Below are 54,393 nucleotides of genomic sequence, written 5' to 3'. Positions count from 1 at the left end.
TACTGTAGTCAAAATTGTGCTATGAATAGACCTCGTTAGGAGATCTTTATGCAGACTATTCCCGGACTTTGTCAGACGCCTGACAAAGAAACTCAAGCATATACTTTCAACCACACTATGCTAAGGATCAAAGACCCCAAGGCGTCTTTGGATTTTTATACGCGTGTTCTGGGAATGAAGTTGATCCGCAAGCTGGACTTTGCGGAGTGGAAGTTTTCTTTGTTCTTCCTGGCTTATGTCCCAGAGAGCACTCAAGTTCCGACCGATAATGAGGCCAATGCAAAATATGCCTTCGGACGTGAAGCCGTGCTGGAGTTGACGCACAATTGGGGTACGGAGGAAGCAGAAACCACACCTTACCATAATGGCAACTCCGAGCCTCGTGGCTTCGGTCATATTTGTATCTCTGTGCCCGATATTCAGAAGGCCTGTGCGCGTTTTGAAGCATTGGGTGTGAACTTCCAAAAACGCCTGGGCGAAGGCGGAATGAAAAACATCGCCTTCATCAAAGATCCGGATCAGTACTGGATTGAGGTGGTTCAACCGGGTCTTCTTTAATGCGCAAATGGTGGCCGATTCTCAGAAAGTGGATGCTCAAAGCGGTGCTGCTCTTTTTTGTGAGCAGTCTGGGCTTTGTCTTGCTGTACCGATTTGTTCCGGTGCCGTTGACGCCGTTGATGGTCATTCGCTCTGTCAGTTCTTTGTGGGGGGATGAGTTTGTCGGCATCCACAAAGACTGGGTTCCGCTGGAAGAAATTTCACCAGCTGTACAAAAGGCGGTTCTTAAGGCAGAGGATTATCGCTTCTTTGAACACAGCGGGTTTGATTTTGATGCGATTGAAAAAGCTATCAAGTACAACAAGACCCATAAAAGAAAAAAAGGGGCCAGCACCATTTCCCAGCAGACGGCGAAGAATGTGTTTCTTTGGCCCAATCGGGACTGGATTCGCAAGGGTCTGGAGGCCTACTTTACGGTTTTGATTGAGACCACCTGGCCCAAAGAGCGTATCATGGAAGTGTATCTGAATGTGATAGAGCTGGGGCCGGGCGTGTATGGAGTGGAGGCGGCTTCACAAAAGTACTTCAAACGCAGTGCTAAAAATCTGAACTCTTATCAGGCGTCGTTGATTGCGGCAGTTCTGCCAAATCCACGACGTTTCCGTATCGATCGACCTTCAAACTATGTTGTCGGTCGTCAGCGTCGTATTTTGAACCGTGTGGCGCCAGCGATCCCCAAGACGGCCGAGGCCTCTTTGTTGGATTTCCTGGATCTGAAGTTTGATTCAGACGAAGAGGACGCTCCCTAAAATTGGTTTGCCCGGTCCTGGGCAGAGTTCTAAGATTTCCTTATGAGCTCAAACAAGAAAAAAGCCAAAATGATTGCCGCCATCAATGAACGCGGATGCCTGCTGGTGTATCCTCTGGAAAACCGTAAAGAGCCCGCCAGTCTTTGGAGTGAGCTCTATCCGCGCACGAAGATGCGTTGGGAGTGGGATCAGGACGGTGACAATCGAGTGGCAGAATTGTGGGTGTTGCGAGAGGAGCTGTCGCGCAGTGAAGAGGTTGTTTACGCCAAATGGTTTCGCAACCGGGCGACCTTCTTTTCAAAGGAAGTCTTTGTCCACCTGCTGGCGTGGCTGGGCAGTTCGCAAGGTCGCGTGAATCTGCCTCGCAGCAGTCAGGAGGCGCTGGACAGCTTCCTGCAGGATTCCCCGCAAAGCACCAAGATCATCAAAGAAAATCTGGGCTGGCAGGGGAAGATGATGGAAAGCCATTATAATCGGGCCATGAAACCCCTGTGGAATTATCTTTTTTTGGTGGGCTATGGAGAAGTGCAGGATTCCAGCTTTCCGTCGTTGAATATGGCAGCCACTCAAAATCTGTTTGAAGACCTGTGGCTCGAATCGCAGGAACTGGATGCGGCTTCAGCGGAATCGTTCCTGCGTAAAAAGATGGGTCCGGATAATTTATTCTTTAAATACGCTCAGAAGCTGGTCAAAACCTAAGGGGCATACCAGCAGCGTGGACGTTCCTGCTCCAGAAGCCCGGCAATCATCGTGTCCAAACGGCACTGGGCGCTGGGATAGAAGGTTTCATGCAACTCCACTTTATCCACCACAGTCAGATCCGGTGTGTGATAGTCGGTTTCACCGCCACCGCTGGCAAGCTGGCGGAAGAAGATGCGTTCCACTTCTAAAGCCTGAAATCCACGGAAGCAATTGTACAGTTCTTCCGGGGAAGAGAACTTCTGGCGACACAGATTTTCTGTATAGGCGTTGGGTGCCTGCACAGGCTGGAACTCAGGAATATATTTGAAAACTCGCTTGATACAGGAGCGGGTGGCAAAATAGTCGGACTGTCCTTCGGTGGAAGCTCGAGTGTTGTCGGTTTTTCTTTTGTAAGGGGCGCCACCAATGCCATGCCCCAGTTCATGACAAAGAGTCATAGCCACTCCATCCGGAGTCATTCCGGGCATGCGGGCATATCCACCAAATAAAAACAGAAAATGCTCAGTCAGACCCTGGGAGTCCGTGTAAGCACTGTAAGATGCGTGACGGTCGTTTAAATCCCACCAGAAGTTGGGTAGCTGTGGACTGGGGGGACGATTGATGTTCAATCGGGCATTTTGCTTTGCCAGTTCGGTGGAAAACTCTGCTTGGAAGGCCTGACTGATAACTTGAAATTGTTCAAGGCTGATCTGCGCCTTTGCAGGAAGTGTTGTGCTGAAAAACCAATAGTGCCAGTAGTGCCAGGAATTGCCAGAGTGTGTATTTCATGCCCCTTCTTTTAACAGATAGCTTTGGAAAGTCCCAGTGGGTGGGCGTTTTTTACAAGAACTGTTTATTGTTTTTCTTCAGTGTGCGATGCGCTTTTTTGCCTCTGCCGCTAAAACCGTCAGAATAAGGTCTTATGAAAAAACAAATCATCTTTTTAGGACTTCTGGCGTGGTTTCTATTGAAAGTCCTGAGCGCACACGCTGCAGGGAATGATGTTCGTTTTATGACGGAATGCGAACCCGGGCAGGAACGGATCAGCCTGTCTTTTGTGGGGGATATACTGGTGCATGAGGCTCTTTATCGGGCGGTGGTGAAGGGGACTCAAAACTTCAGTCAGATTTGGAGACACACGGACAGCCTGATGACCAAAGCCCATTTTTCAGTGGGCAATCTGGAAGGTCCTGCTGCGATGGGTGTGGATCGCCGGGGGCGTGATCATGGGGATGTGGGATTTGTCTATGACGAAGTGGTGTACTCGGGGTCTAATTTTTCCTTTAACTATCATCCGCGTATTCTGAGGGATCTGCAAAGATCGGGATATGATCTGTTGACCGTGGCCAATAATCATTCTTTGGACCGGGCTTCGTTGGGAATTGATAAGACCATCGATGCGGCCCGGGCGATTGGACTTCCGACTGTGGGGATTCGCAAAGCTTCGGAGCGAAATGCGCCGTTTTATGAAGTTGTCTCTGTCGGCGGTTTACGTGTGGCCTTCTTAGGATGCACCGAGATGAGCAATGGTCACAGCGATAGTAAAGACCAGCTTCTGTTCTGTTACAAGGCCCCCGAGAAAATGGTGGAGCTGATTCGCGACATCTCCTCACGCTCTGATGTGGATGCTTTGATTCTACTGCCGCACTGGGGGCAGGAATATAAACATACCCCGGACTCCCGCCAAAAAAGTTACGCCCGCAAATATCTGGAGGCCGGAGCCACGGCGATTATCGGATCGCATCCCCACGTTTTGCAACCGTGGGAAAAGTATGTCACCAAGGACGGTCGCGAAACTTTGATTGCGTATTCTTTGGGAAACTTCGTGGCCGGACAGGCGGGGGTGGCGCGAAAGACCGGTGTGGTGGTTTATCTGGGGCTTGTGAAAGAAGGAGGGCGAGCCCGGATTTTTGGAACCGCCTATACCCCCACTTATCGTGAAGGCACCGAGATCTGGCCGGTGACCAAAAATAAAGAGGCTCTGGAGCATGCCGCCTCTTTGTTTGGCAGTGAAAGACGGTTGTCGCCCGATGGAGCCTTGATGAATTTTCTTTGTCAGAAGAAAATGTGATGATCGACGGGTCAGCCGGGTGTAGAGTTTTGGCATGAACGACAAGGATAAGTTTCCCACCACGTTGGCAATTCGCGAACTTCTAAAATATCAGGTCAGCTATGAAGGACACCTTTTTCAGTATCAGGAAAAAGGTGGAACCGCACATTCCTCAAAAGAGCTCGGGGTCCCCGAGCACAGTGTGATCAAGACGCTGATTATGGAAAATGAAAACAAAGAGCCGCTGGTGGTTCTGATGCATGGGGATCGACAAGTTTCAACGAAGCAGTTGGCGCGAGAACTGGGGGTGAAAACCATTTCTCCCTGCAAACCTGAGGTGGCAGATCGTCATTCGGGGTATCAAGTGGGGGGGACTTCCCCGTTTGGGACCAAAAGAAAAATGCCAGTATATATGGAAAAAACCATATTGGATCTGGAGCTCATCTATATCAACGGTGGCAAAAGAGGCTTTTTGGTTTCCATGAAGCCGCAGGAAGTGGTTCGAGTTCTGCAACCGACGTTGGTGCAAGTGGGTGTTCAAAGCTCTTGAATCCCTGTATCCCGACACTTGATCTTGTTTGCCTGGTGCGGGGTCTTTAAAATCCTCTGTGAATATCATCACAGGAGGAGTCTATGAAAGCGGTCCGCTTTGTCGGAGTGGGAAAACCTGCGCAAATTGTTGAATTGCCAAAACCAGAGCCCAAAGCGGGGGAAGTGCTGGTGAAAATCGGTGGGGCGGGTGTGTGTCACTCTGACCTTCACGTTCTTCACAGCGGGATTGGGATTGAACATTCTTTTACTCTGGGACATGAAAATGCAGGATGGGTGGCGGGTACCGGTGCGGGAGTCCGTAACTGGAAGGAAGGTGACGCCGTTGCGATCTATGGGCCCTGGGGATGCGGCCACTGTCACGCATGCATGCAGTCTTATGAAAACTATTGCGAAAACTGGAAGCCGGGTCAGGCCTATGGCGGTGGCTTGGGCGCAGACGGGGGAATGGCTGAATACATGCTAATCCCGTCAGAACGGTTGTTAGTTTCTCTGGGAAACTTGAAGCCCCAGGATGCAGCCCCTTTGAGTGATGCGGCCCTGACGCCTTATCACGCCATCAAGCGGGCGTTGCCACTTCTGACCCCTGAGGCCACTGCTGTGGTGCTGGGGGTTGGAGGATTGGGCCATATGGCTGTGCAACTGCTCAAGTGTCTTTCCGGCGCCCGCATTGTGGCTGGGGATGTGGACGACGCCAAGTTGGAGATGGCCAAAAAAATGGGGGCCGATCTGGTGGTAAACACGAAGAACGAGGATGCCGCGGAAAAGATTCTTAAATTCACCGGGCCTCGCAAGGCGGCCTTGGTTCTGGATTGTGTGGGAGTCCAACCCACAGTGACCTTGGGAAGCAAGATCGTAGGTATGAACAGTCATTTCACAATCGTGGGACTGGGGGGAGGCAAGCTCATCATGGATGGAGGCGCCTCAGTGCCGTTTGGCTGCATGGTCAGCACTCCTTACTGGGGGTCTCGTGCAGAGTTGATGGAGGTTCTGGCTTTGGCTGAATCGGGCCGCATCCACGCCGAGGTCACTCACTTCAAACTGGATGAAACTCCTGAGGTTTACAGAAAGCTTGATGAAGGAAAAATACGTGGTCGCGCTGTGATCGTGCCAGAGGCGAATTTTTAGTATCCGCCTTCGTCGAACATCATCATGCGCTCTTCGTTGCGTTGAAGCTCAAACCAGTATTGGTCTTCGCCATCGGCGCTTTTGTTGCGAACCTTGTATTCGCGCAGAGTGTCTTTGATCGATTTATTGAAAGAGTCATCTTTAAAGTTGATGCGAAGGCGGCCTCGTTCATCAAACTGGGAGGCCGGGGTGAAACGCAACTGCACTTTCATTTTTGGATTGTGCTGAGTCATGGAAGCCTGCCATGCGCTGACGGGGACGGCGCTTTTTTCTAGCGACGGATCCAGAATGTATGGGATCAGTTTGTTATCCTTTTTTACCAGAACCGCTGGAGCCACATGATACTTCCACTCGACCGTGGTTCCGGTTTTCGTGGGATTCGGGCGGCGCAGGCGTGGTGATTCGTTTTCATCAACAGAAGCGAAAACTTTTATAGGTGTGATACCCTTAAGTAACATCAGGCGTGACATTTCATGGGCCCTCTCTTCGCAGCCCGCGATGGAAAACTCGAAGGGGATATCGCCGTTGGATTTAAGTTCCTGAAAAAGTTTCTGTGCTTCTTTTTCCGTCAGGACAGACACATTATCGCTTTCCAGTTTGGTGGTGCGAGATGGGACTTGAGTCAGTTTCGAAGAATCACACTGAACCGACTGTTGCGCGTTCAGGTGGCGCAAGGTGGAGTCCAGGCTGGTGGCAAAGGACTTTAGATCATCAGCTGCGCGGGCGCTCAAAGAACTAAACAAGACAAAGATAAAAAAGACTTTAATCATGATGAATCTTATCGGCGCTTTGCTCCCCAAACATGACCAAGTCGAGCCGGAACCCCGCGAGGAAGATTTGAGCAGAAAGAAATTGCACTCTTTGTATGGACAGCTATCATCTCCTAATGACTTTGGTCCTGATTTACTTGTCCACAGCATTGAGCTTTCTTGTTTGCACGGTCTATGCCACTCGCTCTTGGTCCTATCGTCGCTCTTATTCTCACGGGTTGATTTTCTTGATCGAGGCCACCTATGCCATGTGGGCGTTTTCGCTGATCAGCGTGTTTGCTATTGAGACCATGTCATTTAAGGTCTTCATGACTCATGCTCGTCAGTTGATGCTGCCTTTGATCTGTCCTGCCTGGACGCTGCTGACTCTCGCTTTGTTCTTTCCGGACTTCTCAAATCGCATGCGACGGCATCTGCACTGGATTTTTCTGCTGCCAGTGATCGTGATTGCCGGGAATGTTCTGGCGATGCTGGGGTTTTCGTTTGCTGAGAAGTGGATTTTCTATGACTTCCAACTTGTGCCGGGCTTGAGTGGCTTGGTCGACTTCAAACGAGGGCTTCTGCTAAAGACTTCCTTTGCCTACAACACACTCTGTGTGGCTGCGGCTTTTGGAATTTCATTCTATGCCTTTGTGACTTTGCAGGGGCGTCGCAGGCTGTATGCGCTGGTGCTGATGCTGGCGGGCACCTGGCCGACTTTTCTAGAGGCGTGGGCTCGAATGGTTCCTTCGGAGACGATCCCTTGGGCTCAGTTGACGGTGCTGGGTTTGTGGCCCTGCGTATGGGGAATGCACTTTGCGGCCAGCCGGGTGGATTTGCTGGAGATTGTCTCTTTGGCGCAGCAGAAGGTCTTTGAACATCTGCCCAGCCCCGTGGTGACACTGAATACGCGGGGGGAATATTGGGATGCCAATCTTGCCGCGAAAAGATCTTTGAAGCTGCAGGAAGATTGGCGGGGCAGGTCCGCCGCTAAGATTCCTGTGCTGGATGCGATCGCAAATACGGTTGGAAAATATAAAATAGCGGATCGTAGTTATCAGGTGATTCGTCACACACTGGATTTTCACGGAGGCGAAAGTCAGGCACAGATTTTCGTACTCAATGATGTGAGTGAGCTTGAAGAAAGCAATAAGACCCTGCGGGACCTGAATGGTGCCATCTTGCAAATGACCCGCTTCAATAAAAAAGTCCAGACGGTGCTGGCACATGATCTCAGTGGTGCACTTTCCGGGGTGCAGATTCTTTTAAACGGCGTGATCCAGAAAATGCAGGGCACGGAAAATATAAACATGCTGCAGGCTTTGAACCGGGCCAGTGAAGCCAATAAGTCTTCGCTAGCGTTATTGCAGAATCTGCTGGCCTGGAGTTACGAGGAAGAAAACTTCCACAAGGTAGGGCTGAAAGAGAGAGTTCACACCGCCGTGGCTCAGCTTTCACCGCAAGTTCTGCAAAAAAATATCACCTTGAACATCGATTTGCCAGAGCAGGATGTGGCATTGACGGGATCGGGGAAAGTGGTCGAAGCCATTATTCGAAATATTCTGTCTAATGCGGTGAAGTTCAGTCCGGTGGGGGGGCAGATCGACATTCAATGGGAGCAAATGGATCGCCATGTGGAACTGATCATTCAAGATCAGGGACCGGGGATTTCAGAAGAGTTGATGCGCCAGTTGTCGGACCCGACCGCCTCCATCACCGCTCAGGGAGAGGGTTTTGGTCTGGGACTTCGATTTACGACGGATTTCGTAGCCCAAATGGGTGGTATTATGGAGTTAAAGAATCACCGTCCCACTGGAACTCGGGTTTCGGTCAAGTTTCCTTTATTTGTTTGACCGTAACCTCGCAGAACGAAATAGTTAATTGGGAGTAATGTTCTATTTATGTCAGAAAAAACGAAAGTTTCCTTTTATATCGTAGATGATCATCCTGTTACTCGGCATGGATTGCGCGTTTCTCTGGAGTCAATGTCAGATGAAATGGTTTGCCGTGGTGAAGCGGGCAGCGCTGAAGAGGCTCTGAAATTTTTTGAAGCGGGCAGTGCCGACATCGTGGTTCTGGATCACGCCTTGCCGGGGAAGTCCGGCTTGGATTTGGTGACAGAGCTTCGTCAGAAGGCGCCACATGTGCGTTTTGCTTTGTTAACTCAATGTGATGATGCGGGCGTGCTGGCTCAGTATCAGAAGCTGGGTGTGCGAGTCATGATGGCAAAGACCTCTGCCAGTGAAGTTTTAAAGGAGGCGATTCAAAGCCTGCTTAACGAGCGCATTTATATCTGCCCGGCGATGAGAAAACTTTTGGAAGAGCCACGCCTGACCTCGGTGCTGACGCCAAGAGAGATTGAAGTCATCCGCATGATCGCTCAGGGGAAAACCAACAAAGAAGTGGCTTTGGTTTTGGGATGCTCTGAACACACTATCAAGACCCACAAGACCAACGTGATGAGAAAGTTGAATCTTTCCAATGCCGTTGAAATCAGCGTCTGGGCTTTGAAGCGAAATTTGGCCTAAGGCGAAAGGCGGCGGAACACCCGAAGGTTTTCCGCCGCCAGTTCCTGTCTGTTAAACTTTCTTAGCAAACTGCAAATCCAATGAAATAGCGACGTCATCGCCGACCAACACGCCTCCCGCTTCCAGGGCCGCATTCCAGCTTAAGCCGAAATCTTTGCGTTTGATTTTTGTCGTCGCGGAAAAACCAATTTTGATGTTGCCATAGGGGTCTTTCATTTCCGCAGAAGGGCCTTCCACTGCCAGTACGACTTCTTTGGTGACACCATGAATGGTCAAGTCTCCAGTGACCTTCAGGTCCTCACCATCTTTTTCAACGCGAGTCGATTTAAAGTTCAGGGTCGGATATTTTTCGACATTGAAGAAGTCAGCACTTTTTAAGTGTGTGTCGCGTTGGGCTTCGCGGGTGTTGATGCTGGCGGCATCAATGACAGCTTCGATGGATGACTTGGTCACATCGGCGGTGTCCAGTAGCAATGTGCCAGAAAGTTTTTCGAACCCGCCATGGACTTTGGCGATCATCATGTGTTTGATGGAAAAGTTCACGCTGGAGTGAGCCGCATCGATAGTGAAAGTGGTTTGAGCCATAAAATTCCTCCTTGGGAAGTGGTTGTTTATGGGTCTATGATGTCACTTTCTTGATTGTTGCGTAAGGGCACATTAATGCAATATATTGTTGCAATAATGGCACTAATCAAGTGTACTGACTCAAGCTACGATCAGGGCATCGGAGGAACTATGAAAATCGAGAATATTCTTAATCAAAAATTCACCGTGCAAGTGACCGGAGGGGAGGCTCGCCTATTGTATCGTCGTGGGCCTGAAAACTCATTGGATTTGTACTCCACTCAGGTGCCGGTGGAAGCTCGCGGTCAGAACATTGCTGAAAAACTTGTGTTGGAAGCTTTGAAGTTTGCCCAAGATGAAGGTGTGAAGGTGATCCCGACTTGTCCTTATGTGCATCGCTGGTTTGAGAAACATCCAGAGGAAGCTGGACGTCTGCTGAAGCCTTTGTCTGAAACGAGACCCTCTCATGGCTCTTAAGTCCTTACCTGCCGTCTATATGAGAGGCGGCACCAGTCGGGCTCTGGTCTTTAAAAAAGAAGACCTGCCGGCAGATCAAGCTCAGTGGGATGGGATTTTTTTGTCCGCTCTGGGAAGTCCGGATGCCTACGGACGACAACTTGATGGTATGGGTGGGGGGATTTCCTCTTTGTCCAAAGTGTGCATCCTTTCACCTTCACAGCGCCCCGAAGCTGATGTCGATTATACTTTCGCGCAGGTGTCTGTGCATGAAAGTAAAGTGGATTACAAAGGCAACTGCGGCAATATCAGTTCCGTGGTGGGGCCATTTGCTCTTTCCCAGGGCTGGTGCCAGGCCTCCGGCGAAGAGGCGTGTGTGCGCATCTTTAATACCAACACCCAAAAAATCATTCATTCTTATTTTCCTGTAAAAGACAAGCAGCCGATTTATGAAGGGGAGCTACAGATTCCCGGTGTTTCAGGAAGTGGCGCCCCCATACGCCTGGAGTTTCAACGCCCTGGAGGAGCCACCACCGGACGGCTGTTCCCGACGGGGAACAAGTCAGAGCCCTTGTCCTATCTGGGGCAACAGGTGGAGACCTCCATGGTGGATGCTGCCAATCCTGTGGTCTTTGTCAGAGCGGCAGACGTCGGTGTTTCCGGTTTTGAATCTCCGGAAGAGCTGGCTTCTCATAAATCGGTTCTGGCCGGACTTGATGAACTTCGGCGGCAGGCGGCCGTGGCTATGGGACTTGCTGCGGACCTGGAAGCAGCAAAAGACTTGGTCTCGGTTCCCTATGTGGGATTGGTCAGTCCTTCCCTGGATGGCACTGCCAGCTTCAATATGCGGGTGATTGCGGGGGGACAGCCTCACAAGGCACTGCCATTGACGGTGTCATTATGTGCCGCTGTTGCGGCGCGAATCCCTGGCACATTGGTGGCGGATCTTGCCACAACGGTCTCAGATGAAATTCGTATTTCAATGCCTTCGGGGGTCCTGACACTCAGTGCGAGAGTCGAGGAAAAAGACGGGCAGTGGGAAGCTGTGGGGGGAAGTTTCTTTCGTACAGCACGACCCCTGTTTGCCGGAGTCGTGTTTTACCGAGATTAAATTTTAGTGGTTTTTGCGAATCACGCGGATGGCGTGTTGCATGCCGAACTCATACACCTGGTCTGGAGACAGGCCAGGATCATTGCGATAAATCCAATCCGGATAGTACTGCACATAGTGCGTGCCCGCAAAAGTCATGGGCTGAGGCTCCATATTCAGGGCAATGCCGACAAGTTTTGAGCAGTAGGTTTTGTTGTTGTTCCAGACAAATTTATAATCAAAAGGCAGACCCATCTGTGACATCAACGCGTCTTCATTGACCAGGGAATCAGGAATTTCAATCTGGATATGCCCCAGGTTGCCCCCAAGGTGGGCGATGGGCAGACGACGTCCACCGGCACGAGTGTCGGCCTCGTAAGCGTAACCTTTGTATTCCAGGATGACGTGGAACAGAGGCTGAGGAACATTCGGGTTGCTGTAAAAGTGCAAAACGGCGGCAAAGCCATTAGCAGAGAAAAGCAGAGCTGAAATGAGGATAAAAAGACACTTTTTCATGCCCCACTTCAATAGACCTGTGTCTGCGCTTTGGCAAGAACTAAGACGCCCTGGGCTCTGTCTTGCTTATGATGAAAGCTAGGAGTAGGTTCAGGCCATCATCCCAAAGGAAGTCTTGTGGAAACTGATAATAAATACAATCGCCCGGTCTATATTCCTTACTCCGGAACGGTGTTGTTAGAGATGTCACTTTTAAATAAAGGAACGGCTTTCTCTGATGAAGAGCGCAGTCATCTGAATTTGCATGGCTTGGTTCCACAAACGATTGAAACCATAGAAGAGCAGGCCGAGCGTGTTTATTCTCAGTACCGTCTGCTCAAGGCTGATATCGACAAGCACATCTATCTGCGCAACCTTCAGGACACCAATGAAACCCTGTTTTATCATCTGGTCGTGAATCACCTCAACGAGATGATGCCCATCATCTACACGCCAGTGGTGGGTGAGGCCTGTGAGCATTTTTCTGAAATCTACCGTGCGTCCCGTGGGCTATTTATTTCCTATCCAAACAAAGACCGCATTGATGAAATGCTCAGAAACGTGACCAAACAAAAGGTCAAAGTGATTGTTGTCACCGATGGCGAGCGCATTTTGGGTCTGGGGGATCAGGGGATTGGCGGCATGGGTATCCCGATCGGGAAACTCTCCTTGTACACGGCTTGTGGTGGTATCAGCCCGGCCTACACCTTGCCTTTGGTGCTCGATGTAGGCACGAACAATCAGCAGTTGCTGAATGATCCGTTGTACATGGGGTGGCGCCATCCCCGGATCACAGGACAAGAGTACGAGGATTTTGTGGATGCCTTTGTGCAGGCGGTGAAGCGTCGTTGGCCGAACGTGCTTTTGCAGTTTGAGGATTTTGCCCAGAAAAATGCGTCGCCGCTTCTGCGCAAGTACCGTGATGAAATCTGCTGTTTCAATGATGATATCCAGGGAACCGCTGCGGTGACGTTGGGAAGTCTGATTGCAGCCAGTCGTGCGGCGGGTGGTAAGCTGCGGGATCAACGTGTGGTCTTCCTCGGTGCGGGGTCTGCGGGCTGTGGCATTGCGGAACAAATTGTCTTGCAGATGAAGCAGGAAGGACTCAGTGATAGCGAAGCCCGCGCGCGAATTTACATGGTGGACCGCTACGGTCTTTTGACCGACAAAATGCCAAACCTTTTGGATTTCCAGTCGGCCCTGGTACAGAAACATCAGGATATTGCCCATTGGGAAACGCAAGGGGATGAGATTTCTTTGCTCGAAACTGTGCGCAATGCACGTCCCACAGTTTTGATCGGGGTTTCGGCTCAGCCTGGGCTGTTTACTGAGGAAATCATTCGCACGATGCATCAGCACTGTCCGCATCCGATCATTATGCCGCTTTCAAATCCGACCTCTCGTGTGGAGGCGGTTCCAGCTGACATCCTCAGATGGACTGACGGGGCGGCCTTGGTGGCCACGGGCAGTCCTTTTGTGCCGGTTCAGCATGGTGACAAAGTGTACCCCATTGCTCAATGTAACAACTCCTATATCTTCCCGGGAATTGGCCTGGGGGTTTTAGCTTCGGGGGCTCGCCGTGTGACGGATTCCATGCTGATGGCTGCCAGTGCGGCCTTGGCGGATTGCTCTCCACTGGCGCAGAACGGGGTGGGTGCCTTGTTGCCGGACTTAGGTGATATCGAGAAAGTGTCCCGCTTGATCGCCTTCAGAGTTGGCAAAGCGGCCCAAGCCGATGATGTGGCATTAAAAACGACGGATGAAGAGCTTCTGAGTGCGATTGAGAAGAACTACTGGTATCCGATCTATCGCACTTACAGGCATGCGTCTTCCTAAGTGACGAAGGTGGACTCAGGCTTCGTCGGGACCATATCTTGACTGTTGCTTGTGGGCCACCGGATAATTAGATGCATGACAAAACTTGGCGCCCTTTTGCATGTTCTGATTAGTGCCTGTCTGCTGTTTTTCTCGCATGATGCCAGTGCTACGGACATCACCTCGCAAGTTCGTTGGGGAGAAGCGCCCTCTTCGATGACGGACCCTCTGCAGGTCAATTACGTTCAATCCGGACAGAGTGAAATCAATCGTGGTTATACTCCGCTGAACCAGTGGATGCAGATAAATCTGCGCAATGATGAAAGTCAGGCCGTGGAAAAGCTTCTGCTTTTTGATTCTCCGTTGGTCGGGAAACTGCGATTGTACAAAGAAGGACAGTTGCACGAATCTCCGCTTCTGTCCGGTCCTGGGTATTCCTTGCCCCAGCGACAATATCCCTTTCGTTTGGGCGCCTATCTGCTAAAGCTTGAGCCTGAACAGGAAGTTCGACTTTATGTGCAGCGGGACGCTCACCATGCCCTGAATACCCGTGTTTTTCTAAAAGATCCCCAGGAAGCAGCCCGCGACGAAGTGCAGGCCAAGATGATTTTCTATTTCTATCTGGGCGGTATTTTTGCCTTGGTGGTTTATAACCTTTTGATGGGTTTGGTGACCCACCAGAAGGATCATCTAAGTTATTCACTTTTTGCCGCCAGCTTCGGAGCCACCGCACTGGTTTTGCACGGGGTGGTGGATACCTATATCTGGCCCGAGGCGCCCTTTATTTTTTCCAATTATCTGATGTTCTTCTCGTCATTAACCTTGTTTGCCGCCAGTCTTTTTGTGGGGCGTTTTTTGAACATCAAAAAAGACTTTGCTGTGGGGTACTGGGGTGTTCGCCTGTTCCAGGCCCTGTCAGCAGTGACAATGGTGGCAAGTTTTTTTGCCCCTCAACAGCGAGGTTTGTTCTTCTTCGGGTACTGGATTGATCTGTCCATTGCGACGGGGATTGTGTTTTTTGTCTACTGCGGCTTTTATTCACTGTATCGCCAGGGCAACCGTTTGGCGCGATTCTTTTTGTTCAGTTGGCTGGTGGTTTTGCTGGGGACCTCGGTGTGGCTGGCCTCTTTTCACGGATTGGTGCGCAATAACACCTGGACACAGTATTCATTGTTATTCGCAAACCTGGGGGAAATGCTGATCCTGTCTTTGGGTTTGGCCTATAAGATCAAAGTTTTAAATGAAGAAAAGATGCGGGCTCAGCAGGCGGCCGAAGACAAAGAACGCTATCATCGTCTGGTGCGGGTGCTATCCCATGATGTCGCCAATACCGTCTCAGGATTGATGTATCATTCAGAAATGTTGCAGGAATACTGCGCTGGTGAGGCGGAACAGCAGCATTTAAGTCGTATCACCAACTCCATCGAAAAACTGAACGGCATTCTGCGTTCTGTCCGTCAGGAAGAGATTTTTCAGACGAATCGAGCTCATTTGAATCTACAAACTGTGGAGCTGAGTCCTGCCTGCTGGGAGGCTTTGAATCATTACTCCTGGCAGATGGAGGAAAAGAAACTCTCAGTTCATGTCGATGTTCCGACGGGTGCTTATGTGCGAGCAGATCGGGCGGCGTTGATCAATCAGGTTCTTTCTAATCTGCTTTCCAACTGCATCAAGTTCAGCGAATCAGGGGGCTGTATTTCGCTGACAATGTCCGAAAGGCAAGGAGCCCTGGTGTTAACGGTGCAGGATGAAGGTGTCGGCATCCACGAAGAAGAATTAAACCACCTCTTCAAAGGGACACACCTTTTTTCGCGCTCGGGCACGGCTGATGAGCAGGGTTCCGGTATGGGAACCGCTTTGGTGATGGAATACATGAAACTTTTTGGCGGGGCTATCGAAGTGCAGTCCACCCATCGTAGCAAGAATCCTCAATCCGGCACCAGGGTTCATCTGATCTTCCCAAAGCCCGTTTGACCGGGGACCGTGTCCTGGGGCAGAATGCCCCTATGAAAATCAGCCGGCTGCTGGAGCAGCATCAAAAATTCGCAAGTCACGGATTGCCGGAAAGTTTCGGTGATGGCTACCTGATTCAACACAATCGCTTTTATCGATCCATTCGCAAGGCTGCAGAAAACTTTGGTTTTTCCTTCAGCAAAGAACGCAATGAATTCTACGAAGTGTTTCCTCTTTTGCAACTGGAAAGCCTTCTGCAGACCAAGGTGCTTCCCTACGTTGATAATGTTGGGGTTTTTGCCCAGCTTGCAAAAACACAGTTGGAATCCCTGACCTGGGAGGATCTGGAAGGCAACCTGAAAAAGAACTATGCTTTTCATGAAGCCAGTCATGCTGTGATCCGTACTTTGACGACCCGTCATTGGGGAGTCGGGCCGAGACCGGGAACTTCCCTGGATTCTCAGCGTGACTACGTGATGCGAATGCTGATTGAGGAATCCTGCGCCAACACCTGCGAGCTGTTAGGCGTCGCCGAGGCCTCTGATGCCGTTCATCGCATGCTGTATGAAATGAACTCTTATGTTTGCGAATTTGAAAGCCGCACCCATCTTAAAAGAGCCTTGGAGGAAATAGGGGTGATGGAGGTCAGCAGCTTTATGATGCTGGCTTATTTGCAGTCCAACTTCCTGCGGGAAAGCATTACTGATAAGGATTTGCTGCTGATGCTGGAACTCTCCGGCCTCGAGGGACTTGATGCCAAGCACGTGAAGACCCTGCGAGCCCTGGCCCGGGTGGCATTCAATTTAAGCGAGCGCTTCCGCTATCAGACCACAAGTTTTCATCTGCGACTGGCAGGAGTGCAGACTCCTTTGCAGGATCTGGTTGATTATCCGTTCCTGGAATCACTAAAGCGAAAACCTCATTTCCAAAGCGTAGTAAAAGACTGGGTCATTTTGCTTTAAGGACTTCTTGCTCTAAATTCAGCAGCCGCTGTTTGATTTTTAATCCGCCTGAATAACCGCCAAGCCCGCCATCGGTATTAATCACGCGATGGCAGGGAATAACAAGGCAAAGTGGATTCTTCCCGTTGGCTGTTCCGACGGCACGACTGGCCCGGGGGCTTCCCAGTGCCGTGGCCAGTTGTTTGTACGACCGAGTTTTGCCAAAGGGGATTCGTCGCAGCTCTTTCCAGACTTTCTTTTGAAACTCCGTGCCCTCGGGGGCTAGTGGAAGGTCAAATTCTTTTCGGGTTCCGGCAAGATATTCTTCAAGTTGATTTTGAGTCTGAATCAACACCATAGCCGCCGCACTGTTGGGGTCTTTCAGCAGGGGAACCGCGGATTTTTCCCAGAAGACACTGTGCAGGCCTTCAGAGGAGGCCACCAGATACAGGTCTCCCAGCAGAGTTTTAATTTTAAGTTGGGCTTTTTCCATGGCCTGATCCTTTCTTTCGGGAAGAACGTTTTGTCAGCTTGTGGGTGTAGTTTCTCCAGAACAAGGCTGCAAGATAGCCTTTCCAGGGACTGAACTGTTCCAGTTTTATTTTTCGATGTTTTTCCAGGGCGCGTGCCAGAATCAGATCTGTCGCAGGAAACGTGTCCGTGTGGCGCAGAACTTTTAAAGCCATATACTGTGCGGTCCACGGACCTATGCCACGAATCTTTTGGATGCTTTCCAAAAAATGATCCACGTCCTGAGTCGGTTGCAAAGAGATCTTCTTTTCAACCAGAGCTTTGGAAAAATCCAGCAAAGTCTGTTTGCGGGCCCCGGTGGTTTTCAGGGAACGCAGATCACAGGACAGAATATCTTCTGCTGTGGGGAAGAGTTTGATACGGGTGTTGTTCAGCACCAGGCCTGAATCCTTTCCGGCAAGATCAATCAGATCAGCGACCAAGGCGCGGCCCCTTTCGATACTGACCAGCTGTCCAAGGATGGCTGAAATCGCCACTTCGAAGGGGTCCCATCCCGAAGGCAGGCGAATGCCGGGATAGGATTTCAGCATTTTTTTGATGTCAGTGTCGGCTTCCAGACAGTTGGCAACAATCACGGGGTCTGAGTCCAGATCAAACTGATTGCGCACACGTGATATGATCGTGTGAATCACCGAAGTGTCAGGGGAATTGATTTCTACAAGCAAAGCAGATTTTTCCGGCTGATTGGAGATTGTGACCGTTCCCACCTTTCCGCCGATGGAAATCACCCGCAGCATTTTGTTGTCCGTGAACCACTCCAGTGAACCCATCCGGTGATTTTGATAAGAGTTCATCAGGCCATCGAAATCAAATGGCGGCCGGTAAGGCAGACTGATTCGCAGGGCTCCTGGGGGGGCACTTTTTTGCCGTCGAACCTCGCGCGGGGCCTTTTTGAAACGATCCTTGAAGGCATCATTGAAGCGGCGGATGGAATCAAAGCCTGCGGCAAAAGCGACCTCCGTGATGGGAAGCGAGGTTTCCACGATCAGTTGTCTTGCCAGATTCAGGCGGTTTTCAAAGGACAATTGTTTGGGGGTTTTGCCAATCTCTTCAATAAAAAGACGGCGCAAGTGTCTGGCGCTGACTCCGAACAAAGCGGCGAAGGCATCTTCATTGAATTCGATGCTTTCCTGGGAATTTAGAACTTTGACGGCTCTTTGCACGACTGCGGACTTTCCCACCCATGCGGGGGATTGGGGGGCGCTTTCCGGTCGACAGCGCAGGCAGGGACGATAGCCGGCTTTTTCCGCTTCCAGATGGGACTGGAAGAACTCCACATTTTCTTTTTTGGGTTTGGCCGGACAAATAGGGCGACAGTAGATCCCGGTGGTTTTGACGCCGACAAAGAACTTGCCGTCAAAACGTGGATCCCGGGCTTTCATGGCTTCATAGTAGATGTCGCTCTTCTTCATGGGGGCAGTATATCTCTGTTTTTGCAAAAAAGTGGCTATTTTCGGACATGATCGTTTTTTGATGAGAAGACATCGGCCGCCCTGGACCCTGATCTGTGACAGAGCAAAACTCTGTCAAGTTACTCACTTACCAGTCGGGAGCAGATTGATATAGTAAGGGCATCAACAAATTCGACAGCAGGAGGTCTTCATGAATCCATCAAATCGGATGATTTTTTTGGGAACAGTTATGCTTCTTCTGGGTATTGCGGCGGTGATCTTTGCCTCCGTTTCGACCTTGGCCTCGGTGGTATTCCTGGGTGCTGTTTTGGGTGTTGCCGGCGTTTTTGAAATCACCTATGGGGTTCAAGGGCGCAAAGATGGAGAACTGTGGCCTCACCTGGGATTGGGTATTCTGTCGCTGGCGTGTTCGTTCCTGATAGTGCGTAACCCGATTGAAAACACGTTGGGGCTGACTTTGCTTGTCAGTTTTCTTCTGCTTGCCTCGGGCCTGACAAAGTTGATTGGTTCGTTAAGTGAACGCACGCCGGGGTGGGGCTGGATGGCCGTCAGTGGAGCCACGTCATTCCTGCTGGGCAGTATAGTGCTTCTGACTTTTCCAGCATCGGCTTTCTGGACAATAGGAACTTTTGTGGGAGTGGATCTGATCCTGGTGGGACTGAGCTTTATCGGCATGGGTGTTTCAGTGAAAAAGATAAAACAAGAGCTTCGTTCTGCCGGACAAAGCTGGCGAAAAAGCACCTACCGGGCCCCGCATGAGAGAGACAGAGATCAGGACTCTGAGTTGCATCCTTAACTTCGAATGTTCGATTTTTATATTCGATCAAACCTGCGTCTTATCGTTGCAGGGTCAGTTTTATTCTAGACAAAATCTTCGTGAAAAATAATGTTGCTACAAATTTTTTTACGGAGGTTTTTGAAAATGAAAGTTCTGAATGTGGTTCTTGGATTGTGGCTGACTGCCAACGTGGCGCAGGCGGAAATCTGCGGAAAAACTGATGACCGAGTTCCTTCCTTTGATCCCAAAGTCGGGAGGCTGGTCAAAGAAGGTGCAACGTCTGGGTGTGGAGCGACACTGGTGGGTCCAAACTGTGTCATCACGATTGGTGAGTGCGCTCAGAATCGTGATTTGGTGGAGTTTAATGTTCCAGCTTCGGTTGCCGGGATTTCTCAGATGTCATCTTCTGAAGATGTTTATTACGTGGACAAAAGTGCGACCGTGTTTAAGCGTGGTGGGATTGGCAGTCAATGGGCTGTTTTGCGTTTGCTTCCAAACAAAGTTACGCAAAAGAATGCGGGTGATGTTCAGGGCTTCTATCGCCTGGCTGAAAAAAAATCTCAGAACGGGGACCCTATTCGTGTCGTTCAATACGCTTACGCATTGAATGACATCTACGATATCCGTCAGGGGAATATGCCTGCCAGTCAATATCCAGAAACCATGCACTTTGCACAGCAGGTGTCCCGCGGGAAACTGGTTAAGGCCGGTATCTTCCTGATTCCTGAAATCATTGAACACGATGCTGACACCTCTTATGGCAGCTGGGGGGCTCCAGTGATCAATGAAAAGACCAATGAAGTTGTCGGAATCAACACCCATGGTGGTTGCAGAGCCGATTATATGGTCAAAGTCGGTGCTCGCTACACCAACTCGGGAACCTCTGTAACAGGCTCTAGTGAATTTAAACGCGCGATCGCTGCGTGCCTGGCCGGAAAATAGCCTCAGCCAGTTGAGGAAGACTTCAAACTGAAGGTGGAGTTCTCTGTGAGGCGGACACGAGCTTGATGCGTGCAAAGGCAATGGGTCCGTCTCACTTATGATGTGTCAAAGGTCTAAAGACTTGTCTTGAATGTTCGTCAAAAGCTCTGTGTTGGATCTGAGCGGTCTTTTTAATATAAAGTTCAATTAACGGTTTTAGCTATATCTATCTAGTCCTCGATGTGTTCTACTGCATGTACATAGTCGTTCACACAGTTCATTAGATGCCCTTTTGTCTTCTGCGAATGGCCCCAAGCTTTTTAAGGAGGCACAAAATGGGAAAAAAATTATACGTAGGCAATTTATCTTTTTCGGTTAGCTCTGATCGTTTGACAGAGATGTTTTCTGAAGTTGGAACAGTTGATTCTGTGAATATCATCACAGATCGCGATACTGGTCGCAGCAAAGGCTTTGCTTTTGTTGAGATGTCCTCAGACAGCGAAGCCCAATCTGTTATTGAAAAACTTAACGGGATGGACTGTGAAGGTCGCGCGATGAATATCTCTGAAGCCAAACCTCAAGAGCCACGTTCCGGTGGCGGTGGTGGCGGCGGCTTCCGTCGTAACAACAACAGCTGGGGTTCCAGCAACCGTCGTTCTTACTAGTTTTCCAGACAGCGTCTAATTCAAGGCCGGTGTCATGCCGGCCTTGTCATTTTCAGGGAGGACCATGGCTAAAGATGATTTGGTTATGATTGATGGGAAAGTATCGGATCTTTCCGGTGGTGGAGTGTACTTCATAACGCTCGAAAATGGTGTCGACATCAGAGCGCGCCTGTGCGGGAAAATGAAAAAATTTAAGATCAAGGTTGTCGTCGGCGACCGCGTCACCGTCGGGGTGTCCCCGTACGATCCAACGCACGGTCTTATCACTCATCGTTTCAAAGCTTAAATTTTCATTCAGAACAAATACTGCAAAGAAAGACCTGAAGGAATATAATACTGAAGGTCTCTCCGAGCATCGTCGGGGTTTCAACGTACCCACACCTTTCACAATTTTAAAATGCGTTCTTTGCAAGTTTTGACGTGTGTTTTTTGATATCAGCGGGCCAGGCGGCGATTCTCTTTTCAAAACTTTTTTCATCGCCGGCGTAAAGGGCTCGCAGAGCCTCTTCATAGTCAGGCAGGTCTCCGGCCATGGCCTGCATGAATTTGTAAGTGGATTCCTGAGCTTGTCGGATGAGATCCTTAGAGGCGTTTTTCTTTTTTGCTTCTTCAATGAGTTTACGCAAAGTCACTGATGCGCCGCCGGGCTGTAGGGCCAACCACTCCCAGTGATGAGGCAGTAACGTGACTTCTTTGGAAACCACGCCCAATTTCGGACGTCCCGGTCCCGCCTTTTTTTCTTGCGGCTCCAGCATTTTTTCCAGGCGTCGGGCAACAGCTTCCGCCGTGCCACGCAGATCCAGCTCGATCTGGGCGCTGGTGACATCGTCAAAGATCAGAATCTGTGCCTTGTGATCATTCAGGAAGCTTTTCACTTTTAAGGCCACTTCCTGAATATCCCCTGTGGCGATGATTTTATGGTTTGCAAAGGCCGTGCAGGGCCGGTTGGGTTGTGGTGTCACGGGGACTCCCTTGTTGCGGATTTGAGTTTTTCAACGGCTCGATTGATAAAGAACATCATTGCAAGAATCAGCAGTCCCAGAACCACCATGATGTAGCCGATCACTTCAAAGTGCCGGATCATCCCGGAGCTTTCCTGTACCACGATGGCGCCGGCAATAATAGCTCCCAAACCGCCTGCCAGTTGCTGCAGCGATGAGCTGACGGACATAAAAGATCCCCGATTGGCCGGAGAAGGAATGGCCGACATCAACGTCTGCGACGGGATCATGCGAGAAAAAATACCCACGAACATGGCAACATTCACGATGATCACCAACCATAGCGGAGTGGTTCCCAGGTGAGTGTAAATCATCACCATGACAGAGCTCACGATCGTACCAAAGAAAAAGACCTTCATGCCCCCGTAGGTGTCACTGACTTTCCCAATCAAGGGCCCAATCAAGATGGAAGCCAGGCCTGTGATCATATAAATCATCGGGAGCTTTTCCATGCTGATCCCCAGGTTGTTGACGGTGAAAGCGCTGGCAAAAGGCATGATCATAAAGCCTCCGATGGACAGCAGGGCCGTTGCCAAAAAGGGCAGGGCATATTGTCGGTCCGTCAGGGTGTGCCACAGATGCAGATAAGCCTTCTTATCCACCTGCAAAGTCAAATGACCGGTGATGGGTTGTAGATATCGCCAGATAAAAACACCTGCGATCCCGCTGATAGCAACGATCATCAGGAAGGGGGCATGCCAACCCCAAAGATTGGAAAGATAAAGTCCGATCGGCAGGCCAAGGACTTGGCTTGCGGCAAATGCCGTTTGCATAAAACCCATGACTCGTCCACGTTGCTCCAGCGGAAAGATATCAGTCATGATGGCAAACGAAATAGAGCCGATGACGCCGCCAAAGATACCCGTGACAATTCGGGCCGTCAGCAGCAGCGTGTAGTTCGGGGCCAGGGCACAGAACAAGGTGCCCAGAGTGAATCCGACATAGAAAAACAAAAGTAACTTCTTGCGATCAAAGCGATCGGCAAAACCTGCGGTGAACATGCTGGAGGCCGCGGCACTTATGGCGTAAGCCGACACCACCGTTCCGAACTGCGCTGCCGTGATCTTAAGGGCTGGCATCAATAAGGCCCCCAAGGGGGACAAGATCATGAAGTCCAAAATAATTGTGAACTGCAGAAATGCGAGCAGGGCGATGACAAATTTCTGATAACCTGTGAACTTCATAAAAGGACCTTCCTTCAAGGAAGGATATTACCCGGGTAAAATAAAAAGTCAATATCACCCGGGTAATATTATTGAGGGGCAGGTCTTTTTTTTCTGAAATAGAATAGAAGAACGACCCCCAGGCACATAATCAATGATCCTGAATACTTCCAGATTCGTCCCGGATCATGATTCACTGACAAGATCGAGGCCCGCGCCTGGCCGGTGGGGGAATCCTCAAAGCTGGCCTGGTACAGATAAAATGATTTATATTTTAAAGGCTCATTCATGGAAATCAGGGCTTTTTCATTTTCGCCATAGTGAACTTCGCTTTGATAGGCCATGGCTCGCATGGTGCCCGGATAATCGGATTTTTTAAAGTTGGCCAAAGAGATATCAAACCCCAAGGGTACGCGCTTATTTGTGTATGCGACCAAGTACACCCATTCGTCTGTAAAGACTTTCACATAGTCATTCAGGATCAGATAACTTTCCTGTCCGTTATGCCGGACTCGAACCGCAGGGCGGGTGTTGGGAGTCGGGCGCTCTAGCGCTTTGACTTCGTATTTTTGCTGAGCTTTGGGGAAATAGCGAAGTGCCTTCAGTTCCAGCCCCATCCAGCCAGTCGCAAGGGTTTGTCCTTCTTGCAGCTGCCCTTTCTTAAAAGGATTGGAGCTTTCCCTGTTGTACAGCGCATAGTGCAGGGTTGTATCCTGCTTTTGGAAAAGTCGAATTTCATTGATTTCAGGTGTTCGCTCCCAAAGGCCGCCCATGGTGATCAGGACAGGGCCCACTTGTTTTTCGGCCCGTTCAAAAAGATTGCGTTGGATCAGCCAGTCCACTTCGCTGACATTGGCATTGGAAAGTTGATAGCGGATGGCGGCACCACTTTGTAAGTTTGGTGATTCCTCGACTTTGATTTGCGCTTGCCCATAATCGATGGATTCCAACAGCTCAAAGCTGAGTCCCTTTGCTTTAATAAGATATGGATGCTGGGGTGTGATGGGTTTTTTCAGAAAATTAACATCTTCGCGGAAGACCTGCTCATAGCTGTCCCCATTGCGCGAACGATAGACTATCAACTCGGTGTCTTGCAGGGTGACTTCCCTGACGGGTTCTCCCGACCGGGGCAGGCGAATGGTGCCATCAATTCCAAAGAACTGAGTCAGTACAGATCCATAGAGAATAATGATGATACCGACGTGAGCAAAAATAAAAGCCGCGTGGTGGGGCTTCCAGGGCCAGCGATCCACCATGACCGCAACCAGGCTGAGTGTCAGCAACCCCAGAGTAAGATACATCCAGACTGAGTTGTACACCAGATTCTTGGCGGTCCAGGCGTCGTAACGGGCCTCCACTAGGGTGCCCACGGATATCAGGACCGCCAGCATGGCAATGATGACCACTGCCAGTTGAAGTGAAGCGAAGAACTTAAGGACAGATCGAAACACCAGAACCTAATTTCCAGCCACTTTGCTTCTGCGAAGTTCAGCCACAAGCTTTTGTCCCTCGCGTACTTTCTCGATGGAAAGTCCCAGGATGCGTGCGGATTCCTGAGGTGCGTGGAAGCCTGAAGAGTTTTCGGCTTCAACGAAATCAAACAGGAATTGGGCTTCCTTCTGCAGGGCGCGGGCCTTGGCCAGTGTGGCGTTCGGAGTTTTCTTCAGATCCACATCTTTGAACTCCTTCAGGTCGTTGATAAAGTCCACCAGTGCATCAAAGGCCACATTGCGCAGTTGAATGTGACGATCTTGAATGGTTTCCACCCGGGACTTCAGCTCGTTTTCGGGAACGTTGTGGCAAGTCTGGCAGGCTTTGTTGATGTTCAACAGTGGGCTTTGCACATGATGGTCCGTGATTTTCATGGCGCCGACACGTTTATAAGGCATATGGCAATCCACGCAGGCAACACCCGCACGAGCATGAGTGCCCTGATTGAACATTTCAAACTCAGGATGCTGGGCTTTGAGAACTTCCGCGCCGGTCATGGCATGGACCCAGTCCTTATGACCATCTTCTTTGTAGTATTCCATGATTTGGTCAGCCTTTAAGCCCTTGGCCCACGGATACACCAGGCGCTTGTCCGGACCTTTAAAGTAGTACTCAACGTGACACTGGCCGCAGACGAATGTGCGCATCTCCTGACGAGAGGCCATTTTGTTCACGTCATATTCTTTAATGCCTTCTTTGGCTTTCACGGCCTTGATGCCTTCCATGAAAGCCGGGCGGGTCACACGCAAAGCCATCGTGGAAGGGTCATGACAATCGATGCAGGATACGGGATGTTTGACGGAATGAACGATGTCTTTGTAGGGAATCTTGTTCATTTCCTCAAAACCCTTGGTGATGTCGCCCTGACCCAGTTTTTTATAAAGCGTGTACAGGGATGCGTGACAGTTCAGGCAAGTGCCGGGTTGTTTCGTCACGTTTTGACGTTCTGTGAACATCTGATCGATCAGCATATAGGCATGACCACGTTCCTCGCGGAAGTCTGTTGCAAACGCGTATCCTGCCCACATGATTTTCAGGCGAGGATCCTCGTCCAGCTTTTGCGTGGAAACCTTGTCCCGGGGATCTTTATCTGTCGGGATGTGTGGGAAGGCTTCAGAGCCACCATATTTGGTGTGAGTCATGTCTGCGGTTTTCATGTAAGAGTCATACTGATGAGGGAAGTTTTTGCCCCAGACAGCCGGATCGTCAATTTCGTCGTTGATTTCAACCACACGGTAGAAAGGATTCTTCCCTTCGGATTTTCTTTCAAAGATATTTACCAGGAGTGCGGTGACAAGGACGGTGGCAATAGCAGCGCCACCAACGGCCAGAAACATCCATTTATTTTTGTTCATAGTCGAACTCCTTATCTTGCGTGGCCGACGCCGCGATGGCAGTGCAGGCAGTTGGCATCTTCATTATGATTTGTATTGGATCGATCCATGGCTTGCACCATGGGTTGATGGCAGGACAGGCAGGAGTTTTTCACCACCTGCAGGCTGTGTTCCTTAATCAGAATAGGCTCATGAAAGTTCTGCAGCGTGAAGGCCGACGAATGCGCCCAGCCGTTCAAGGCTTTGACGGCGTATTTACCGATGATGTTGTGAGGCAAATGACAGTCGTTGCATTTGGCAACATGATGATGGGCGGACTTTTGCCACGAATTCAGATTGTCCTGCATGATATGGCAGTTCACACAGGCCTTGGGGTCATCCGACATGTAGGAATAACCCTTGGCGTAGATAAATGAATAACAACCCAGGCCAATCACGATACCAAAGAGGATAAGTACAAGGATGTTAACTGTGTTTGACCTGTTCATGTGCGTAAATTTACAAAAGTTTACGCATGAGTACTAGTGAAAATAAGTGGAATGGGTGGAATGTGTCATGAATCCACCCCGGGAAGGCTGTTGGTGTTGGAAGGCACGGCCCCGTTATCCGAAGCGAGTGATGTAATTGCAGCGCTGGCAGAGCTCCTCGGTCAGCTTGTTGCTTTTAAAACCGGCCAAAATTCTTTGCGATCGTTCACTGTTTAAGATGGACTCAATCGGCTGATCTTGCACTCGGCCCAGGGGGATTTTTCCTTCCTTGTCCAGACAGCATGGCACCACGGTCCCGTCGGCCAAAACTCCAAAATGGCTGGTCAGCCCGTAGCAGGTGCCCCGTTGTCCCAAAACCGGCAGATCAAGGGATGGCCAGGTGAATTCGGTATCAAAGTGCAAATGCAGGCGGTTCTTGATGCGCACACTTTTTTGTCGCCGAATATCGATATTCTCGTTGAAAGTGAAGTCAAAAAACTGGCAAACCCGATCCAACATGGACCGATTTTGCAGGCCGACGCCCAGGGGCTCATCCAGATTCCAAAGGCGGTAGTTGATGTAAAGGTCGGGTCTTTCAACAAAAGCCCTTTCCGTGAACCTGAAGATTTTTTTCAGATAAACGCTTGGGTCTTTGTCGCCGTAGTTGTCATGAAAGCTGTGCAGAGAAAAATTGATCTGGCGAATGATCTTATCAAGAAGGATGTCTTCTTTAAGCTCTGTTAACAAAACCCCGTTGGTCACAAAGAAAATGGGAACTTGGTTTTCTTTGCAGATATCGATGAATTCCGGCAGCCGCGGGTGGACCAGGGGGTCACCCATCAGGTGCAATGTCACCTGATCCGTCATCGGGGCCACTTGTTCGATCACCGAACGAAAGACCTCAGGGGCCATCATTTTCTTCTCGCGCTCCACCGGAGGACAGAAACTGCACTGGAGGTTGCAGATGTTGCTGATTTCAATGTTCACTTTGTTGAAACGATTTTTTTGCCTAATGATGGACCTCGTCAGCCCCTAGATAACACTGGAAGTTGCGGATAAGCAAGGCGGAGTTTTCAACCTCAAGGTGTCCTGACACCGGACTGGACTGACAGGGGCATTATCTCGACATTTTCGCAGGGCAAAGATTGAATTTGTTTTCATCGTGGTATCAGCTGGGGCTGTGGAGGTCTTTAAAGACCCAAGGAGATTCCAAATGAAATCAGCATTGGCTCTTTCTGTGCTCTTGTTTGTGGGAATGGCGGCGGCTCCGGCGTCGGCCTGCAATGCTCCGCTTTCCTGTGTGATAAAAACTTATACTGGAAACTATGTCACGGCTGTCGGTGGCGGTGGACGTGTGACAGATGTTATTCATACTGACGCCACTCGGGTGGGGTCCTGGGAACGCTTCACACTCGTTGATTCCTGTGATGGCAGCTCTTTTATCAATTATGGAATCAAGACGGTCAAAGGCTACTATCTGACGGCTGTTGGGGGTGGCGGTCGCATCACGGATGTCATTCACTCGGACGCAACGCTCTTGCAAGCGTGGGAAAAATTCAAACTGATTTCATTGGGGAATGGTGTATACGCAATTCAGACAATCAGTGGCAACTACCTTACAGCCGTCGGTGGTGGCGGCCGGATCACAGACACCATTCACACAGATGCAACTCAGATTGGGAACTGGGAAAAGTTCCGAATCATTTGCAGGCCCTAGGCTATTGAGTGGATGTGTTCAGGGGTGGCCCGAAAAAAACTGAGAAAGGATCTGCGCCATCTCGGCGGGTTTTTCCAGGGGAATGTAGTGACCGCATTCCTCTATGACATCAAGTTGGGCTTTGGGAATTTGCTGTTGCAGAGCTTCCAGTTGTTTCAAGGGGACCACGCGATCCTCTCGTCCGCCCACAAGCAGAATGGGGCAGGACAGCTGGCGCAGTTTCGAAGTCAGATCTTTTCGGTCCAGGGTGGCCATCATCTGATTTAAATACATCTCTGATGTGTAGCCTGCGCTCATATCCACAATGGTTCGGGTGATGTGGGCGTCGGTCAACGACTTGGGGTGCAGAAAACGCGATAGTTCTTTTTCGTTCATGCCACGATATTGGTATTTGCCAAGAAACTCCTTCATGCTCAGGCGCCATTGTCTTTCGCGCTCACTTAAAGGACCTACATTGGTGGCCACTAGGCTTAAACTCTGCACTCGATCCGGGTGTTGGGTGGCAAAAAGCTTCGCAACGTATCCGCCCATCGAAAAACCCACCAGACGAAATTGGTGGTAGGGCAGATCGTGTACAAGATTGAGCATCTCCTGAAGGTCCTTGCAGTCCTTGAAATGCACGGCAAGCATAGCCCCCGGCAAGTTCAAACGCTCCAGGGTATCACTCCAAACACGTTCATCGCACAAGAAGCCGGGAAGAAAAACTGTGGGAGTCAGATCATTGCGATTGTCCATGGGCCTATTGTGCCTTTAACGGGCAAAAATTCAAGGCACTTTCATCCGCGCATTCAATATCGAGCTTTTCAGACTGGCTGCTTACAGCGGGATGCCCAGGCGATCGACTTGCCAGATTGAAAACTCATCCGCGTGAATGATTCCCGAGACCGTGACCCCTTTGGCGCTTTTGGTATTAAGCTCCAGCTGTGAAAGCTTCTGATACCGGGCCAGGACTTCCATAAGGTCTCTTGCAAAAGATTTCTTCTGTTCGGTTGAAAGCAGAAGTTCAAAAGGCTTGCAGATGCAGCCAGTGCTTTCGTCATAGGTCGATGACTTGTAGCTCTTTGTGATGAAGCTGAAAATGGAGCGCAGATTCTGCTGATAGTAGGCTTTCTGCAGCAGACCGTCTTCGCGCCATTGAAACGGGAAGCGGGCCATCTGGTAGATTCGATCCCGCGGCATTAGTTTGATGAGCTCCACGTTTTCCAGTTGGCGCAATCTTTTACGAAGTTCGGTCTCTTTTAAGTTCAAGCTGGTTTTTAACTGGGCAAAGTTAAGTCCCATGACAATGGATCGGAACAGCAGCAGATAGCTGAGATCGCTGGCAAAAAGCTTTTCCTGTTCTTCGCTGAACAGGTAAGGCTTGGGTGTGTTGTGCTTGCTGATCTCGATCAACTCGTAAAAAGAAGTGCCCAGGCTGGTGGCGATTTCGCTGAGTTCTGAAAGGCTCAGCTCCCCCTTGTTCAGTCTTCTTTTGACGGTGGCCGTGGAGACACGCAGTTTTTTTGCAAGATCACTGTACTGAAGACCCTGTTCCTTCATGAGCTTCTTAAGGCTGTCCTTGATTTTGGCTTCTTCGGCTTTCATGGCGCTCCGGTCTTTTAAAAAGAGCAAAAATTGACCCTTTTTGTAAGATTTGGCGCAAGAAAGGTCAAAATAAAAGACTTTGATTTCTAATAAAAGCCAAGAATTTTAAGCGCCGCCAGCGCCAGGTGGTGGTAAAGTGTCAGAATGAAGAACGCGCTGAATGAACTTCTTTGGATCCAGGAGCTACTGCCCACAGACGTGCAGTCCGCCCCGCAACATGGGGGGATGGCCTATTATCTTGATATGAAGCTTGTCATGATTTTGGTGGAGGATCCGGCCAGCACCCACGAGCATAAAGGGGTCTTGTATCCTTTTCAGCTTTGGAATGGCTGTATTCTGCCGGTTGAGTACCGTAAGCAGAGTGCTTTTTTCCTGAAGTTCTCTTTCCTGGAAAATCATCCGGCCAACCGGGACTGGTTGTACATCCCGGCAGAGTCAGAAAACTTTGAAGAGGAGGTCCGGCAGTTTGTTCGTGAAATCACCAAAAGAAATCCGCTTCTGGGAACTCCCGTGAAGTTTTCAGGAGTGCCCAGATCAAAAGCCCCCTCCGATGAGCCGCGAAAAAAGACGTCCAAACCCATCAAAGCGGATAAGAAACGGGAAAACACTTTCCTTCTGGAAATGCTCAATAAGACCAAGAAGTGAAAAGTGCCAGTTTATCTCTTTTTTGGCCCAGGAGCAGTCTCAAGTGTTGGAAAACACAAGTGTTTACTTTCTCTTGAATATGTATAGATTTTTCTATACAATAGATAGTGGGCTCAAAACAGAGAAGGAACTTGTATGAAAACAGTTATTTCGCTCTTGTCGTTGCTAGTTTTGACTTTTGCTCCGCTCACCCATGCGGAAGATCCATCAGATCCCGAGGTTGTCCCTGCGGTGGATTTGAATCGTTATGCGGGCCTCTGGTATGAAATTGCCCACTCTCCCAACTTCTTTCAGCGCAACTGCGTCCGTTCGACGGCAGAGTACGGTGTCCTGAGCCCCTTGTCAGTTTCCGTTAAAAACACCTGTTACAAAGAAAACGGGGCGGTGAGTGATATTTCAGGCGAAGCAAAAGTGGTGGATCCGGCTGTTCCGGCCAAGCTCAAGGTGCGATTTAACTTTTTTGCCCGTGGCGACTACTGGATCGTGGACCTTGACCCCGATTATCAATGGGCTGTGGTCAGTGGCCCGAAGAAGAAGTCTTTGTTTATTCTGTCGCGAAAAGCGCCGATGGATGCCCAGGTGTTGGCGCAGATGTTAGAACGACTCAAACAACGTGGCTTCAAGCTGGATGATCTTATTTACGATCAGTATTGATTTATGAAACTTTTAACGGCGATCACAGTTTTGTTGATGCTTGGAGGGTGTGGGACAATGTCTTCGCAAGATCCGCTGCCAACAGTATCTTATGTTGATATCCCCAGATTTATGGGGGACTGGTATGTGATCGCCAATATCCCCACGTTCGTCGAAAAGGGTGCGAATAATGCCATCGAAACCTATGCTTGGAACGCCAAAGAGGATCGAATTGATGTCTCTTTCCGTTTTAATGCAAAGACGCCGTCCGGGCCGCTGAAGAAGTATCCGCAGAAAGCTTGGATCTATGACAAGAAGACAAATGCAGAATGGCGAGTTCAGCCGTGGTGGCCGTTGAAGTTTTCCTATCTCGTTGTGGATTTGGCGCCAGACTATTCCTACACCGTGATCGGTGTTCCCAGTCGCAATTACCTTTGGATTATGGCTCGCAAGCCTCATTTGGATGAGGCCGTCTATTCAGGCATAATCAACAAGGTGAAGTCTATGGGCTATGACACTTCCAAAATTCAGAAAGTTCCCCAGGTCTGGGGAGCTAACTAGGGCAGCTCTTTGAGGTAATCCTGGAACTGTTGCATGGATAAAAAACCCGTGACCTTCCGTTTTAGCTTTAACTCCATTTGATTTGTATTTCGCCCAGCCAAAAGGAATTCAATTTCCGCAGGCAAGTTTCGATCAAGGAAGTTGATGTAGCTAAAAAGACTTTCTTTGGCGCCCTCTTTTTCAGACACAGTGCTGGAAAGAAGCAGGTGGGAGGCCTGATAGCGCAGGCAGGTTTCGCTAAGATCCTTTTTGGGGGTGCTGGGGCCAAGGAACAAAGTTTGAAGTCCTTCAAGTCTGCTAAGGCAGGAAGCAAAGGCGATACCCATATCGTGCAGATCACCGTCTGGAGTGGTCATGACAATACGAGACTTGGACTTCTTTTTTTTGCTGTCGGTTTGAACGAGTATCAGTTGCTCTTTGATAAAGGCAGACAGGATGTGCTCCTGTCCCACGGACAGTTGGTTTGCAGCAACCAGTGACCCCATTTGTCCGGCCAAGGGAGTCAGGATGGTCGTCACAAATGCGTCTGGCTTCAGGCTGCGGCGCTTTTTCTGAAGTCGATCAGAGATATCGTCCCATTTATAAAGGTGGGCTAGATCCAAAAGTTGGTTGATAAAGTTGAGCTGTCTGTCAGGAGGAGTCGGGGTGGCTGTGGCGGCTTCCTGCTGAGGAAGAATTTTCTCCAAATCAGTCAGTTCCAGTTTGGCGATGTTGCCGATCTTATAACCTTTATCCAGGAGGGCCTGCAAAAGACGAGCTTTCTGAATATCTTCAAGCGAATAAATTCTTCGGCCCGTGGAGCTGCGCTTGGGTTTAAAGGCTTTATAACGTGTTTCCCAGCCGCGCAACGTAAATTCAGAAAGCCCTGTGAGCTCAATCACCTGTCGTATCGAAAAAGAATCCTTCTTAGCCATTGACCTATTTTATCCATGGTCTCTTTAAAATGTATAGAAAAAACTATACAATAGGGTGAAAGTAAGTCATATGGCATGTGTGAGGTGTCAAATGAAGACAGCGGTCATCGGTTCCGGGATCAGTGGTTTGGGGGCGGCATGGATTATGAGTCAGACGGATGAGGTTCATCTCTTCGAATCTGACAGTCGCCTGGGAGGGCATGCCAACACGGTGTATGTCAAAGACGGCAGCTCTGATATTCCAGTCGACACCGGATTTCTCGTCTACAATGAACTGACCTATCCTCATCTGAAAAGTTTCTTCAAGGAGCTTCAGGTAGAGACTGCTGCCTCTGACATGTCTCTGGCCATTAAAGCTCCCCACAAGGGTTTGGAGTGGGCGGGAACAAGTCTGGACACTGTTTTTGCTCAAAGAAGTAATTTCGTTCGTCCGGGATTTCTAAGAATGTTGTACGATATCACGCGGTTTCACCGTGAAGCTGAGGATAACAGAAGCTTAGCGCAAAAGAATGGCTGGACTCTTGGACAACTGATGCACACTCGATCCTATAGTGAAGAATTCAAGCGCGACTACCTTCTTCCCATTGGAGCAGCGATTTGGTCCACCCCGGAGCGCGGCATGGAACATTTTCCTGCCGAAAGCTTTTTAACGTTTTTTATTAATCATCGCCTTTTGCAGATTAGCAATCGCCCGGTTTGGAGTACCGTCAAAGGGGGCTCGGTGGAATATGTCAAAAAGGTGGCGGCGCGAATTCCGTTCGTGCATTTAAACTCTCCAGTGACCGGCGTCGAGCGACGCGCAGGAAAAGTTTTGGTAAAGGTTCGCGGAGAGTGTCTGGAGTTTGACCGAGTTGTCCTGGCGACCCATGCCCCCATTACACTACAAATTCTGGAAAATGTGTCCCCTCTTGAACATCAAGTCTTAGAGGCTGTGAAGACAAGTGCAAATAAAACCTATCTGCACACGGATGCGTCGTTTATGCCGACCAGAAGAAAGTGTTGGTCGTCCTGGAATGTTCTGGGATCCCCGGAAGGTCAGAACCACGAGAATGTTTCTTTGACCTATTTTATCAACAAACTTCAGCCATTGGGGACGGACAAGGATTACTTTGTCACTCTCAATCCGCGCTCTCCGGTTCAGGAAGTTCTTCAGGAGTTCACTTATCATCATCCGCAGTTTGACCAAAAGGCCATTGAGGCTCAGAAGGCGTTGTCGCAGATTCAGGGCCGGGGAGGAGTTTATTTTGCCGGGGCGTGGACGCGATATGGTTTTCACGAGGATGGACTGCTCAGTGCTGTCCGCGTGGGTGAACTGATGGGGGTTAAGCCTCCCTGGGAGGTCTCATGATGTCCCTGCAAATTCTTAAAGGCCATGTCTATCACAGTCGAAGCCATCAGGTGCGACACAGCTTTCGCTATCCCACCTTTGCTTTGCTTTTTCCGCTGCTTGAAGAGGACGCCAGTCTTCAGCTTCTGAAGCGTAAAACCTTCGGGCTTTTGTCCTTGCACTCGCAGGACTATCTTCAGGGCCACAAGGAGTCCTTGAAGGATTCGGTATTTCGCTTTTTAAAGGAAAAATGCCAGTACGAACCTGAAGAGGTTGTTCTGCAGACATTTCCCAGAATGTTGGGATATGTCTTTAATCCGGTCAGCTTCTGGTTTTGCCGTCGAAAGGGACATCTTGAGGCCGTCTTGTGTGAGGTGAACAACACCTTCGGAGAACGGCACTTTTACTGGATCTGTCCGCCGCAGGGTATAGAAGGGGCGCAGTTTTATCGTTCTGAAAAGGTTTTTCATGTCAGTCCTTTTTTTCCCGTGGATGGCTTCTATAAATTTCGCTTTCAGTTTGAAAGCAATCGTTCCCGGGTTGAGATCTTTTATTACGATGCGAATGAAAACCTTCGATTTTCATCTTGGATTGAAGGGGGTGTGACGGATTTTGAAATGCAATCCCCCTGGAAGTTGTTTTGGAGTTACGGCTGGATGACGCCACTGGTGGTCATTCGGATACATTGGCAGGCGCTGAGGCTATGGATGAAACAGGTGAGTTTTTATAAAAAGCCGGAACCACCGCACAAGGAGGTCACGTGAGCAGGATGACGTTTAAAACAAAAATTTTGATCAAGCTTCTGGGAAACTCCAAAGGTGCGACACTTCATCTGACCTTCCCGGATGGAACGGTGGATTCGTTCGGATCGGGAGGTCCTCAGATTTCCGTTCACGCCAAAACCTGGAAAGTTTTTGATGAACTTGTCGACAAAGGGGATCTGGGACTGGCTGAGGCGATCATTCGTGGGGATCTTGTCGTCGACGATGTTTCTGCTCTGGTGCAGTGGGCGTGTATGAACGAAGATTCCGTGAATCGTCTTCTGCACGGAACCTGGTATGGGACTTTGTGGGCCCGTCTTCGTCACTTGATGAATCCGAACACCAAACAAGGGGCCAAGAAAAACATCATGGCCCATTACGATCTGGGGAACAGTTTCTATAGTCTTTGGCTGGATCCCAGTATGACCTATTCGGCGGGCCTCTTCGCTGATCCGACACAGGATTTACGGGAAGCCCAAATGAAGAAGTACGATCGAATTATCGATGTGCTTGATATACGACCTGGGGATCATGTTCTTGAGATCGGTTGTGGGTGGGGTGGCTTTTTCTCTCGGGCAATTGAAAGAACCGGCTGTCGTGTGACGGCAGTGATGAACTCGCCGTCACAGGCAAGATACAATCGTGACCTCATTGCCAGATTGGGCTTGGGAAATCACATCGATCTTCGACAACAGGACTATCGCGAGATTGAAGGGCGCTACGATAAAATTGTTTCGATTGAAATGATCGAAGCCGTGGGCGAAAAGTACTGGCCTGACTTCTTTGGAAAAGTCAGTGGGTGTCTGAAAGACAAGGGGGCTGCCCTGGTCCAGTCCATCACAATGCAGGATCAGTACTTCGATCAGTACCGTCGAAAAACGGACTTTATTCAGAACTATGTCTTTCCAGGAGGAATGTTGCTGGCACCGAAAGTGTTCGCGGACTATGCCGGAAGATTTGATCTGAAGGATGAAAAGCCCTTTGAGTTTGGAGTTTCCTACGCCGACACCCTGGTGAAGTGGCGACAGAACTTCCAGGAGGCCGAAGGGGATGTGCGCAGTCTGGGGTTTGATGACAGGTTTATGCGCCTGTGGAATCTGTACCTGAGTTATTGCGAAGGGGCCTTCCGGGCCGAGCGTATCAATGTCGGTCACTATCTGATGCAAAAATAAGGAGATCCACCATGGCACTGGGAGTATTTATTGACTGGATGGAACGAGGGTGGATTCCCGAGCCGATGATTCGAGTCGGGATTCGTCAGCTGTGTCGCCAGCGACTGAAAAGTTTGGAAGTCGCAGACCGAGAGCTTGAGCAAGAGCGCAATTCCTCTTACGTGGGTGCACTAAAACAGTCCGCGATCGCTTTTGCCACCGAGAAGGCGAACCAGCAGCATTACGAGTTGCCGGCAGATTTTTATGAGCTTGTGCTGGGAAAAAATAAAAAGTACAGCTCTGGTTATTGGCCCGAAGGATGCCACAGTCTGGATCAGTCCGAAGAGGCCGCGTTGCAGGTCACCTTTCAGCGGGCCGAGGTCCAAGATGGTATGAGAATTCTTGATCTCGGTTGTGGCTGGGGATCTGTCTCATTAAACCTGGCGGCACAATTTCCGCTGGCGCAGATTGTGGGGATCTCCAATTCAAACTCACAACGTCAATATATCATGGATCAGGCCCAAAAGCGGGGGTTGCACAATGTGACCATCCTTACTGGGGATATCAGTACATTCCAGGCTCCGGACAACTGGCTTGGCGGTTTTGATCGGGTCATCAGTGTTGAGATGTTGGAACATGTCCGAAACTATGAAAAGCTGTTTGAAAAAATCAGTCAGTGGTTAAAACCTGAGGGTAGGTTCTTCGTACATATCTTCACCCATAGTCGCTATTCTTATCCTTTTGAAACCGAAGGTGATGACAATTGGATGGGACGGTACTTCTTTACCGGCGGACAGATGCCAAGTCATCATTTGCTGACCTATTTCCAAAAAGACCTTCTTTTGGAGCAGCAATGGAGTTGGCGCGGGACACACTATCAAAAAACTTCTGAAGCTTGGTTGCAGAACATGGATCAGAACCGGGATGCCATCATGCGGATCTTCCGCGAGGTCTATGGTTCGGCGGAAAGCGACAGATGGTTTGAACGCTGGCGTGTCTTTTTTATGTCGTGCTCAGAGCTCTTCGGATTTGATGAGGGGCGTGAATGGGGAGTCTCTCATTACCTTTTTAAAAACAGACCACGCTAGGGGAATTAGATGGACAATTTTTGGATTCAGATTCTGGCAGCGCTGTTTATCATGTTCCTGGTGATGACGGTCACCTGGGCTTTGGGACGCCGATGGGACAACTATGGGATTGTGGACGTCGTATGGTCCTTGTCGTTCTTTCTGGTGAGCTGTTTTTATTCCCTTATCACTGAGGGCTGGTGGGTCCGAAAGCTTCTGATTTTATCGATTGTGGGGTTGTGGAGTCTGCGACTGTCCTACTTCCTTGCCCGAAGGATTTATCTACATCATCCCAAGGAAGATTCGCGCTATCAAACCTTGCGCCAGGATTATGGGGCTCACTTGAGGTCTCGATTTTTTCTGTTCTTCCAGTACCAGGGTGTCAGTGTTGTTGTGCTAAGTCTGGTGTTTTTAGAACCACTTCGGAATACAACGGAAGTCTTGTCCTTGTGGGAAGTTGTGGGGTTGGCATTCAGTCTGCTGGGTCTGTGGGGTGAAGGGATTGCTGATGCCCAGGCTCAGAAATTCAAATCCAATCCCGACAACCACGCTAAGGTGTGCAATGTGGGACTTTGGAGGTATTCGCGCCATCCAAATTATTTTTTCGAGAGTCTTGTGTGGTGGGGATTCTATGTGACCGCTCTGGGAACGGACGGGGCATTGTATACAATCTATGCCCCGTTAACCATATTGTTTATTTTGCTCAAAGTGACCGGAATTCCCCCGTCGGAAGCACAGGCTTTGCAAAAGCGGGGCGAGGCCTATCGCCGCTATCAGGCTGAGACCTCGGCATTTGTTCCCTGGTTCCCCAAAAAAGGTGGATAGACTGATCAATCCTTTTGCGGCGACTACTCTTCGTACATCATCATATGGTGACCTTTTTTGCCCATCATAGGGCAGGCATTTTCACCCATATTTTTGCAGGCCATTCGCATGTCAGCCTGGCATTCGGAAGGGGATTTAGATGTGCGAAGACATTTCGCCATGTCTTCATGCATTTTTGCCATGTTTTCGCGCTGCAGGTTGCTCCAGTTCACTGTTGGAGCTTTGGGTGGCATCGTGTCCCTGGCAAAAGCAAAAGATGCTGTCAGGGTCATAGCCAGAATCGTGGCGGTTGAAACAAGTTTCATGGTTGTTTTCATAGGTCATTGCCCTTTCTTCTTTTTAAAAAAGTCTGTTGCAGACAAATATATTGGCTCAAGAAAGGAAGGGCAGTTTTTTGTGGAGAAGGTGCAAAGAAGCAGGGCTAGGGCAAAAAAAGCGGCACCTTGTGGTGCCGCAAAGGAAACTAAAGAGGTTCCAGACCCGCATAAGGCTCGGGAGGTAAAGTCGGAGCTTCACGGAAGTTCTTAGGAAGCTCGCCCGTCAGACTTTCTAAGAAGGCTTTAATCAAAACGACCTGATTATCTGAGAGATCTTTGTTTAGCTGCAATTTTCCCATCCAGCGAATGGCCGTTTCCAAATCTTTGGCAGAAGCATCGTGGAAGTAGGGGGCCGTTTCAGTGATGTTGCGAAGTGATGGGACTTTGAACACGTAAAGATCTTCATCCTTCTTGGTGACGTCTTGTCGCCCTTTGTCCGGGTTCTTGGATTTGGTCACATTCCAGTAATTCTGGAAGACACCAAATTTTTGCATCGTGCGACCACCCACGGCGGTTCCATTGTGGCAAGAAGCACAGCCGACGGTGATAAATTCCTGCAGACCTTGGCGGGCTTGTGTGGAAATGGCCTTTACATCTCCTTCCATGAATCGATCAAACGGAGCCCGTGTGGTCAGTGATCTTTGATAGCTGCCTAAAGCTGAAGCGGCGTTTTCTAAAGTCAGAGGCTTTTCTGATTTCGGAAACGCTTTTTGGAACAAGGGTGTGTATCCGGCCAGCTCAAATCTTTTCAAAGCCTCTTCCGTGGAGGAATTTCCATAGCTGAGCGGTGTTGTGAACGAACGCAAAGCCTGGTCTTCAATACTGGTGCGATCGTTGCGCCAGTGAACGATGTCCTGATATTTCAGGTTCAAAATGGATTGAGCGTTGCGCGCGCCTTTGTTGTTGTTAAAGCCTGCGGACTGAGGCAGGCGATCGGTGCTGAAGTACTGGGGTTGATGACAACGCACACACGTGGTGCTGCCGTCCTTGGACAGGCGATAGTCAAAAAAGATCTTTCTTCCCAATTCAATTTGTTCAGCAGAGATTTTGTCCGGAGCCGGAGACTTCGCGGGAATGATCCCAAATAGCGCCTTGGCTGTGTTGACAAGTTCTTTGTCGCCCGAAGCGGAGTGAGCGTGCAGTCCTAAGATCAAAACACCTGAAAAAAGTAGTGAAGGAATTCTCATCGAAAGCCTTTCAGTTGAGTTGCGATTTTTTTTGGTTTATCGGACAGAGAATTTGCAAAGTTCTATTGTACATAGATTTTAGGATTTAGAAAGTGGCATTGATGTTGTAATTCGCTCCCAGTATTCCTGCAAATCGAGTTCGACCTCAAGTTTTCTTAAAATTGCGAAAACTCCTCCTAATTTACGGTGCAAAAAAATCAGCTTGTGCGGAGGTGGTGAGAATTTGAGACTCTGAATCAGTTGTCTTGACAGACGGGAGTTGTCTTTTAAAAAGTCATCGTTTTTAAAGTTGAACTTTTTCCCGGGTGTGTCATTGAAGAACGGACTCATGCCGAGCTTCATAAGGTCAACAAAGATAAGCTTTGCTTCCCGGCTTTCCCGAGCATCCAGCAGGCCGAAGCTGATGGCATTATCCAAGATAGACTCAGGATTTGAGCTGTGGATAGAATTTAGGAGTTCAACATATTTATTGCGAAAGTCCTGCGTGTAGTACTTCGAAGCGCCAAAGTCCAAAGCGACAATTTCCGGATGCGGAATTTCCCGAATCAGAAAGTTTCCGGGGTTTGGGTCCGTCTGGACGAAGCCCCAGACAAAGAATTCCATGATGTAAAGCTCTAGCAGTGTCTTGGCGACGATTTCACGTTTGGCTTTGGCTGGTGCGGTGTCCATCCATTCTTTCAAAGTCAGTCCGGATTCGAATGTCAGGCACAAAATCTTTTGTGTGCTAAGGTCTGACAGGGGTCGGGGAGTTGTGACCTTGGCATAGCGCCAGTTGTGGCTTGAAAAGAGATCGTTGAATTTTTCCAAGGCTTCAGCTTCATTGAGATAATTCACCTCTTGCAGCAAAACCTCTTCAATTTCGGTGAATAAGTAGTCCAGATTCATGTTTCTGCCGGTGAGAAGGCAGAAGGCCGATATAATTTTCTGAAGTGCTCTGATGTCATTTGTAATGGATTTTTCCAAGTCCGGATACTGAGCCTTAACGACCACAGGCTTACCATCGACCTTGGCACGATAGACCTGCCCCATGCTGGCGGCGGCAAAGGGTTTGAACTGTATGTCTTGCAATCGCTGAAGTTGGGCGGGGGAAAGTTCTTTTCTTAGGGTGGCAGCCAGATCCAGATCGGGACTTTCCCAGACCTGGTGTTGCAGTTGTGACAGGATCTGGATGGCTTCTGGAGGAAAGTAGTCATCCAGATCAAGACTTAAAAGCTGTCCGGCCTTCATGGCGGCCCCACGCAGGTTCCCAAGGCTTTCGGTAAGGATTTTAGCCTGTTCAATGCGTGACTGGATGTCCCCGGAAGTCAGCTCCTTAATACCAATCTTGGTTGCCATTTTGGTTAGTTCCAATGTCCGTTTAAATCGGCTGCTAAATAGGGACCCCATGGCAAACTCTCCTGAAGTTGAGGGCTGGTAATTATTGACTTCCAATTTGGTTCATACTACTATGAACCAAATTGGAGATCAAGATGCAAACGACAAAAGACACGTCTCAAGTTGAAATTACCGTGTTTTATGATGGCCTCTGTCAGTTGTGTTCGCGGGAAATCGATCATTATCGGACGATGAGGGGAGCTCATCGGATCTCTTTTGTGGACATCACGGCGGCAGGCTTTAATGCTCAGGCTGAAGGTTTGGATCCATATAAAGTTCACCAAAGTCTGCATGTGCGGGATTCCAAGGGCAGAGTCTACGTTGGCGTTGATTCTTTTCTGCAGATTTGGTCCCGCTTGGACAGGATGAAAAAAGTGGTGCCCTGGGCGTCTTGGGCTCCAGTCAAGAAAGTGTTGCAGGCGGGATACTTCTGTTTTGCGAAGGTGCGCCCTCTTTTGCCTAAGCGGGATTGCTCGAACAGTCCATATTGTGAATTGAAACCGGAATATAAAGGAAAAAAATCTTAGGCGTCCTGTCGCTGGGGGGTTCGTGGGAATATCAAAATCACTCAAAGAAAAGTTTGCCGGTTTTTCCCCCGAAGACAGATCCAGATTGGTTCGCATGGGGTGGGAGGATCGAAGCACCTTCGATGCCATCGCAAAGCAGTTCGGACTTTCGCCGAATGAATTTGTTCACTTCATGCGATCGAATTTGGAAAAATCCGCCTTCGATCGGTGGCGACGGCGTGTGTTTCAGCAGGGGCATTTGAAGAATGAAAAATTAAGGGGATTTAAGGTCACGCGCTTTAAATGCTCGCGACAATCTGTGGACGGCATCACCAAAGGTTGGAAGTAGCCGCCGGGGAGGCCCTCTTGGAATATCTGGACTGGAAAACTCTGCATCTGGCGTGTTGTTTCTATCTAACAGGTGTGATCTGGGTCATTCAGTTGACTCATTATCCTGCATTCTCTGTGGTTTCTGAAAAAGACTTCACCAGGTTTCACGCAAAGCACACCGCCGTGATGGGCGGGATCGTGGGACCTGCAATGATTCTTGAACTTTTGTCAGCACTGGTTTTGGCGCGCCAGCTTCACATGGGGTGGCTGTTGAATCTGTCTGCTGTCGCAGTCATTTGGATTGTCACTTTTGCCTTGAGTGTACCTTCTCATTCAAAGTTGTCCCGTGGGCGAGACTTGGATGAAATAAACAAACTGGTGCGTGACAACTGGACTCGCACCATTCTATGGACGGTGCGAGCGGCCGTTCTGTTAGGAACTTTATGAGCTTCACGAAAGTCAGCGACATTTCGATTTTCAGAAAAGTGGCGCTGTCCCTGTGGGGGCCCGGAGGGGATCCTTCGGTATACGGCTTTCTTGAGGTGGATGTCACCGACCTGCGGCTGACCTCATCCCCGATGTCGTTGGTCATCAAGGGGCTTGGTGAGGTCATGAAGAAGCACCAGGAGCTTAATTATATTATGCGCTTTGGAAGGTTGTATCGTCGGCGCGACATCAACATTTCAGTCATGGTGAATATTTTTGAACACGGGAAGCATGATCTGTCCTTTGCGACTTTGCGCAAGGTGGATGAGTTGAGTCTTGCAAGTATTGAAGAGCAGTTGTCAAAAGATGCCGCGCAAATCCGACGCCGAGAAGATCCTCACTTGGGTTTTGCTTTAAAGTTGATTCATCGCCTTCCGCATTCATGGACGCGAGTTTTCCTGAGGGCATTTGCTTTTTTGAGTCACGATTTGAATTTAAATCTCTCATTTCTTCGTCTGCCTAAAGATCCATTTGGCTCGGTGATTGTGACCAACGTGGGATCTCTAGGAATAAAAAAGGCTCTGGTGCCCCTGGTGCCACTGACTCGCGCGGGACTTTTGGTTTCCATCGGACAAGTCAGTAAGGAAGCTGTCGTGGTCGATGATCGCATTGAAATACGTGAAATCATGCATCTGGGAGTAACCTTTGATCATCGTCTTTTTGACGGAGCTCAGGCCGCGAGAATGATTCGGGACTTCGAGCTGTTCCTGAAGCACGGTGAGTGGTGAACCTGGACGTTTGTCTCGAAGTGAGAAAAACTTTCGACAAGGCGATTAGATATCACATTTTTTGATTAAAAAAAACTTCATCGAAGGTATCATGAGCTAATCAAAACATCCGATAAGGTGATTAGTATGGTTATTTCAGATGCACTTCTCGATATCGATCAAGTCAACCAGCTCACAGGGCTGTCCCAGGCGACTTTACGTAACTGGGAAAAACGTTATGGGTTTCCCAAGCCTCAGCGTTCTGAGGGGGGACATCGTCTTTACGATGTAAACGAAGTCAAAAAGATACGTGAAGTGGTAAGTCTTTGTAAAGGTGGAATCAAAATTCTTGAGGCCATCGAAACCGTGTTGCGCGGGGAAGGGGCACCCGTAGTTGCCAGTGCCGCAGCAGCCCCTTCCGCTGTCATGGTGGAGTCTTTGAATGAAGGCATCCATCAGGTGCTAAAGGCTCTTTATAAATACGATATGGATCTTGCGGAACAATACCTGTCCCGCCTGGGTATGCGTTTAAGTGAAACCGATCTTCTGGAAATGGTGTATCCGCAGCTTCTTATGCAGGTCGGGGATGATTGGGAAAACTCGCGCATTAATATCGCGCAAGAGCATTTCAGTTGGAACTTCCTGCGCACTCGTCTGTTGAATTACTTTAAGACCAACAAGATGGGTGTGAATCAACCCAAAGTGCTGTTGACGACTCCGTCGGGCGAATTGCATGAGGGTGGACTGATTGTTCTTGCGGCTTATCTGATGTTGAAAGGCTGGCAGGTCTATTATCTTGGTGTCAATCTGCCTATGGAAGACCTGCTGCATGCCTATGAAGGTATTGAGCCAGACATTGTTTGTCTGTCAGCGATCGAGGCCTGGAATATTGAAAAGAATTGGACTGAGCTGGAAAAAATGAAGTGCGTTGTTGTCGGGGGACCTTGTCTTGCAGAACTGAGAAAGCAAGAGCGTCCCGAATCCAAACGCATTTCTCTGATCGGGGGCAGTCTGCATTCGGCGGTGGCTCAGATGGAGCTGCTGTTGCATTCCACCACATAGAATTTTGGATTTAGGTTTTATTGTTAGTATCACTTTTTAAAGGAGAGCCAAATGGGGTCGAATTTTAGTTTAAAAGCCAGACTTTTGCTTCTTGGGGCTTTCATGTCCGCTATTCCAGTTGCGGTGGGTGGATTTGCGTTCTATGGAATGCGTGAAGTTGCAGGCAGCTATGAAAAAGTCACCGACGGAGTCCTTCCCAATATCGAGTCTGCCGATCAGATGTACATGAATTTTCGCGGTGTCAGAATCGGTTTGCGCAGTTTGGGCCTGCCGGGGTTGTCCAAAGAACAAGAGGCCGATTTTATCAAAAATGTTGAATCCTACATTGCCGAGTATGAAGTGCACAAACAACAATATCTGCGCGTGAACTTCAAAAAAGGTGAACGGGAACTTTATGAAAAGGTGGATGCGGCCTGGGAGTCCTTCAAAGTCCTGGGTGCTAAAGTCATTGAATACTCCCGCTCAGGCAAGCCCGAAGATCATGCCAAGATGCTTGAAATATTCCTTTATGACTGTCCTAAGGCGGCCAAAGTCTATGATGATGCCATGACCAATCTGGTGGCTTTCCAAAGAGCCACTGGCGGGCAGTATGTGAAAGAGGCCCGTTCCACAACAACAAAAACTGATGCAAGCATGGCGATCATCATCACACTTGGCGTGGTTGCGGGTATTTCTATCAGTGTCTTGTTTGCCTTCTCGCTGTCTAAATCCATTTCCACTGTTTCAGGTGACCTTGCTGAAGGTGCTAATCATGTGACAGATGCTGCGGGACATATTGCACATTCTTCTCAGTCCTTGTCCCAAGCAGCACTCCAGCAGGCTTCTTCTTTGGAGGAAACCGTGGCGACAATGGAAGAGTTAACTGCCATGGTACGTGTTAACACCGAAAATGCGAAGCAGGCGGCGTCCCTGGCCTCTTCAACCCGCGAAACAGCAATCAAGGGTGAAAAAGAGATCACAACGCTGATTGAATCCATTCAGAGTATTTCCTCGGACTCAAAGAAAATTGCAGAGATCACGTCTGTCATTGATGACATTGCCTTCCAGACAAATCTTCTAGCATTGAATGCGGCAGTGGAGGCGGCTCGTGCCGGAGAGCAAGGGAAAGGTTTCGCCGTGGTGGCAGAGGCTGTGCGCAATCTGGCTCAGCGAAGTGCAGATTCTGCGAAAAACATTGCCTCTTTAATTGATGACAGTGTCAAAAAGATCGAAGCCAGCAGCCGTCAAGCTAATCAGGGCGGAGAGGTCCTGTCTGATATCGTGAACTCTGTGAAGAAAGTTGCGGACATTAACATGGAAATCGCCACAGCCAGCGAAGAGCAATCCCAGGGGATCGCACAAATAGGCAAAGCGATGAATCAGTTGGATCAGATCACTCAGCAGAATGCCGCGGCCTCGGAAGAAGCCGCAGCGGCAGCAGAACAACTATCAGCTGAAGCCGTATCTTTGATGGGGAACGTGCGGGTTCTGAACAAAGTGGTTGCCGGCTGCGCTGCGCAGGGCAAGAGCCCTGCCGAAGAGACACCGTCGGCAGTGAAAGCGGTTGCGCAAGTGAAAAATACCACTTTGCGTGCGGCTTAGTCTTAGGTAAGGAATGGAACAGCGTAGGCAGAACGGATCGCACCTTGGATGCTGCCGCCTCCAAAAGCATCGCCCAGAAGAACAATTCTTGGGCCGGTGCTTAAGGACACAAAGGGCGATTCAAAGACTGCCAGAGGATGACTGTAGCGCCATTTTTTCAACTGCGAGTTTACAAGAGTGAAGGAGTCCGAGGGCGCCATCTGATTCAGGATTTCTGCAAAAGAGGTTGAAATTTCCTGAAGCGACATGGTGTCTTCCTGATTAAAACGTTGTCGGCTCCATTCGGGTTGCATCACAACGGTGAAGGCCAGGTTCTGGCTGACTTGTTTTGAAAGTTGGTTGCTGACGGAAAAAATTTCTTTTGTCACTTCATTGAGGTGTCGGATCTGAAGAATATTTTTGTCAGAAGACTGCACGCGAAACAAACCCACCAGGGCGGAGGCGTACTGAATGTCATTCAACTCCGCAGGATAAGAGATCCCCGAGTCCTGCAGAAGAGCCAGAGACTGCGGAAGTGGACTGGTGATGTAAAGCTCTTTGCACTCGTAAATTTGCCCGTTGTCCGTTTCCACACAACACGTTTGATTCTGTTTTTGGATTCGGATGACTTTTTCTTTCAGCCGCAATTGCTCGGGGAAGTTCAGGGCCTTTGGCAACTGAGTCATGCCTTTGGGGAAAGCGATGTGGTCCATCGCCTCAGAGTTAAACCAGACTTTGCCGATTTCCTGAATTTGAGGAAGATCAGGCCACACCATGGGGTCCTTTGTTTTGACTCGAATAAACTGAGCCCCGTGATCGAAAGCACAATCTTCGCCCCGTCGCGTGGCCAGGCGGCCACCGACGCCGGCGGATTTTTCCAAAATAACGAAAGTCTTGTTCAGAGATTTGAGACGGGACGCCAAGGTCAGTCCCGCCATTCCCGCGCCGATGATAACGGCATCATAAAGTGAATTCATCGGGTCCGTCCCTTTTATTCTTCCTGAGCCTTCAAAGCTTCCTGCGTCCAGCAAGCCAGAGAATCTTCATCGCTTTGGCCGATAATAAAATTCAGTGCGAACTGTGCCAGGGTGATCATCTGCCCCAGCTCTTGCAGGCGGTCTTCTTCAAGGATTGAATCCTGCGGGCTTCTTTTTTGGTGGATCTTGTTAAGAGCCTCAAACTGGTCTTTGGCTTCTTCGATGATTTTTGTTTCACGCTCTTTTAGGATTTTCTTAATCACCGGAATGACGTCTGGGGCGGCGGAATATCTTTTCGTTTTTTTTCCGTCTTCCGTCATCAGGATAAGACCATAGTCTTCTAATTCAGCCAGAGCAGGGCTGACCAGGGCCTTCGAGACTCCAAGACGTTGTGTCAGTTCCGCTCCGCTAAGACTGGTCTTTGACAAAAACACTTGAGTCCAAATCTGACCATGAATGCGGCGAAATCCCCAGTAGCGTATAAAATCACCGACAGACTCTGAAAGGGCTCGCAATTTGTCGATCTCAGCTTGAGAGGTTGATTTTTTGTCTTCTTTTCGGGATATTTGATTTTTCATTTGGTTCACACTACCATGAACTAAGAGCCGGTATCAAGAGGATAAGGAGACTTTCGTATGATTAAATATCCAATGTCTTTCAAAGTGAGTGCGGAAAGTGCCGAGGGCATTCAGACCTCTTGGGAAAGCAAAGCGCAAACTCAGGCTGCGGGGATCCGTATGTCGATTCCTCCTGAATTCGAAGGTCCCGGGGACGGTTTCAGTCCCGAGGATCTTTATGCCATGGCCTTGCAAAACTGCTTTATTGCCACCTTTAAGGTGTTTGCCGAAAAATCAAGGCTGGCGTATTCGAAGCTGCAAGTGGCCACAGAGCTTGTTGTGGATAGAAACGAAAGTGGTCGCCCTTGGATGGCCCGCTGTGTTCTAAAAGTACAGCTGGAAGGATGCACACAAGTTGAGAACGCCAAAAGAATTCTGGAGCGCACATCAGAAAATTGCATGATCCTGAATTCAGTGAAGACGGAAAAAGTCTTTGAATTCGTGGTGACCTAGAGGATCGCAGGCGATGGGCTGGCCTTGGATCCTTAAGGTGCAAAGTTCTCTGGATCCAGGAACTCGGCGACGCCGGATATTCCGTTTTGCTTGATCGGGAAGACCAGACGATCGGGTTCTCCGGCAGATCCGTTTTTGAAGATAATCTTATTTCCGTAGCATGTGGAGCCATGTGGCAGTGGAAGTTCCACCTCCGTGTAAGGGGCGGTGGCTTCTTTTCTGTAGAGCAGGGAAGGTCCGTTTTCAGGGGCCGAGCAGTAATAGAAGTAAGATCCCCGATAAAAGATCGAAGTAGCATTTTCATTTAAATCAAAAAGTTTTGTTGCCAGGCCACCACCGACTTTGTGCACGGTCTTAAGTTTATTGGCCAGATAGATCCAGTAATTGGTGCCTGCCACGTTGGAATGGAAGGTGGGGCTGAAGGCACCAGTACCAAATCCGAAGAAGGAAGTGTTCAAGGCACAACCCGAGGCCGCCCCATTCGGGCAGGTGGCTCCGGTGGTGGCAGAACCGTTACCGGCAATATGTTTGGAGCTTCCGGTGCTCAGGGAAAACTCGCGAAGGGCGGAGCGATAGGTGTCGGTGCCGTTCCAAGATACGAAGCCGACTAAAAGACTGGTGCCGTTGATGGCCATCGGGGTCGGAGGATAACCCGTCATTCCATTGACGTCACTGTAGTGCAGCGGGGTGGCTGTTTCCCAAGCCCAGGCCCCGGACATCGGAGCCAGGACACTTTCCCATACGTTGGAGGCTCTGTTGAGTCGGCACAGGTTGTAACGATCGCATGTCCAATAGACGTTCCCATTGGTGGGATCCGTCGCAAAACGTCCCGGTGTTGACCAGAACATTCCAATAGGGTTGAGATGGGCCGCCACACCCAGAGGCGTGTTCGAGCCCGGTGCATCGGATCCATTCCCGGCAATGGTTTTAATTCCCGGAGACCCTTTGAAGTCGATTTCTCTGAAGCGCCCCCCTTGAGCATCGAGCACAATAACTTTGTCCGTAGTGCCATGGTCCAAAGAAATCACATCGTTAAGTCGGGCTTCCATGGCGTCGCCACCGTCGCCCGAACTGAGATTGTACCCATAGAGAGTATAAATTCTTCCGTCCGAACCCAGAATTCGAATCAACCCATCATCCATGAAGTAAATCTGTCCTGTCTGAGAAACAAACATGTCGTTGGCAATCACCGGGCAGGACAGGGCCAGGGTTCCATCCCCACAGCTGCTGCGAGCTCCAGTGCCGATGATTTGAGTCCATCCAGAGCCGTTGAACTTTGAAATATGGAAACTCCATGGATTGTTACGATTCAAAGCATAGATCTGACCATTCATTCCCTGAATCATGTAGCCGGGGGTGCAGACTTCATAAGGAACGTTGGGATGCCCACTGCCCAGGGACTGAAGGGTTGTAGGGTTGACATTCGCATAGTGGAAGTTGCTGCAACTGGGGATAGGATGATTCAGGCGAACCAAAGCCTTCGACACAACATTCGAGAAGGGATCAAAGACAAAATTCATGTTCGCCAGTTGCCAGGCACCGATGTCTGTGCCGGCATCGCCATAGTCGCCTGTACCACCGACCCGTAGGGTGTCTACATAAGGTTCAATAGCACTGCCACGATAGACTCTTATGCGGGCTCCGTTGGCACGTGTTTCAAAGGTTTTTTCCGTCTGGAAGTAAATGTCACCGTTAGGCAGGACCAGGAATATCAGATACGGACTTCCCAATCCGGCCATTCGGTACGTGGAGCTGAGTTGAATCTTAACGTCGTGCGGATCGGCCACAAAGTCAGCGCTGTTCGTGCCGACTCTTCCATCATCAAAGGCTCCGATGATGGATTCGATTGTCATGGGGCTGGTTCTTGTATCGATACGACGAATGCGATCAGGTTCGAAAAGCAGAATACGATCCTGGAAGTCGATGGCGATTTTCAAAATACCCTGAGTGGTGGCCTCGCTGATCAGCCCCCCATCCCCGGTGCTCGTTTCTGTTTTGCGCAGCACCAGCTTTTGCACTCCGTTACCAGGCTCAACCATCAAAAGTCCTCGGGCAATATCGCGGAAGAAAAGAACTCCGTTGCGTGAAACGACAAAAGAACCACTGTCAGGGAAAAGGCCTCGGAAGGCTGCGTTTTTCGCAGAGCCGTGGGTTCCTGGATCTGTATTCCCGGCAATCGCGCGGAAGTTGGGATTGCTGATGTAGACCGTGTTTTTGATAACCGTCTGCTCAATGCCATCCGCCAGCCGAACTTGAATTTTATAGGGCGTATTGACAGGCACAGGTGAATTCCAGGTGTACTGACACACGTCTTCGCTGCCACTGGCGGTGCAACTTAAACCCACACCGGGGGACAGATCTTTTTCGATCAAAGTGTACTGGGTCCCGTCGATGGTGTACCACAAACTGACGTTGGCAGTTCCGGTAAAAACTCGTTGTTTCCATTTCAGGTACAAAGTCGTTCCAGGGGTCGTGACCAGCTCCCACGGTGATGGCTGCGTGGTCGGGTTCGGAGTTTTCGCAACCAGAAGTTCCGCCAGTGTTGGCTGTGGAATCGGAGTGTAAGTTACAGAAATCCGGTCTGTGCCGTTATTCACAGGTCCCGCATTGACCGACACATTCCCGGCCTGATCGCGCACCCAAAGATGCACAATGTAGGTGCCCGTGATCCAGTCGACAAGATGGTCATAGTTTGTCAGCTTCACATTAACGTCAATCGGAACATCAATCCCAGGTGCGTTGAAGGCCACCCAGCATGGATCGGACAACGCGGGTGAAGACGAAGAGTTTTTCAAACAAAATTGAGTGACCGGGGTCTGATTGTCGGAGGCTTCAAAGCTGACCCGTACAAAGGGATTGTAAGTGGTCACAGGGCCCGGCGAATCCAGAATAGTAAAGGAAGAAACCGTGATCACCGGTGGCGTTATATCATAAAGCAGAATGGCAGACTGGCTGTCACTGCCGGTTTGATTGGTCATGTCAGTCAGACTGACTTTGAAAATCGTGGGACCTGCGGTGGCCGGCAGGAACTGATTGTGTTTATAGATCTTTCCATTCACGGCACCAGTTCTGCCGACTGGAGTGGTTGCCAGATTGGTCCAGGTTGTACCCCCGGTTTGGCTGTACTGGATCGTAAAGTTAGCTCCGGCAGGGACATTTCCCTCGGTCAAGGACCAGCGGAATTCATAATACGAGTTCGTTCCCAGGAAGGGCGGAATGGGATCCAGGTGAATTTCAGGGGGCAGAGTATCGTAATCCACAAGGACTGTGGCAAAAGATGGCTGTATGTTTCCGGCGCGATCTCTCACAAAGACTCGCAAATTGCGTGTGCCTTGGGCTCCTGAAACACTTAAGTCATAGTGTGTGGCTCCCGCTGCGGATGTGCAGCTGCTCCATTCGGGTTCACTTCCACTGGGAAGGGAGGAGCTTTCTTTGATCAGTACGTCTTTAATGTCCGCACAGCTGGAAACCGTCATATCCACCGTCCCGATCATCGTGGGGCTGGCAGAGATTCGCGTTACACTTGGAAGAGGCGGTGGTACATTATCCTTGTTCAAATTTAAACTTGCTGTGCTTGAGTTCCCCGCCGCATCTGTAGCTCTGACCTGAATGGTCTTGCTGCCGTCGGCGCCTCCCAAAGACGGAAGTAACTGAAGGGTTCCCACTGCACATGTTTCAGTTATGGGAATTGAGACGTCGCCAAAGACTTCGACATAGGAGCCAGCCTCGCAGGAAACTTCAAGCGCAAATGTGTTCTGATGGTCAGTTCCTGCAAGAGGAGCAAGAAGACTTAATGCGGGTGGCGTGATGTCGTAAATAAAATTTTTCTTCAAACTGGTGAAACATTCGGTGTTGCCCAGGTCGTCCGTAACTCGAAGAGTCAGATAGTATTCTTTTTCAAGACTTAAAGGATTGTCCAGTCCTACTGAAAAAGCACCAGCACTGTCTGATGTTGATGAACCCAGGGCGGGTTCTGTGCAGTCATCAGAATCATAAAGGGCAATATGTGAATTGCGCTCCGTGCTGCCGGTCAGTTGGGGCGTGTTGATATTCGAGGGACTGCTGGGGGTCAGCGCCAAAATCGTTGTGGTGTCAACGACGGTGTCCAACAGATAAGAGTACGCGGTTGAACATCGCGTATTTCCCAACACGTCTGTAGCCAGGACTGAATAACTGACCAAGCCATCCAACAATAGAGGATTCGTCGGAGGCAAACGCAAAGTAAATGCTCCGTTGGCTGCCGCTTGGGAATAGTCCAGAACAGGACCCGTGCACCCTGCGCCTGCGTAAAGTTCCATGCGGGCCAGGGCTTCACTGTCCCCAATAAAGGACGGACGTCTTTCATTGCCTCTGGTGTCGGGAAGAACTCGTTGATTTGCAAAGGCCTGCACGGTGCGCTTAATGGTCACCTCGCCCAGACGGCTTGAAGCCTTTGTGTCCTGGCCGTATTCGCCGTAAATACACAGGGTGTGAGTTCCTTCGGGAAGAGTCGTCAGATCCACGCGAAACTCAACCGATTGCGGAGAATGCGCGCCCAGAACATTTTCCGGTGAAGGCGGATTCAGACAAAGAGGATCCCCCGGAGAGATATAGACCGTAATGGTGGCATTGGGTTTGGTGCCGCCTTCAAGTCTTAAAGCTGTGTCGTTGGTAAGAAGCTGCAAGTCTCCGGTGTTGTAATTTTTTGGAACACCATGATCATAAATGGTGATGCTTCGGGGAATAAGGTCTTTCTGATTGAAGAACGAGGTGTTGATGCTGCATGCAGAAGCAAGCAGCATAATAGTCATGACAGCCGTTAAAAGAACGTACATGCGGCTAAACATGAATTTCTTATCGGATTTAGCCGCGACTTCTTTAAGTATCAATCTCATTCTGAGACAGAGGCGGAGATTTTTCTGGTCCCGCAAGGCGAAAGGGCAACCTTTTAGTTTGCAGTGGGGCTTGGCGGGGTCTCTGTCACCTTGGCCTTGATGTACTCGCAGCAACTTTGGATCGACGTCAATTTGGGATAGTCGATTTCCATGATTTCAACATTCAAAATTTGATGAAGATGAATGACAAAGCGAACGAAGTCCAGCGAGTCAATATCCATCTGATCTCTAAATGGTGCCGTGGGCTTTAGGGTAGTCAAATCCACTTCCGGCGCAACGAAGTGCAGATCTATTTGTCAAAGGACTTCTGGGCAATCCTCACGCAACACTGCCACAATAAAAATGCCAATAAGGCGGTAACTAAAGCTAACGAGGCCGAATATGTTAGAAAGTCGCGAGGATGCAGCCCGCTTGCTGCTAAAAAGACTGCTGAAATTTAAAGGGCAAAATCCCCTGGTGTTAGGGATTCCCCGAGGTGCGATGCCGATGGCGAAGATTATTGCCGAAGGCTTAAACGGAGAACTGGGCGCCGTCCTGATTCATAAAATACCGGCACCTTATCAGAGAGAGCTTGCCATTGGATCTGTGGGCTTATCCGGAAAAATCTTTCGTCTTCCGATGTTGGATGCCTATGAAGTCTCTGATTCGTATATTGAGCGAGAATCAAAGAAACAGATAGAAACTTTGCAGCGAAGAAAAAGCATGTTCAACCTGCCTGACCTAAATTGCAATGACCGAATTGTGATCATCGTGGACGATGGCATTGCAACAGGCGCCACCGCGATTGGCGCGATTCAGGAGGTTCGGGAGCAGAAACCCAAGCGTTTGATCTTTGCAGCCGGCGTTGTGGCAAGATCGACCGCCGCCACCATTCGCAGCATGGTTGATGAATTTATTTTGGAAGAAGAACCTGATGGTTTCTTTGCGGTGAGCCAGTTCTTTGTTGATTTTAGCGAAGTGACGGACGAAGACGTCGTCGCCTTGCTGAAGACGGGACCAAAAGAAAGAGCACCCGAAGCCTCTCTTTGAGCTTGAGGAGCCCTGTCAAAGAGCTCCTTCGTGAACCGGAGTTTGTGAGATCAGTAGTTGTCGAGGGACTGAGGTCTTGCAGACTCCGTGTATTTTAAGTTCTTCGTGAACCAGTCCGAGGCCAAGATGGCAACTTTTTCCAGGGTGCCAGGCTCTTCAAACAAATGTGTAGCGCCCGGAATGATCTTCATTTCTTTTTTGCACATCAGCCTATCATAGGCGATTTGATTGAGTTCTATGACATAGGTGTCGTCGCCACCAATAATCAACAGTGTGGGGGCTTGAACATTGTCCAAAGCTTCTGCCGCCAGATCCGGGCGTCCCCCTCTGGAAACAACTGCAAATATCTCGTCAGGGTCCTGGGCTGCGGCAACCAGGGCCGCTCCTGCCCCCGTGCTTGCGCCAAAGTAACCGATGGCAAGGTTTCGAGTGGCCGCTTGGCTTTGCGCCCATTTTTTTACGATGGTAAGGCGTTGCGCCAGAGTTGATATATCAAAGACGTTGGCTCTGTCGTTTTCTTCTTCCGGAGTCAGTAAATCCGTCAGCAAAGTGGCGAGTCCTACTTTTTGCAGTTCTCGGGCGACAAAATTATTGCGCGGACTCCAGCGGCTGCTGCCACTCCCGTGCGCAAAAATGATCAATCCAACGGGGTTGCTCGGGGTCGAGAGAATTCCGTTAAGACGGACATCTTTGTAATTGATCACGACTTCGTGTTCATTTTTGTTTAATTGCGGTCTGCCTCTGTCCATGGCTGACTCCCTTTAAGGTTTATAGGATTTATACTTTAATGACGTCTGCAGATGTTCTCACTATGTTTTTATGCGGAGATGTGATGGTCGGCCGAGGTCTGGATCAGATCCTGGCTTACCCCAGCGACCCTGTCCTGCATGAACGCTACATAAAGAACGCGATTGATTACGTGAAGCTGGCTGAGGCCAGGAATGGACCCATTCCCCGCAAAGTCGACAGTTCGTACATCTGGGGTGAAGCCTTGTCTGAGTTAAGTAAAGAAGATCCCCAGGTGCGCATCGTAAATCTGGAAACCAGTATCACAACGAGCAACCACTGGGCTGATAAGGGTATCAACTATCGGATGCATCCTGAAAATTCGGATGTTCTGACGGCGGCGCAAATTGATATATGCGTTCTGGCAAACAATCACATTTTGGATTGGGGAGAAGAGGGACTTATTCAGACCCTACAGACTTTGCACGGACGCGGAGTAAAGACTGCGGGGGCTGGGCGGACAAGGGAGGAGGCCATCGCTCCAGCCGTTGTCGATCTGCCTTCGCGGGGACGGGTTCTGGTTTTTTCTATGGCCACGGAATCCAGCGGTGTGCCACCAAGTTGGGCTGCCGGCAAAAACAAGGTCGGGGTGAACTTCATCAAAGACTTTTCGGCGGCGACAGTTCAATGGCTTGGGCAGCAGATCCGCAGTCACAGAAAAGAGCGGGACCTTGTCATAGCCTCGATCCACTGGGGAGACAACTGGGGCTACGAGGTTGATGAAGAGTGTTCCGCCTTTGCGAGGTCGTTGGTTGATGTCGGTGTGGATGTGGTTCATGGTCATTCTTCCCATCACATCAAGGGTCTTGAAGTCTATCGGGAAAAACTGATCATTTACGGATGTGGTGATTTTTTAAACGACTATGAAGGGATC

The 54,393-nt window shown here is 49.7% G+C and carries 58 protein-coding genes (1 of these 58 running past the window's edge); 35 read left to right on the top strand and 23 right to left on the bottom strand.

Translation table 11 applies throughout. The annotated features are described in order from the left end of the window. Positions 1-48: 48 nt before the first annotated feature. The 3 genes from gloA to ACZ5ZZ_RS12680 are packed head-to-tail and all read left to right on the top strand — an operon-like array spanning position 49 to position 2,006. Positions 49-558 (top strand): lactoylglutathione lyase, encoded by a 510-nt coding sequence (gloA, locus tag ACZ5ZZ_RS12690; protein ID WP_464131581.1) that lies wholly within the window; start codon positions 49-51, stop codon positions 556-558. Beyond that, positions 558-1,307: a monofunctional biosynthetic peptidoglycan transglycosylase gene (mtgA, locus tag ACZ5ZZ_RS12685; RefSeq protein ID WP_464131579.1), complete on the top strand. Its 750-nt coding sequence runs from the start codon at positions 558-560 to the stop codon at positions 1,305-1,307. Before gloA ends, mtgA begins: the two co-directional genes overlap by 1 nt. A gap of 42 nt (positions 1,308-1,349) precedes the next feature. Further along, the gene (locus ACZ5ZZ_RS12680) at positions 1,350-2,006 is read left to right on the top strand and encodes an AlkZ-related protein (RefSeq protein WP_464139739.1); all 657 of its coding nucleotides are present in this window, start codon (positions 1,350-1,352) and stop codon (positions 2,004-2,006) included. Here ACZ5ZZ_RS12680 and ACZ5ZZ_RS12675 read toward each other — a convergent pair. Further along, entirely contained in the window at positions 2,003-2,617 is a 615-nt protein-coding gene (locus ACZ5ZZ_RS12675; RefSeq protein WP_464139737.1) for a hypothetical protein, read from the bottom strand. The genes ACZ5ZZ_RS12680 and ACZ5ZZ_RS12675 overlap by 4 nt on opposite strands. Positions 2,618-2,910: 293 nt before the next feature. Between ACZ5ZZ_RS12675 and ACZ5ZZ_RS12670 the strand changes: the two genes are divergently transcribed. From ACZ5ZZ_RS12670 to ACZ5ZZ_RS12660, 3 genes are all read left to right on the top strand, one after another. Beyond that, the gene (locus ACZ5ZZ_RS12670; RefSeq protein WP_464139735.1) at positions 2,911-4,059 is read left to right on the top strand and encodes a CapA family protein; all 1,149 of its coding nucleotides are present in this window, start codon (positions 2,911-2,913) and stop codon (positions 4,057-4,059) included. 34 nt (positions 4,060-4,093) lie between these two features. Beyond that, positions 4,094-4,588, top strand: coding sequence for a Cys-tRNA(Pro) deacylase (ybaK, locus tag ACZ5ZZ_RS12665; RefSeq protein WP_464131571.1), 495 nt, complete (start codon positions 4,094-4,096; stop codon positions 4,586-4,588). An 83-nt stretch (positions 4,589-4,671) separates the two neighbouring features. Continuing rightward, a complete protein-coding gene (locus ACZ5ZZ_RS12660; protein ID WP_464139733.1) occupies positions 4,672-5,715 on the top strand; it encodes an NAD(P)-dependent alcohol dehydrogenase in 1,044 nt (347 codons plus the stop codon). On the opposite strand, the gene ACZ5ZZ_RS12655 is transcribed toward ACZ5ZZ_RS12660, so the two are convergent. Next, positions 5,712-6,485, bottom strand: coding sequence for a protein-glutamine glutaminase family protein (locus tag ACZ5ZZ_RS12655; RefSeq protein ID WP_464139731.1), 774 nt, complete (start codon positions 6,483-6,485; stop codon positions 5,712-5,714). The two genes, ACZ5ZZ_RS12660 and ACZ5ZZ_RS12655, sit on opposite strands and share 4 nt — an antisense overlap. A gap of 116 nt (positions 6,486-6,601) precedes the next feature. On the opposite strand from ACZ5ZZ_RS12655, the gene ACZ5ZZ_RS12650 reads away from it, so the two are divergent. Further along, positions 6,602-8,317, top strand: a complete 1,716-nt coding sequence (locus ACZ5ZZ_RS12650) for a sensor histidine kinase (protein ID WP_464131567.1) — start codon at positions 6,602-6,604, stop codon at positions 8,315-8,317. 48 nt (positions 8,318-8,365) lie between these two features. Then, positions 8,366-8,992 carry a LuxR C-terminal-related transcriptional regulator gene (locus ACZ5ZZ_RS12645; protein ID WP_464131565.1) on the top strand — a complete coding sequence of 209 codons (627 nt, stop codon included), beginning with the start codon at positions 8,366-8,368 and terminating at the stop codon, positions 8,990-8,992. A gap of 51 nt (positions 8,993-9,043) precedes the next feature. On the opposite strand, the gene ACZ5ZZ_RS12640 is transcribed toward ACZ5ZZ_RS12645, so the two are convergent. Further along, the gene (locus ACZ5ZZ_RS12640) at positions 9,044-9,577 is read right to left on the bottom strand and encodes a YceI family protein (protein ID WP_464120359.1); all 534 of its coding nucleotides are present in this window, start codon (positions 9,575-9,577) and stop codon (positions 9,044-9,046) included. Positions 9,578-9,673: 96 nt separating this feature from the next. Here ACZ5ZZ_RS12640 and ACZ5ZZ_RS12635 point away from each other — a divergent pair, with 96 nt between their 5' ends. Together ACZ5ZZ_RS12635 and ACZ5ZZ_RS12630 are read left to right on the top strand one after the other, a co-directional pair. Then, complete coding sequence (locus ACZ5ZZ_RS12635) at positions 9,674-10,033, top strand: GNAT family N-acetyltransferase (RefSeq protein ID WP_464139729.1); 360 nt, start codon at positions 9,674-9,676, stop codon at positions 10,031-10,033. After that, positions 10,023-11,123 (top strand): PrpF domain-containing protein, encoded by a 1,101-nt coding sequence (locus tag ACZ5ZZ_RS12630; RefSeq protein ID WP_464139727.1) that lies wholly within the window; start codon positions 10,023-10,025, stop codon positions 11,121-11,123. Before ACZ5ZZ_RS12635 ends, ACZ5ZZ_RS12630 begins: the two co-directional genes overlap by 11 nt. Before the next feature lie 3 nt (positions 11,124-11,126). On the opposite strand, the gene ACZ5ZZ_RS12625 is transcribed toward ACZ5ZZ_RS12630, so the two are convergent. Then, positions 11,127-11,618 carry a hypothetical protein gene (locus ACZ5ZZ_RS12625; RefSeq protein ID WP_464120363.1) on the bottom strand — a complete coding sequence of 164 codons (492 nt, stop codon included), beginning with the start codon at positions 11,616-11,618 and terminating at the stop codon, positions 11,127-11,129. Between the two features lie 117 nt (positions 11,619-11,735). Between ACZ5ZZ_RS12625 and ACZ5ZZ_RS12620 the strand changes: the two genes are divergently transcribed. The 3 genes from ACZ5ZZ_RS12620 (at position 11,736) to ACZ5ZZ_RS12610 (ending at position 16,327) form a co-directional block, all read left to right on the top strand. Next, a complete protein-coding gene (locus tag ACZ5ZZ_RS12620; protein WP_464131561.1) occupies positions 11,736-13,433 on the top strand; it encodes an NAD-dependent malic enzyme in 1,698 nt (565 codons plus the stop codon). A gap of 75 nt (positions 13,434-13,508) precedes the next feature. Then, positions 13,509-15,386, top strand: coding sequence for a sensor histidine kinase (locus ACZ5ZZ_RS12615; protein ID WP_464139725.1), 1,878 nt, complete (start codon positions 13,509-13,511; stop codon positions 15,384-15,386). Positions 15,387-15,418: 32 nt separating this feature from the next. Beyond that, on the top strand, positions 15,419-16,327 hold the full coding sequence (locus ACZ5ZZ_RS12610; RefSeq protein ID WP_464139723.1) for a hypothetical protein: 909 nt from the start codon (positions 15,419-15,421) through the stop codon (positions 16,325-16,327). Here the strand turns inward: ACZ5ZZ_RS12610 and ACZ5ZZ_RS12605 are convergent. After that, positions 16,314-16,799, bottom strand: coding sequence for a methylated-DNA--[protein]-cysteine S-methyltransferase (locus tag ACZ5ZZ_RS12605; RefSeq protein ID WP_464131555.1), 486 nt, complete (start codon positions 16,797-16,799; stop codon positions 16,314-16,316). The genes ACZ5ZZ_RS12610 and ACZ5ZZ_RS12605 overlap by 14 nt on opposite strands. After that, positions 16,780-18,249: an Ada metal-binding domain-containing protein gene (locus ACZ5ZZ_RS12600; protein ID WP_464131553.1), complete on the bottom strand. Its 1,470-nt coding sequence runs from the start codon at positions 18,247-18,249 to the stop codon at positions 16,780-16,782. The genes ACZ5ZZ_RS12605 and ACZ5ZZ_RS12600 overlap by 20 nt, the downstream gene beginning before the upstream one ends. 190 nt (positions 18,250-18,439) lie before the next feature. Here ACZ5ZZ_RS12600 and ACZ5ZZ_RS12595 point away from each other — a divergent pair, with 190 nt between their 5' ends. From ACZ5ZZ_RS12595 to infA, 4 genes are all read left to right on the top strand, one after another. Beyond that, positions 18,440-19,045 carry an HdeD family acid-resistance protein gene (locus tag ACZ5ZZ_RS12595; RefSeq protein WP_464139721.1) on the top strand — a complete coding sequence of 202 codons (606 nt, stop codon included), beginning with the start codon at positions 18,440-18,442 and terminating at the stop codon, positions 19,043-19,045. A 126-nt stretch (positions 19,046-19,171) separates the two neighbouring features. Beyond that, the gene (locus ACZ5ZZ_RS12590; protein WP_464120373.1) at positions 19,172-19,969 is read left to right on the top strand and encodes a trypsin-like serine peptidase; all 798 of its coding nucleotides are present in this window, start codon (positions 19,172-19,174) and stop codon (positions 19,967-19,969) included. Between the two features lie 314 nt (positions 19,970-20,283). Then, positions 20,284-20,613 carry an RNA recognition motif domain-containing protein gene (locus ACZ5ZZ_RS12585; RefSeq protein WP_464120374.1) on the top strand — a complete coding sequence of 110 codons (330 nt, stop codon included), beginning with the start codon at positions 20,284-20,286 and terminating at the stop codon, positions 20,611-20,613. Between the two features lie 64 nt (positions 20,614-20,677). Beyond that, positions 20,678-20,899, top strand: a complete 222-nt coding sequence (gene infA / locus ACZ5ZZ_RS12580; protein ID WP_262555574.1) for a translation initiation factor IF-1 — start codon at positions 20,678-20,680, stop codon at positions 20,897-20,899. Positions 20,900-21,005: 106 nt separating this feature from the next. Here the strand turns inward: infA and ACZ5ZZ_RS12575 are convergent, their stop codons facing one another. The 6 genes from ACZ5ZZ_RS12575 to ACZ5ZZ_RS12550 all read right to left on the bottom strand — a co-directional run bounded on the left by ACZ5ZZ_RS12575 (position 21,006) and on the right by ACZ5ZZ_RS12550 (position 27,056). Further along, a complete protein-coding gene (locus tag ACZ5ZZ_RS12575; RefSeq protein WP_464120375.1) occupies positions 21,006-21,575 on the bottom strand; it encodes a DUF2239 family protein in 570 nt (189 codons plus the stop codon). Then, on the bottom strand, positions 21,572-22,798 hold the full coding sequence (locus tag ACZ5ZZ_RS12570) for an MFS transporter (RefSeq protein WP_464139719.1): 1,227 nt from the start codon (positions 22,796-22,798) through the stop codon (positions 21,572-21,574). The genes ACZ5ZZ_RS12575 and ACZ5ZZ_RS12570 overlap by 4 nt, the downstream gene beginning before the upstream one ends. A 68-nt stretch (positions 22,799-22,866) precedes the next feature. Continuing rightward, entirely contained in the window at positions 22,867-24,228 is a 1,362-nt protein-coding gene (locus ACZ5ZZ_RS12565) for a cytochrome c biogenesis ResB family protein (RefSeq protein WP_464131543.1), read from the bottom strand. Positions 24,229-24,234: 6 nt separating this feature from the next. Then, on the bottom strand, positions 24,235-25,623 hold the full coding sequence (locus tag ACZ5ZZ_RS12560; protein ID WP_464120381.1) for an ammonia-forming cytochrome c nitrite reductase subunit c552: 1,389 nt from the start codon (positions 25,621-25,623) through the stop codon (positions 24,235-24,237). 11 nt (positions 25,624-25,634) lie between these two features. Continuing rightward, entirely contained in the window at positions 25,635-26,090 is a 456-nt protein-coding gene (nrfH, locus tag ACZ5ZZ_RS12555; protein ID WP_464120383.1) for a cytochrome c nitrite reductase small subunit, read from the bottom strand. A gap of 114 nt (positions 26,091-26,204) precedes the next feature. After that, positions 26,205-27,056 carry a radical SAM/SPASM domain-containing protein gene (locus ACZ5ZZ_RS12550; RefSeq protein WP_464120384.1) on the bottom strand — a complete coding sequence of 284 codons (852 nt, stop codon included), beginning with the start codon at positions 27,054-27,056 and terminating at the stop codon, positions 26,205-26,207. A gap of 226 nt (positions 27,057-27,282) precedes the next feature. On the opposite strand from ACZ5ZZ_RS12550, the gene ACZ5ZZ_RS12545 reads away from it, so the two are divergent. Continuing rightward, entirely contained in the window at positions 27,283-27,786 is a 504-nt protein-coding gene (locus ACZ5ZZ_RS12545; RefSeq protein WP_464120386.1) for a fascin domain-containing protein, read from the top strand. An 18-nt stretch (positions 27,787-27,804) separates the two neighbouring features. On the opposite strand, the gene ACZ5ZZ_RS12540 is transcribed toward ACZ5ZZ_RS12545, so the two are convergent. Both ACZ5ZZ_RS12540 and ACZ5ZZ_RS12535 read right to left on the bottom strand, forming a co-directional pair. Next, positions 27,805-28,521, bottom strand: a complete 717-nt coding sequence (locus ACZ5ZZ_RS12540; RefSeq protein ID WP_464139717.1) for an alpha/beta fold hydrolase — start codon at positions 28,519-28,521, stop codon at positions 27,805-27,807. A gap of 81 nt (positions 28,522-28,602) precedes the next feature. Beyond that, complete coding sequence (locus ACZ5ZZ_RS12535; RefSeq protein WP_464120389.1) at positions 28,603-29,370, bottom strand: helix-turn-helix domain-containing protein; 768 nt, start codon at positions 29,368-29,370, stop codon at positions 28,603-28,605. 144 nt (positions 29,371-29,514) lie between these two features. Here ACZ5ZZ_RS12535 and ACZ5ZZ_RS12530 point away from each other — a divergent pair, with 144 nt between their 5' ends. From ACZ5ZZ_RS12530 to ACZ5ZZ_RS12520, 3 genes are all read left to right on the top strand, one after another. Continuing rightward, the gene (locus ACZ5ZZ_RS12530) at positions 29,515-30,015 is read left to right on the top strand and encodes a hypothetical protein (protein WP_464131536.1); all 501 of its coding nucleotides are present in this window, start codon (positions 29,515-29,517) and stop codon (positions 30,013-30,015) included. Positions 30,016-30,150: 135 nt separating this feature from the next. Further along, complete coding sequence (locus tag ACZ5ZZ_RS12525) at positions 30,151-30,669, top strand: lipocalin family protein (protein ID WP_464120392.1); 519 nt, start codon at positions 30,151-30,153, stop codon at positions 30,667-30,669. A 3-nt stretch (positions 30,670-30,672) separates the two neighbouring features. After that, positions 30,673-31,209, top strand: a complete 537-nt coding sequence (locus ACZ5ZZ_RS12520; protein ID WP_464139715.1) for a lipocalin family protein — start codon at positions 30,673-30,675, stop codon at positions 31,207-31,209. Here ACZ5ZZ_RS12520 and ACZ5ZZ_RS12515 read toward each other — a convergent pair. Beyond that, positions 31,206-32,123, bottom strand: a complete 918-nt coding sequence (locus ACZ5ZZ_RS12515) for a MerR family transcriptional regulator (RefSeq protein WP_464131532.1) — start codon at positions 32,121-32,123, stop codon at positions 31,206-31,208. The two genes, ACZ5ZZ_RS12520 and ACZ5ZZ_RS12515, sit on opposite strands and share 4 nt — an antisense overlap. Before the next feature lie 91 nt (positions 32,124-32,214). On the opposite strand from ACZ5ZZ_RS12515, the gene ACZ5ZZ_RS12510 reads away from it, so the two are divergent. The 5 genes from ACZ5ZZ_RS12510 to ACZ5ZZ_RS12490 are packed head-to-tail and all read left to right on the top strand — an operon-like array spanning position 32,215 to position 37,254. Next, complete coding sequence (locus tag ACZ5ZZ_RS12510; protein WP_464139713.1) at positions 32,215-33,471, top strand: NAD(P)/FAD-dependent oxidoreductase; 1,257 nt, start codon at positions 32,215-32,217, stop codon at positions 33,469-33,471. Continuing rightward, the gene (locus ACZ5ZZ_RS12505) at positions 33,468-34,214 is read left to right on the top strand and encodes a DUF1365 domain-containing protein (RefSeq protein WP_464139711.1); all 747 of its coding nucleotides are present in this window, start codon (positions 33,468-33,470) and stop codon (positions 34,212-34,214) included. Before ACZ5ZZ_RS12510 ends, ACZ5ZZ_RS12505 begins: the two co-directional genes overlap by 4 nt. Positions 34,215-34,219: 5 nt before the next feature. Continuing rightward, positions 34,220-35,383 carry a class I SAM-dependent methyltransferase gene (locus tag ACZ5ZZ_RS12500; RefSeq protein ID WP_464142389.1) on the top strand — a complete coding sequence of 388 codons (1,164 nt, stop codon included), beginning with the start codon at positions 34,220-34,222 and terminating at the stop codon, positions 35,381-35,383. A gap of 11 nt (positions 35,384-35,394) precedes the next feature. After that, positions 35,395-36,450, top strand: a complete 1,056-nt coding sequence (locus ACZ5ZZ_RS12495) for an SAM-dependent methyltransferase (RefSeq protein ID WP_464139709.1) — start codon at positions 35,395-35,397, stop codon at positions 36,448-36,450. A gap of 9 nt (positions 36,451-36,459) precedes the next feature. Then, the gene (locus ACZ5ZZ_RS12490; protein ID WP_464139707.1) at positions 36,460-37,254 is read left to right on the top strand and encodes a DUF1295 domain-containing protein; all 795 of its coding nucleotides are present in this window, start codon (positions 36,460-36,462) and stop codon (positions 37,252-37,254) included. A 23-nt stretch (positions 37,255-37,277) separates the two neighbouring features. On the opposite strand, the gene ACZ5ZZ_RS12485 is transcribed toward ACZ5ZZ_RS12490, so the two are convergent. From ACZ5ZZ_RS12485 to ACZ5ZZ_RS12475, 3 genes are all read right to left on the bottom strand, one after another. Beyond that, positions 37,278-37,571 carry a hypothetical protein gene (locus tag ACZ5ZZ_RS12485; protein ID WP_464139705.1) on the bottom strand — a complete coding sequence of 98 codons (294 nt, stop codon included), beginning with the start codon at positions 37,569-37,571 and terminating at the stop codon, positions 37,278-37,280. 146 nt (positions 37,572-37,717) lie between these two features. Beyond that, a complete protein-coding gene (locus tag ACZ5ZZ_RS12480; RefSeq protein WP_464139703.1) occupies positions 37,718-38,758 on the bottom strand; it encodes a cytochrome-c peroxidase in 1,041 nt (346 codons plus the stop codon). A 78-nt stretch (positions 38,759-38,836) separates the two neighbouring features. Then, entirely contained in the window at positions 38,837-40,093 is a 1,257-nt protein-coding gene (locus ACZ5ZZ_RS12475; RefSeq protein WP_464139701.1) for an ABC1 kinase family protein, read from the bottom strand. A 134-nt stretch (positions 40,094-40,227) separates the two neighbouring features. On the opposite strand from ACZ5ZZ_RS12475, the gene ACZ5ZZ_RS12470 reads away from it, so the two are divergent. The 6 genes from ACZ5ZZ_RS12470 (at position 40,228) to ACZ5ZZ_RS12445 (ending at position 44,804) form a co-directional block, all read left to right on the top strand. Further along, the gene (locus ACZ5ZZ_RS12470) at positions 40,228-40,659 is read left to right on the top strand and encodes a thiol-disulfide oxidoreductase DCC family protein (RefSeq protein ID WP_464139699.1); all 432 of its coding nucleotides are present in this window, start codon (positions 40,228-40,230) and stop codon (positions 40,657-40,659) included. Between the two features lie 22 nt (positions 40,660-40,681). Next, positions 40,682-40,987: a TIGR03643 family protein gene (locus ACZ5ZZ_RS12465; RefSeq protein WP_464131514.1), complete on the top strand. Its 306-nt coding sequence runs from the start codon at positions 40,682-40,684 to the stop codon at positions 40,985-40,987. A gap of 17 nt (positions 40,988-41,004) precedes the next feature. Continuing rightward, positions 41,005-41,415 (top strand): hypothetical protein, encoded by a 411-nt coding sequence (locus ACZ5ZZ_RS12460; protein ID WP_464131512.1) that lies wholly within the window; start codon positions 41,005-41,007, stop codon positions 41,413-41,415. Next, on the top strand, positions 41,412-42,182 hold the full coding sequence (locus ACZ5ZZ_RS12455) for a 2-oxo acid dehydrogenase subunit E2 (RefSeq protein WP_464131510.1): 771 nt from the start codon (positions 41,412-41,414) through the stop codon (positions 42,180-42,182). Before ACZ5ZZ_RS12460 ends, ACZ5ZZ_RS12455 begins: the two co-directional genes overlap by 4 nt. A 126-nt stretch (positions 42,183-42,308) precedes the next feature. Further along, positions 42,309-43,223: a MerR family transcriptional regulator gene (locus ACZ5ZZ_RS12450; RefSeq protein WP_464139697.1), complete on the top strand. Its 915-nt coding sequence runs from the start codon at positions 42,309-42,311 to the stop codon at positions 43,221-43,223. Between the two features lie 51 nt (positions 43,224-43,274). Then, positions 43,275-44,804, top strand: a complete 1,530-nt coding sequence (locus ACZ5ZZ_RS12445; RefSeq protein ID WP_464139695.1) for a methyl-accepting chemotaxis protein — start codon at positions 43,275-43,277, stop codon at positions 44,802-44,804. Positions 44,805-44,806: 2 nt separating this feature from the next. On the opposite strand, the gene ACZ5ZZ_RS12440 is transcribed toward ACZ5ZZ_RS12445, so the two are convergent. Then, positions 44,807-45,760 carry an NAD(P)/FAD-dependent oxidoreductase gene (locus ACZ5ZZ_RS12440; protein WP_464131504.1) on the bottom strand — a complete coding sequence of 318 codons (954 nt, stop codon included), beginning with the start codon at positions 45,758-45,760 and terminating at the stop codon, positions 44,807-44,809. 14 nt (positions 45,761-45,774) lie between these two features. After that, entirely contained in the window at positions 45,775-46,338 is a 564-nt protein-coding gene (locus tag ACZ5ZZ_RS12435) for a GbsR/MarR family transcriptional regulator (protein WP_464131502.1), read from the bottom strand. Between the two features lie 57 nt (positions 46,339-46,395). Here ACZ5ZZ_RS12435 and ACZ5ZZ_RS12430 point away from each other — a divergent pair, with 57 nt between their 5' ends. Further along, positions 46,396-46,830 carry an OsmC family protein gene (locus ACZ5ZZ_RS12430; protein ID WP_464131500.1) on the top strand — a complete coding sequence of 145 codons (435 nt, stop codon included), beginning with the start codon at positions 46,396-46,398 and terminating at the stop codon, positions 46,828-46,830. Between the two features lie 32 nt (positions 46,831-46,862). On the opposite strand, the gene ACZ5ZZ_RS12425 is transcribed toward ACZ5ZZ_RS12430, so the two are convergent. After that, on the bottom strand, positions 46,863-51,704 hold the full coding sequence (locus ACZ5ZZ_RS12425; RefSeq protein WP_464139693.1) for a hypothetical protein: 4,842 nt from the start codon (positions 51,702-51,704) through the stop codon (positions 46,863-46,865). Between the two features lie 53 nt (positions 51,705-51,757). Further along, complete coding sequence (locus ACZ5ZZ_RS12420; RefSeq protein ID WP_464139691.1) at positions 51,758-51,970, bottom strand: acyl carrier protein; 213 nt, start codon at positions 51,968-51,970, stop codon at positions 51,758-51,760. 115 nt (positions 51,971-52,085) lie between these two features. Between ACZ5ZZ_RS12420 and ACZ5ZZ_RS12415 the strand changes: the two genes are divergently transcribed. After that, positions 52,086-52,733, top strand: a complete 648-nt coding sequence (locus tag ACZ5ZZ_RS12415; RefSeq protein WP_464139689.1) for a phosphoribosyltransferase — start codon at positions 52,086-52,088, stop codon at positions 52,731-52,733. Between the two features lie 50 nt (positions 52,734-52,783). Here ACZ5ZZ_RS12415 and ACZ5ZZ_RS12410 read toward each other — a convergent pair whose 3' ends face one another. Beyond that, a complete protein-coding gene (locus ACZ5ZZ_RS12410) occupies positions 52,784-53,482 on the bottom strand; it encodes a dienelactone hydrolase family protein (protein WP_464139687.1) in 699 nt (232 codons plus the stop codon). Between the two features lie 62 nt (positions 53,483-53,544). On the opposite strand from ACZ5ZZ_RS12410, the gene ACZ5ZZ_RS12405 reads away from it, so the two are divergent. Continuing rightward, a protein-coding gene (locus ACZ5ZZ_RS12405; protein ID WP_464139685.1) for a CapA family protein crosses the window boundary here: on the top strand, positions 53,545-54,393 show its 5' portion. Its footprint extends 237 nt past the window's final position; 849 of the gene's 1,086 nt are visible here — the first part of the coding sequence; it begins with the start codon at positions 53,545-53,547; its stop codon lies beyond the right edge, outside the window.

Source organism: Bdellovibrio sp. HM001, from assembly GCF_055397275.1.
Note: the sequence above shows the minus strand (reverse complement) of the source record. Positions and strands in the feature narration are given on the sequence as shown.

What these genes read in the sequence shown, in the direction of transcription:
- gloA (WP_464131581.1), top strand. Translation starts at nt 49, where the DNA reads ATGCAGACTATTCCCGGACTTTGTCAGACGCCTGACAAAGAAACTCAA.
- mtgA (WP_464131579.1), top strand. Translation starts at nt 558, where the DNA reads ATGCGCAAATGGTGGCCGATTCTCAGAAAGTGGATGCTCAAAGCGGTG.
- ACZ5ZZ_RS12680 (WP_464139739.1), top strand. Translation starts at nt 1,350, where the DNA reads ATGAGCTCAAACAAGAAAAAAGCCAAAATGATTGCCGCCATCAATGAA.
- ACZ5ZZ_RS12670 (WP_464139735.1), top strand. Translation starts at nt 2,911, where the DNA reads ATGAAAAAACAAATCATCTTTTTAGGACTTCTGGCGTGGTTTCTATTG.
- ybaK (WP_464131571.1), top strand. Translation starts at nt 4,094, where the DNA reads ATGAACGACAAGGATAAGTTTCCCACCACGTTGGCAATTCGCGAACTT.
- ACZ5ZZ_RS12660 (WP_464139733.1), top strand. Translation starts at nt 4,672, where the DNA reads ATGAAAGCGGTCCGCTTTGTCGGAGTGGGAAAACCTGCGCAAATTGTT.
- ACZ5ZZ_RS12655 (WP_464139731.1), bottom strand. Translation starts at nt 6,485, where the DNA reads ATGATTAAAGTCTTTTTTATCTTTGTCTTGTTTAGTTCTTTGAGCGCC.
- ACZ5ZZ_RS12650 (WP_464131567.1), top strand. Translation starts at nt 6,602, where the DNA reads ATGACTTTGGTCCTGATTTACTTGTCCACAGCATTGAGCTTTCTTGTT.
- ACZ5ZZ_RS12645 (WP_464131565.1), top strand. Translation starts at nt 8,366, where the DNA reads ATGTCAGAAAAAACGAAAGTTTCCTTTTATATCGTAGATGATCATCCT.
- ACZ5ZZ_RS12640 (WP_464120359.1), bottom strand. Translation starts at nt 9,577, where the DNA reads ATGGCTCAAACCACTTTCACTATCGATGCGGCTCACTCCAGCGTGAAC.
- ACZ5ZZ_RS12635 (WP_464139729.1), top strand. Translation starts at nt 9,674, where the DNA reads ATGGCACTAATCAAGTGTACTGACTCAAGCTACGATCAGGGCATCGGA.
- ACZ5ZZ_RS12630 (WP_464139727.1), top strand. Translation starts at nt 10,023, where the DNA reads ATGGCTCTTAAGTCCTTACCTGCCGTCTATATGAGAGGCGGCACCAGT.
- ACZ5ZZ_RS12625 (WP_464120363.1), bottom strand. Translation starts at nt 11,618, where the DNA reads ATGAAAAAGTGTCTTTTTATCCTCATTTCAGCTCTGCTTTTCTCTGCT.
- ACZ5ZZ_RS12615 (WP_464139725.1), top strand. Translation starts at nt 13,509, where the DNA reads ATGACAAAACTTGGCGCCCTTTTGCATGTTCTGATTAGTGCCTGTCTG.
- ACZ5ZZ_RS12610 (WP_464139723.1), top strand. Translation starts at nt 15,419, where the DNA reads ATGAAAATCAGCCGGCTGCTGGAGCAGCATCAAAAATTCGCAAGTCAC.
- ACZ5ZZ_RS12605 (WP_464131555.1), bottom strand. Translation starts at nt 16,799, where the DNA reads ATGGAAAAAGCCCAACTTAAAATTAAAACTCTGCTGGGAGACCTGTAT.
- ACZ5ZZ_RS12600 (WP_464131553.1), bottom strand. Translation starts at nt 18,249, where the DNA reads ATGAAGAAGAGCGACATCTACTATGAAGCCATGAAAGCCCGGGATCCA.
- ACZ5ZZ_RS12595 (WP_464139721.1), top strand. Translation starts at nt 18,440, where the DNA reads ATGAATCCATCAAATCGGATGATTTTTTTGGGAACAGTTATGCTTCTT.
- ACZ5ZZ_RS12590 (WP_464120373.1), top strand. Translation starts at nt 19,172, where the DNA reads ATGAAAGTTCTGAATGTGGTTCTTGGATTGTGGCTGACTGCCAACGTG.
- ACZ5ZZ_RS12585 (WP_464120374.1), top strand. Translation starts at nt 20,284, where the DNA reads ATGGGAAAAAAATTATACGTAGGCAATTTATCTTTTTCGGTTAGCTCT.
- infA (WP_262555574.1), top strand. Translation starts at nt 20,678, where the DNA reads ATGGCTAAAGATGATTTGGTTATGATTGATGGGAAAGTATCGGATCTT.
- ACZ5ZZ_RS12570 (WP_464139719.1), bottom strand. Translation starts at nt 22,798, where the DNA reads ATGAAGTTCACAGGTTATCAGAAATTTGTCATCGCCCTGCTCGCATTT.
- ACZ5ZZ_RS12560 (WP_464120381.1), bottom strand. Translation starts at nt 25,623, where the DNA reads ATGAACAAAAATAAATGGATGTTTCTGGCCGTTGGTGGCGCTGCTATT.
- nrfH (WP_464120383.1), bottom strand. Translation starts at nt 26,090, where the DNA reads ATGAACAGGTCAAACACAGTTAACATCCTTGTACTTATCCTCTTTGGT.
- ACZ5ZZ_RS12545 (WP_464120386.1), top strand. Translation starts at nt 27,283, where the DNA reads ATGAAATCAGCATTGGCTCTTTCTGTGCTCTTGTTTGTGGGAATGGCG.
- ACZ5ZZ_RS12540 (WP_464139717.1), bottom strand. Translation starts at nt 28,521, where the DNA reads ATGGACAATCGCAATGATCTGACTCCCACAGTTTTTCTTCCCGGCTTC.
- ACZ5ZZ_RS12535 (WP_464120389.1), bottom strand. Translation starts at nt 29,370, where the DNA reads ATGAAAGCCGAAGAAGCCAAAATCAAGGACAGCCTTAAGAAGCTCATG.
- ACZ5ZZ_RS12530 (WP_464131536.1), top strand. Translation starts at nt 29,515, where the DNA reads ATGAAGAACGCGCTGAATGAACTTCTTTGGATCCAGGAGCTACTGCCC.
- ACZ5ZZ_RS12525 (WP_464120392.1), top strand. Translation starts at nt 30,151, where the DNA reads ATGAAAACAGTTATTTCGCTCTTGTCGTTGCTAGTTTTGACTTTTGCT.
- ACZ5ZZ_RS12520 (WP_464139715.1), top strand. Translation starts at nt 30,673, where the DNA reads ATGAAACTTTTAACGGCGATCACAGTTTTGTTGATGCTTGGAGGGTGT.
- ACZ5ZZ_RS12515 (WP_464131532.1), bottom strand. Translation starts at nt 32,123, where the DNA reads ATGGCTAAGAAGGATTCTTTTTCGATACGACAGGTGATTGAGCTCACA.
- ACZ5ZZ_RS12510 (WP_464139713.1), top strand. Translation starts at nt 32,215, where the DNA reads ATGAAGACAGCGGTCATCGGTTCCGGGATCAGTGGTTTGGGGGCGGCA.
- ACZ5ZZ_RS12505 (WP_464139711.1), top strand. Translation starts at nt 33,468, where the DNA reads ATGATGTCCCTGCAAATTCTTAAAGGCCATGTCTATCACAGTCGAAGC.
- ACZ5ZZ_RS12500 (WP_464142389.1), top strand. Translation starts at nt 34,220, where the DNA reads ATGACGTTTAAAACAAAAATTTTGATCAAGCTTCTGGGAAACTCCAAA.
- ACZ5ZZ_RS12495 (WP_464139709.1), top strand. Translation starts at nt 35,395, where the DNA reads ATGGCACTGGGAGTATTTATTGACTGGATGGAACGAGGGTGGATTCCC.
- ACZ5ZZ_RS12490 (WP_464139707.1), top strand. Translation starts at nt 36,460, where the DNA reads ATGGACAATTTTTGGATTCAGATTCTGGCAGCGCTGTTTATCATGTTC.
- ACZ5ZZ_RS12485 (WP_464139705.1), bottom strand. Translation starts at nt 37,571, where the DNA reads ATGAAAACAACCATGAAACTTGTTTCAACCGCCACGATTCTGGCTATG.
- ACZ5ZZ_RS12480 (WP_464139703.1), bottom strand. Translation starts at nt 38,758, where the DNA reads ATGAGAATTCCTTCACTACTTTTTTCAGGTGTTTTGATCTTAGGACTG.
- ACZ5ZZ_RS12475 (WP_464139701.1), bottom strand. Translation starts at nt 40,093, where the DNA reads ATGGCAACCAAGATTGGTATTAAGGAGCTGACTTCCGGGGACATCCAG.
- ACZ5ZZ_RS12470 (WP_464139699.1), top strand. Translation starts at nt 40,228, where the DNA reads ATGCAAACGACAAAAGACACGTCTCAAGTTGAAATTACCGTGTTTTAT.
- ACZ5ZZ_RS12455 (WP_464131510.1), top strand. Translation starts at nt 41,412, where the DNA reads ATGAGCTTCACGAAAGTCAGCGACATTTCGATTTTCAGAAAAGTGGCG.
- ACZ5ZZ_RS12450 (WP_464139697.1), top strand. Translation starts at nt 42,309, where the DNA reads ATGGTTATTTCAGATGCACTTCTCGATATCGATCAAGTCAACCAGCTC.
- ACZ5ZZ_RS12445 (WP_464139695.1), top strand. Translation starts at nt 43,275, where the DNA reads ATGGGGTCGAATTTTAGTTTAAAAGCCAGACTTTTGCTTCTTGGGGCT.
- ACZ5ZZ_RS12440 (WP_464131504.1), bottom strand. Translation starts at nt 45,760, where the DNA reads ATGAATTCACTTTATGATGCCGTTATCATCGGCGCGGGAATGGCGGGA.
- ACZ5ZZ_RS12435 (WP_464131502.1), bottom strand. Translation starts at nt 46,338, where the DNA reads ATGAAAAATCAAATATCCCGAAAAGAAGACAAAAAATCAACCTCTCAA.
- ACZ5ZZ_RS12430 (WP_464131500.1), top strand. Translation starts at nt 46,396, where the DNA reads ATGATTAAATATCCAATGTCTTTCAAAGTGAGTGCGGAAAGTGCCGAG.
- ACZ5ZZ_RS12425 (WP_464139693.1), bottom strand. Translation starts at nt 51,704, where the DNA reads ATGAGATTGATACTTAAAGAAGTCGCGGCTAAATCCGATAAGAAATTC.
- ACZ5ZZ_RS12415 (WP_464139689.1), top strand. Translation starts at nt 52,086, where the DNA reads ATGTTAGAAAGTCGCGAGGATGCAGCCCGCTTGCTGCTAAAAAGACTG.
- ACZ5ZZ_RS12410 (WP_464139687.1), bottom strand. Translation starts at nt 53,482, where the DNA reads ATGGACAGAGGCAGACCGCAATTAAACAAAAATGAACACGAAGTCGTG.